At 73.6% G+C, this 57,243-nt stretch carries 46 protein-coding genes and 1 pseudogene (2 of these 47 running past the window's edge); 25 read left to right on the top strand and 22 right to left on the bottom strand.

The window, feature by feature from the left end:
• Positions 1-1,359, top strand: the 3' portion of a protein-coding gene (locus tag J7F03_RS21405) for an MFS transporter (RefSeq protein ID WP_214951913.1). It extends 24 nt beyond the left edge of the window; 1,359 of the gene's 1,383 nt are visible here — the last part of the coding sequence; the start codon falls outside the window, past its left edge; its stop codon occupies positions 1,357-1,359.
• A 158-nt stretch (positions 1,360-1,517) separates the two neighbouring features.
• The gene (locus J7F03_RS21400; RefSeq protein ID WP_214951767.1) at positions 1,518-3,458 is read left to right on the top strand and encodes a GAF domain-containing protein; all 1,941 of its coding nucleotides are present in this window, start codon (positions 1,518-1,520) and stop codon (positions 3,456-3,458) included.
• Positions 3,459-3,534: 76 nt separating this feature from the next.
• Here the strand turns inward: J7F03_RS21400 and J7F03_RS21395 are convergent, their stop codons facing one another.
• Together J7F03_RS21395 and J7F03_RS21390 are read right to left on the bottom strand one after the other, a co-directional pair.
• Positions 3,535-4,245: a response regulator transcription factor gene (locus J7F03_RS21395; protein WP_308379848.1), complete on the bottom strand. Its 711-nt coding sequence runs from the start codon at positions 4,243-4,245 to the stop codon at positions 3,535-3,537.
• A complete protein-coding gene (locus J7F03_RS21390) occupies positions 4,242-5,195 on the bottom strand; it encodes a sensor histidine kinase (RefSeq protein ID WP_214951909.1) in 954 nt (317 codons plus the stop codon). The genes J7F03_RS21395 and J7F03_RS21390 overlap by 4 nt, the downstream gene beginning before the upstream one ends.
• Positions 5,196-5,369: 174 nt before the next feature.
• On the opposite strand from J7F03_RS21390, the gene J7F03_RS21385 reads away from it, so the two are divergent.
• Positions 5,370-6,191, top strand: coding sequence for an ABC transporter ATP-binding protein (locus J7F03_RS21385; RefSeq protein ID WP_214951765.1), 822 nt, complete (start codon positions 5,370-5,372; stop codon positions 6,189-6,191).
• Positions 6,188-8,494 (top strand): FtsX-like permease family protein, encoded by a 2,307-nt coding sequence (locus tag J7F03_RS21380; protein WP_214951763.1) that lies wholly within the window; start codon positions 6,188-6,190, stop codon positions 8,492-8,494. Before J7F03_RS21385 ends, J7F03_RS21380 begins: the two co-directional genes overlap by 4 nt.
• A 77-nt stretch (positions 8,495-8,571) precedes the next feature.
• Here the strand turns inward: J7F03_RS21380 and J7F03_RS21375 are convergent, their stop codons facing one another.
• A complete protein-coding gene (locus tag J7F03_RS21375; protein ID WP_214951908.1) occupies positions 8,572-9,267 on the bottom strand; it encodes an ABC transporter ATP-binding protein in 696 nt (231 codons plus the stop codon).
• Between the two features lie 337 nt (positions 9,268-9,604).
• Between J7F03_RS21375 and J7F03_RS21370 the strand changes: the two genes are divergently transcribed.
• Genes J7F03_RS21370 through J7F03_RS21360 form a run of 3 tightly spaced genes read left to right on the top strand, consistent with a single transcriptional unit; the run spans position 9,605 to position 16,772 of the window.
• Positions 9,605-12,943, top strand: a complete 3,339-nt coding sequence (locus J7F03_RS21370) for an FtsX-like permease family protein (protein WP_214951761.1) — start codon at positions 9,605-9,607, stop codon at positions 12,941-12,943.
• Positions 12,940-15,753, top strand: a complete 2,814-nt coding sequence (locus tag J7F03_RS21365; RefSeq protein ID WP_214951759.1) for a hypothetical protein — start codon at positions 12,940-12,942, stop codon at positions 15,751-15,753. Before J7F03_RS21370 ends, J7F03_RS21365 begins: the two co-directional genes overlap by 4 nt.
• Entirely contained in the window at positions 15,750-16,772 is a 1,023-nt protein-coding gene (locus J7F03_RS21360) for an ABC transporter ATP-binding protein (protein ID WP_374104371.1), read from the top strand. Before J7F03_RS21365 ends, J7F03_RS21360 begins: the two co-directional genes overlap by 4 nt.
• A gap of 34 nt (positions 16,773-16,806) precedes the next feature.
• On the opposite strand, the gene J7F03_RS21355 is transcribed toward J7F03_RS21360, so the two are convergent.
• Positions 16,807-17,307, bottom strand: a complete 501-nt coding sequence (locus J7F03_RS21355; RefSeq protein WP_214951757.1) for a hypothetical protein — start codon at positions 17,305-17,307, stop codon at positions 16,807-16,809.
• 50 nt (positions 17,308-17,357) lie between these two features.
• Here J7F03_RS21355 and J7F03_RS21350 point away from each other — a divergent pair, with 50 nt between their 5' ends.
• A complete protein-coding gene (locus J7F03_RS21350; protein WP_214951755.1) occupies positions 17,358-17,744 on the top strand; it encodes a hypothetical protein in 387 nt (128 codons plus the stop codon).
• Between the two features lie 167 nt (positions 17,745-17,911).
• On the top strand, positions 17,912-19,396 hold the full coding sequence (locus J7F03_RS21345) for a condensation domain-containing protein (RefSeq protein ID WP_214951753.1): 1,485 nt from the start codon (positions 17,912-17,914) through the stop codon (positions 19,394-19,396).
• A 24-nt stretch (positions 19,397-19,420) separates the two neighbouring features.
• Here J7F03_RS21345 and J7F03_RS21340 read toward each other — a convergent pair whose 3' ends face one another.
• Positions 19,421-20,656, bottom strand: a complete 1,236-nt coding sequence (locus J7F03_RS21340) for an RNA polymerase sigma factor (RefSeq protein ID WP_214951904.1) — start codon at positions 20,654-20,656, stop codon at positions 19,421-19,423.
• Positions 20,657-20,723: 67 nt separating this feature from the next.
• Positions 20,724-21,083, bottom strand: coding sequence for a YciI family protein (locus J7F03_RS21335; protein WP_214951751.1), 360 nt, complete (start codon positions 21,081-21,083; stop codon positions 20,724-20,726).
• A gap of 221 nt (positions 21,084-21,304) precedes the next feature.
• On the opposite strand from J7F03_RS21335, the gene J7F03_RS21330 reads away from it, so the two are divergent.
• Positions 21,305-21,679: a hypothetical protein gene (locus J7F03_RS21330; protein WP_214951749.1), complete on the top strand. Its 375-nt coding sequence runs from the start codon at positions 21,305-21,307 to the stop codon at positions 21,677-21,679.
• 64 nt (positions 21,680-21,743) lie between these two features.
• On the opposite strand, the gene J7F03_RS21325 is transcribed toward J7F03_RS21330, so the two are convergent.
• Positions 21,744-22,013 carry a hypothetical protein gene (locus J7F03_RS21325; protein WP_214951747.1) on the bottom strand — a complete coding sequence of 90 codons (270 nt, stop codon included), beginning with the start codon at positions 22,011-22,013 and terminating at the stop codon, positions 21,744-21,746.
• A gap of 152 nt (positions 22,014-22,165) precedes the next feature.
• Here J7F03_RS21325 and J7F03_RS21320 point away from each other — a divergent pair, with 152 nt between their 5' ends.
• The 3 genes from J7F03_RS21320 to J7F03_RS41130 all read left to right on the top strand — a co-directional run bounded on the left by J7F03_RS21320 (position 22,166) and on the right by J7F03_RS41130 (position 24,138).
• Positions 22,166-22,504, top strand: a complete 339-nt coding sequence (locus tag J7F03_RS21320; protein ID WP_214951745.1) for a co-chaperone YbbN — start codon at positions 22,166-22,168, stop codon at positions 22,502-22,504.
• A 144-nt stretch (positions 22,505-22,648) separates the two neighbouring features.
• Positions 22,649-23,839 carry a cytochrome P450 gene (locus tag J7F03_RS21315; protein WP_214951743.1) on the top strand — a complete coding sequence of 397 codons (1,191 nt, stop codon included), beginning with the start codon at positions 22,649-22,651 and terminating at the stop codon, positions 23,837-23,839.
• Positions 23,840-23,931: 92 nt separating this feature from the next.
• Complete coding sequence (locus J7F03_RS41130) at positions 23,932-24,138, top strand: ferredoxin (protein WP_374104376.1); 207 nt, start codon at positions 23,932-23,934, stop codon at positions 24,136-24,138.
• A 120-nt stretch (positions 24,139-24,258) separates the two neighbouring features.
• Here J7F03_RS41130 and J7F03_RS21305 read toward each other — a convergent pair whose 3' ends face one another.
• Entirely contained in the window at positions 24,259-25,281 is a 1,023-nt protein-coding gene (locus tag J7F03_RS21305) for a BtrH N-terminal domain-containing protein (protein ID WP_214951738.1), read from the bottom strand.
• Positions 25,282-25,395: 114 nt separating this feature from the next.
• Here J7F03_RS21305 and J7F03_RS21300 point away from each other — a divergent pair, with 114 nt between their 5' ends.
• Both J7F03_RS21300 and J7F03_RS21295 read left to right on the top strand, forming a co-directional pair.
• On the top strand, positions 25,396-25,749 hold the full coding sequence (locus J7F03_RS21300; RefSeq protein ID WP_214951736.1) for a DUF1304 domain-containing protein: 354 nt from the start codon (positions 25,396-25,398) through the stop codon (positions 25,747-25,749).
• Positions 25,750-25,847: 98 nt separating this feature from the next.
• Complete coding sequence (locus tag J7F03_RS21295) at positions 25,848-26,378, top strand: TetR family transcriptional regulator (RefSeq protein WP_251072260.1); 531 nt, start codon at positions 25,848-25,850, stop codon at positions 26,376-26,378.
• Positions 26,379-26,458: 80 nt separating this feature from the next.
• Here J7F03_RS21295 and J7F03_RS21290 read toward each other — a convergent pair whose 3' ends face one another.
• From J7F03_RS21290 to J7F03_RS21280, 3 genes are all read right to left on the bottom strand, one after another.
• Positions 26,459-26,983 (bottom strand): kinase, encoded by a 525-nt coding sequence (locus J7F03_RS21290; RefSeq protein WP_214951902.1) that lies wholly within the window; start codon positions 26,981-26,983, stop codon positions 26,459-26,461.
• A 95-nt stretch (positions 26,984-27,078) separates the two neighbouring features.
• Positions 27,079-27,282, bottom strand: coding sequence for a cold-shock protein (locus J7F03_RS21285; protein WP_214951732.1), 204 nt, complete (start codon positions 27,280-27,282; stop codon positions 27,079-27,081).
• Between the two features lie 184 nt (positions 27,283-27,466).
• Positions 27,467-27,835: an HGxxPAAW family protein gene (locus J7F03_RS21280; RefSeq protein ID WP_214951730.1), complete on the bottom strand. Its 369-nt coding sequence runs from the start codon at positions 27,833-27,835 to the stop codon at positions 27,467-27,469.
• A gap of 98 nt (positions 27,836-27,933) precedes the next feature.
• Here J7F03_RS21280 and J7F03_RS21275 point away from each other — a divergent pair, with 98 nt between their 5' ends.
• Both J7F03_RS21275 and J7F03_RS21270 read left to right on the top strand, forming a co-directional pair.
• Positions 27,934-28,464 (top strand): MarR family transcriptional regulator, encoded by a 531-nt coding sequence (locus J7F03_RS21275; protein WP_214951728.1) that lies wholly within the window; start codon positions 27,934-27,936, stop codon positions 28,462-28,464.
• A gap of 67 nt (positions 28,465-28,531) precedes the next feature.
• Positions 28,532-30,034: a DEAD/DEAH box helicase gene (locus tag J7F03_RS21270; protein ID WP_214951726.1), complete on the top strand. Its 1,503-nt coding sequence runs from the start codon at positions 28,532-28,534 to the stop codon at positions 30,032-30,034.
• A 120-nt stretch (positions 30,035-30,154) separates the two neighbouring features.
• Here J7F03_RS21270 and J7F03_RS21265 read toward each other — a convergent pair whose 3' ends face one another.
• From J7F03_RS21265 to J7F03_RS21250, 4 genes are all read right to left on the bottom strand, one after another.
• Positions 30,155-30,643, bottom strand: a complete 489-nt coding sequence (locus J7F03_RS21265; protein WP_308379840.1) for a hypothetical protein — start codon at positions 30,641-30,643, stop codon at positions 30,155-30,157.
• Between the two features lie 216 nt (positions 30,644-30,859).
• On the bottom strand, positions 30,860-31,504 hold the full coding sequence (locus J7F03_RS21260; protein WP_214951724.1) for a GNAT family N-acetyltransferase: 645 nt from the start codon (positions 31,502-31,504) through the stop codon (positions 30,860-30,862).
• 254 nt (positions 31,505-31,758) lie between these two features.
• Complete coding sequence (locus J7F03_RS21255; RefSeq protein ID WP_214951722.1) at positions 31,759-32,295, bottom strand: SRPBCC family protein; 537 nt, start codon at positions 32,293-32,295, stop codon at positions 31,759-31,761.
• Between the two features lie 43 nt (positions 32,296-32,338).
• Positions 32,339-33,358 carry an NUDIX domain-containing protein gene (locus tag J7F03_RS21250; RefSeq protein ID WP_251072238.1) on the bottom strand — a complete coding sequence of 340 codons (1,020 nt, stop codon included), beginning with the start codon at positions 33,356-33,358 and terminating at the stop codon, positions 32,339-32,341.
• Positions 33,359-33,716: 358 nt separating this feature from the next.
• On the opposite strand from J7F03_RS21250, the pseudogene J7F03_RS41125 reads away from it, so the two are divergent.
• From J7F03_RS41125 to J7F03_RS21205, 7 genes and pseudogenes are all read left to right on the top strand, one after another.
• A pseudogene (locus J7F03_RS41125) lies at positions 33,717-34,078 on the top strand (VanW family protein); the annotation flags it as partial.
• Positions 34,079-34,870: 792 nt separating this feature from the next.
• Entirely contained in the window at positions 34,871-35,539 is a 669-nt protein-coding gene (locus J7F03_RS21240; RefSeq protein ID WP_214951720.1) for an NAD(P)-dependent oxidoreductase, read from the top strand.
• Positions 35,540-35,632: 93 nt separating this feature from the next.
• Positions 35,633-37,522 (top strand): RNA ligase family protein, encoded by a 1,890-nt coding sequence (locus tag J7F03_RS21235; RefSeq protein WP_214951718.1) that lies wholly within the window; start codon positions 35,633-35,635, stop codon positions 37,520-37,522.
• A complete protein-coding gene (locus tag J7F03_RS41120) occupies positions 37,522-41,298 on the top strand; it encodes a poly(A) polymerase (RefSeq protein ID WP_251072237.1) in 3,777 nt (1,258 codons plus the stop codon). Before J7F03_RS21235 ends, J7F03_RS41120 begins: the two co-directional genes overlap by 1 nt.
• A 1,227-nt stretch (positions 41,299-42,525) precedes the next feature.
• On the top strand, positions 42,526-44,691 hold the full coding sequence (locus J7F03_RS21215; RefSeq protein WP_214951716.1) for a discoidin domain-containing protein: 2,166 nt from the start codon (positions 42,526-42,528) through the stop codon (positions 44,689-44,691).
• Positions 44,692-44,828: 137 nt separating this feature from the next.
• Complete coding sequence (locus tag J7F03_RS21210) at positions 44,829-45,902, top strand: DUF1996 domain-containing protein (protein ID WP_214951714.1); 1,074 nt, start codon at positions 44,829-44,831, stop codon at positions 45,900-45,902.
• An 80-nt stretch (positions 45,903-45,982) separates the two neighbouring features.
• Positions 45,983-47,716, top strand: coding sequence for a discoidin domain-containing protein (locus tag J7F03_RS21205; RefSeq protein WP_214951711.1), 1,734 nt, complete (start codon positions 45,983-45,985; stop codon positions 47,714-47,716).
• Between the two features lie 131 nt (positions 47,717-47,847).
• Here the strand turns inward: J7F03_RS21205 and J7F03_RS21200 are convergent, their stop codons facing one another.
• The 5 genes from J7F03_RS21200 to J7F03_RS21180 all read right to left on the bottom strand — a co-directional run bounded on the left by J7F03_RS21200 (position 47,848) and on the right by J7F03_RS21180 (position 53,653).
• Positions 47,848-48,765, bottom strand: coding sequence for an NADP-dependent oxidoreductase (locus J7F03_RS21200; RefSeq protein ID WP_214951896.1), 918 nt, complete (start codon positions 48,763-48,765; stop codon positions 47,848-47,850).
• Positions 48,766-48,957: 192 nt separating this feature from the next.
• Entirely contained in the window at positions 48,958-50,376 is a 1,419-nt protein-coding gene (locus J7F03_RS21195; RefSeq protein ID WP_214951709.1) for a GH1 family beta-glucosidase, read from the bottom strand.
• Positions 50,373-51,212 carry a carbohydrate ABC transporter permease gene (locus J7F03_RS21190; RefSeq protein WP_374104375.1) on the bottom strand — a complete coding sequence of 280 codons (840 nt, stop codon included), beginning with the start codon at positions 51,210-51,212 and terminating at the stop codon, positions 50,373-50,375. Before J7F03_RS21190 ends, J7F03_RS21195 begins: the two co-directional genes overlap by 4 nt.
• Before the next feature lie 106 nt (positions 51,213-51,318).
• On the bottom strand, positions 51,319-52,323 hold the full coding sequence (locus J7F03_RS21185; RefSeq protein ID WP_214951705.1) for a carbohydrate ABC transporter permease: 1,005 nt from the start codon (positions 52,321-52,323) through the stop codon (positions 51,319-51,321).
• A 10-nt stretch (positions 52,324-52,333) separates the two neighbouring features.
• The gene (locus tag J7F03_RS21180) at positions 52,334-53,653 is read right to left on the bottom strand and encodes an ABC transporter substrate-binding protein (RefSeq protein WP_214951703.1); all 1,320 of its coding nucleotides are present in this window, start codon (positions 53,651-53,653) and stop codon (positions 52,334-52,336) included.
• A 196-nt stretch (positions 53,654-53,849) separates the two neighbouring features.
• On the opposite strand from J7F03_RS21180, the gene J7F03_RS21175 reads away from it, so the two are divergent.
• Positions 53,850-55,166, top strand: a complete 1,317-nt coding sequence (locus J7F03_RS21175) for an ROK family transcriptional regulator (protein ID WP_214951701.1) — start codon at positions 53,850-53,852, stop codon at positions 55,164-55,166.
• A 185-nt stretch (positions 55,167-55,351) separates the two neighbouring features.
• On the opposite strand, the gene J7F03_RS21170 is transcribed toward J7F03_RS21175, so the two are convergent.
• A complete protein-coding gene (locus tag J7F03_RS21170; RefSeq protein ID WP_214951699.1) occupies positions 55,352-56,386 on the bottom strand; it encodes a LacI family DNA-binding transcriptional regulator in 1,035 nt (344 codons plus the stop codon).
• 76 nt (positions 56,387-56,462) lie between these two features.
• Positions 56,463-57,243, bottom strand: the 3' portion of a protein-coding gene (locus J7F03_RS41115; protein ID WP_251072236.1) for a glycoside hydrolase family 3 C-terminal domain-containing protein. The gene runs 2,009 nt beyond the window's last position; only the last 781 of its 2,790 coding nucleotides appear in the window; its start codon lies beyond the right edge, outside the window; the stop codon is at positions 56,463-56,465.

The following is a 57,243-nucleotide window of genomic DNA, read 5'->3' as shown; positions in this document are numbered from 1 at the left end:
AAGGCTTCGTCCGGCATCAGACGCATCGTCGCCGCGAGTCTCATCGGGACCACCATCGAGTGGTACGACTTCTTCCTCTACGGGACCGCCGCGGCCCTGGTCTTCAACAAGCTGTTCTTCCCCACCGCGGATCCGCTCACCGGCACCCTGATCGCCTTCCTCACCTACGCCATCGGGTTCCTCGCCCGGCCGCTCGGCGGGATGGTCTTCGGGCACTTCGGGGACAAGGTCGGACGCAAGAAGCTGCTGGTGCTCAGCCTGCTCATGATGGGCGGGGCCACCTTCGCGATGGGGCTTCTGCCCACCCACGCGAGCATCGGCGTCGGCGCTCCCATCCTGCTGACCTTGCTGCGCCTGGTGCAGGGGTTCGCGCTGGGCGGTGAGTGGGGCGGGGCCGTGCTGATCGTCTCCGAGCACGGCGGGCCCGAGCACCGCGGGTTCTGGGCGTCCTGGCCGCAGTCCGGTGCGCCCGGGGGGAACCTGCTCGCCACCGGCGTGCTCGCACTGCTCGCCGCCGTGCAGTCGGACGCCACGTTCCTCGCCTGGGGCTGGCGCATTCCCTTCCTGCTCTCCGGCCTCCTCGTGGTCGTCGGGCTGTGGATCCGCCTGTCCGTCTCCGAGTCGCCGGTCTTCCTCGCCGCGCAGGCAGAGTCCGCGAACTCCGCCGAGGAGGAGCGGGCCCCCGTCGTCCAGGTGTTCCGCAAGGACTGGCGGCAGGTCCTGACCGCCATCGGCACCCGGTTCGGCGAGAACATCTCGTACTACGTCCTCACCTCCTTCCTCCTCGTCTACGTCACCACCCACCTCGGCCTCCCCAAGACCACCGCGCTCAACGCGCTCCTGATCGGCTCGGCCATCCACTTCGTCACCATCCCCGCCTGGGGCGCGCTGTCGGACCGGATCGGGCGCCGGCCGGTGACGCTGATCGGTTCGGCGGGCATGGCCCTGTGGGCCTTCGGGTTCTTCGCACTGGTGGACTCCAAGTCCTTCGTCGTCATCACGGCGGCCGTCACCGCCGGCCTGCTCCTGCACGGCGCCATGTACGGGCCTCAGGCCGCCTTCATCTCCGAGATGTTCGACACCAAGGTCCGTTACTCGGGGGCCTCGATGGGTTCCCAGCTCGCGTCGATCTTCGCGGGCGCCCTGGCCCCGATCATCGCCGTCGAGCTCCTGAAGGACTACGGCTCCTCGGTGCCGGTCTCCGTCTACCTCTCCGCGGCCGCCGTCGTCACCACCATCACCGTCGCCCTCGCCCGCGAGACCCGGGGCCGGGACCTGTCGGTCCCGAAGTCGGGGGCGGCCCAGGCCGACGGCGGGTACGCGGCCCGGTCCGCGGCCTCGGTCTCCGACCCGGCCTGAGTCCCCTGGCCCGTCCCGTCGAGACCCGTCCCGTCGAGAATCATTCCGTAGAGACCCGCCCCGCCCTCGTTCCGCCCACGGGTCCGCCCGCCGCGTCCGGTGCTCCGGGTACGGCGGGCGGCCCCGCTCGCCACCCCCCGCACCGAAGGGCTGCCAGCATGGCCCACGTGAACGAATCCACCGAGCCCGCTGCCGGGCACCGGGCGGCGGCCGCGCTGCGGCAGCTCCTGGACCTGCTCGCCCAGGGCGCACCCGTCGAGGATTTCGCCCGGCCCGGCACGCTGGCCCGTACCGGCGGGGCCGGGACCGCCGAGCAGGCCCTCGTGGAGGAGGCGACCGGGGTCGCCCTCGGTATCCGCCGCACCCTCGACCAGCACCGGCGGCGCGAGGCGGAGCTCACGGCCCTCTTCGACACGGCCGGCGACCTCGCGGCGCTGCGCGATCTCGACGCGGTGCTACGGGCCATCGTGCGGCGGGCCAGGACCCTGCTCGGTACGGACGTCGCCTATCTCACGCTCAACGACCCCGTCGTGGGCGACACCTTCATGCGGGTCACGGACGGCTCCGTGTCCGCCGCCTTCCAACAGCTGCGCCTGGGCATGGGCGAGGGGCTCGGCGGCCTGGTCGCCCAGACGGCCCGCCCGTACGCCAGCGCCGACTACCGCGCCGACGACCGTTTCCGGCACACCAGCACCATCGACTCCGGGGTGCGCGAGGAGGGGCTGCGGGGCATCCTCGGTGTCCCGCTGCGCGTCGCCTCACGGGTCATCGGGGTGCTCTACGCGGCCGACCGGTCGGTGCGCGACTTCGCCCCCGACGCCGTGGCGCTGCTCTCCTCGCTCGCCGACCACGCCGCCGTCGCCATCGACGGCGCCCGTCTGCTGGAGGAGACCCGTACGGCCCTGGTCGAGCTCAACTCCGCCACCGAGACCGCCCGGGCCCACAGCGAGGCCGTGCGGCTGGCCACCGAGACCCACGACCGGCTGACGGACCTGGTCCTGCGGGGCGGGGACGTCACCGATGTGGCCCGGGAGGTCGCCGCGCTGCTGCGGGGCGGGCTCGTGGTGCACGACGCCGAGGGCACCGAACTGGCCCGGGTCGCCAGCGAACCGATCGGCCCGCCCGTCCAAGGGGTGGCCGCCTCGCGCTCCGGCGGCCGGGCCGTTCCGGTGGACGGGGTGTGGGTCTGCGCGGTCCTGGCCGGCTCCGAACTCCTCGGCAGCATCGCCCTGACCGGGCGGGCCGACCTCTCGGACACCGACCGGCGGCTGTTCGAGCGCACCGGGCTGGTCACCGCGCTCCTGCTGCTGCTGCGGCGGTCGGTGGCCCACGCCGAGGACCGGGTCCGCGGCGAGCTGCTCAGCGACCTGCTGACCCCGGAGAGCCCCGGGCGTACCCGCGATCCCGGCAGCCAGACGATCCGGGCGCGCAAACTCGGCGTCAACCTCGCGCGCCCGCACGCCGTCCTGGTGCTGCGCTGCGACGCGGCCCTGCGGCCCCGGCTGTCGGCGGAGGCCTCCCGCCGGGCCCGTGCGCTGGACGGCCTGGCCGGGCCGCACGAGGGCCACACCGTGCTCCTCGCCCCGGCCGAGCGGCCCGGGGACCTCGCCCGCGCCCTGGCGGCGGAGCTGGGTCAGGCCCTGGGCGCCCCCGTCACGGTGGGCTCCGCCGGCCCGGCAGGCCACCCGGGCGGCCTGCCCGGCGTGTACACCGAGGCCGTGCGCTGCCTGGAGGCCCTGCATGCCCTCGGCCACACCGGCCACGGCGCGGCCCTCCCCGACCTGGGCTTCGTCGGCCTCCTGCTCGGGGACCACGGGGACGTCGGCGGGTACGTCCACCAGGTGCTCGGCCCGGTCATCGACTACGACGCCCAGCGCGGCACCGACCTGGTCCACACGCTCCGCGCCTACTACACGCACGGAGCCAGCCTCTCCAGGGCCAAGGACGCCCTGCACATCCACGTCAACACCGTCGTGCAGCGCCTCGACCGGATCGGCCGGCTCCTGGGCGAGGACTGGAACACCCCCGCCCGGGCCCTGGAACTCCAGCTCGCCCTGCGCCTGCACCTCCTGGCGCAGCCCGGCCCGCCGACGGCTTAGGCCTTCTCTTTCGGATCTGCCGGGCCCGCGGTGCCCGGCACCGCGGGCTCGGCCGCGAAGATCCGAGAGAGACGACCTAAGGCTGCGAGCCGGGGGTGACCAGGCCGGTCTCGTAGGCCAGGACGACCGCCTGCGCGCGGTCGCGCAAGGTCAGTTTGGCGAAGATGCGGGCCACATGGGTCTTCACGGTGGCCTCGCTGAGCGTGAGCTCCCGGGCCAGCTCGGAATTGGAGAGGCCGTGGCCCATGAGGGTGAGCACCTCCCGTTCGCGCGGGGTCAGGGCGTCCAGGTCGGGGTGGGGCGCCGGGGCCGCGCCTTCGCCCCGCGCGGCGGAGGCCGAGGCGCAGCGCTCGACCAGCCGGCGGGTGATCGAGGGGGCGAGCAGGGCGTCTCCGGTGTTGACGAGCCGTACGGCGTTGGCGAGGTACTCCGGGGTGACGTCCTTGAGCAGGAACCCGCTGGCTCCGGCGGCGAGGGCGGCGTAGACGTACTGGTCGAGGTCGAAGGTGGTCAGCATGATCACCCGGCACTCCGGGGCTTCGGCGAGGATCCGCCGGGCGGCCTCCAGCCCGTCCATGCGCGGCATGCGTATGTCGAGCAGGACGACGTCGGGGCGCAGGCGCTTCACCTCCGAGACGGCTTCCACCCCGTCGGCGGCCACCCCCACCACATCGATCCCCCGGGCGGTCAGGATCAGCCGGAATCCGGTACGGACGAGTTCCTGGTCGTCGGCGATGACCACCCGGGGGCCCAGTGCCGGGGCGGTCGGCCCGGCTGCCGTGGTCACGGCCGCTCCAGCGGGAGGCGGGCGCGGACCCGGTAGCCGCCGCCGAGGCGGCGGCGGGCGTCGAAGTCGCCGCCGTACACGGCGACCCGCTCACGCAGACCGACCAGCCCGCGGCCGGCGCCGTCCGCCTTCGCCGCCGGCGCGGCCGGCCCGGCAGGCGTGCCAGTCGCGCCCGCCGTACCCGCCGTGCCAGTTACGCCCGTCGTTTCGGATATGCCAGGCGTATCAGCCGTGGCGGTCGCGGGCGTCCGGTCGCCCGCCGACAGCACGCTCGGCCCGCTGTTGAGCACCTCGACCCGCAGCGCGTGGTCCGCGTATCTCACGGTCACCTCGGCCTTCACCCCGTCCCCGTGTTTGAGTGCGTTGGTCAGCGCCTCCTGGATGATCCGGTAGGCGGTGACGTCGATCCCGGCCGGCAGCGGCCGCGGTTCGCCGGATATCCGGACCTCGACCGGCAGCCCGGCGAAAGCTATGCGGTCGATGAGCGGACTGAGCCGGCTCAGGCTCGGCTGCGGCGAAAGCTCCGCCTCCGGAGCGCCGCCGTAGGGCTCGTCCGTGCCGTCCTGCGCGGGGGCGAGCAGGCCGAGCAGGTGCCGCAGCTCGGTCATCGTCGTGCGCCCGGCCTTCTCGACGGCGCTCATCGCGGCCGCCGCCTCCTGCGGCATGGTCGCCAGCACCTCGCGGGCCGCCCCGGCCTGGACCACCATCAGGCTGACGTTGTGGCTGACTATGTCGTGCAGCTCGGCCGCGATCCGGGCCCGCTCCGCGTCCACGGCGGTGCGGGCCGCGGTCTCCCGCTCCCTCTCCAGCAGCCAGCCGCGCTCCTCGATCGCCGCCCGGTGCGCGCGCTTGGCACGTACGAGTGCGACGGCCAGCCCGCAGGCGACGAGCACCGCCGCACCCGCTACGGCGCCGCACACCGCTCCGAACAGCCAGTCCTCCCCCGCCATCTCCCTCACAGCCCCCCTCGTCCAAGATCACCGACTCCGCAAGCTTCGCAGGCCTCCCGCGTAGTCCGCATCACTCCCCCGGGTCTGCCCGCGTACATCCCCAGGATGACCCGGTCCCTCTTCTACATCCCCGGGGCGACGCACGGTGCCCTGCCCGCCTTTTAAGTTCGTGCCATGACAACTCATCACGGCACCGCAGGTCAGGCTGTTGTCCGCCTGGACCGCGTGCACAAGGAGTACGGCGACGCGAAGGCGCTCGATGGACTCTCCCTGGAGATCCGCAAGGGCGAGGCGGTGGCCGTGATGGGGCCTTCCGGCTGCGGGAAGTCCACGCTCCTCAACATGGTGGCCGGCCTGGACGGGCCGACCGCGGGGACGGTCGAGGTGCACGGCCAGGACCTCGGGAAGCTGAACGAGACCGGTCTGGCGCTGTACCGGCGCCGCGACGTCGGCATGATCTTCCAGTTCTTCAACCTCATCGACGACCTGCCCGCGCTCGACAACGTCGCGCTCGCCGCCCAGCTCACCGGCGCCCCGGCCCGTCAGGCCCGCCGCCGCGCGCTGGAACTCCTCGACGAGCTCGGAGTCGCCGACCGCCGCAACAACTACCCGGCGACCCTCAGCGGCGGCGAGCGCCAGCGCGTCGGCGTGGCCCGCGCCCTGATGAACCGTCCGGCCCTGCTGCTGGCGGACGAACCCACCGGCGCCCTCGACAGCCGCTCGGGCGAGCAGGTCATGGACCTGCTGATCGATCTCAACCAGATAGGCCAGACCCTGCTGATCGTCACCCACGACCCGCACCTCGCGACCCGGTGCGCCGGCCGCCTCGTGGAAATGGCGGACGGCCGCGTCGCCCGCGAACGCGCCCTGGACGACGTTGCCGGCGCTGTCAACGGTGCCGGCGCTGTCGGCACGACCGTCGCCACCGGTGTCGCCGGTGCCGCCGGTGTCACGGGTGTCGCGGGTGTCACCGGCACCCCGGAGCGTTCCGCGTGAGCGCCGTGTGGCGGGCCGCCCGCGCCGCCGTCGGCCGCCGCAAGGTCCAGACGTTCGTCATCGCTCTCGTCGTCCTCTGCTCCACCGCGACCGTCCTGCTCGCGCTCGGCCTGCTCGCCGCCGCCTCGGGCCCCTTCGAAAAGGCGTACGCGGCGCAGCGCGGCGCGCACACCGTGGCCACGTACGACACGGCGAAGGTCTCCGACGCCCAACTCGCCCGGACCGCGCACCGCCCGGGGGTGGCGGCCGCCGCCGGGCCGTTCGGCCAGGCCGTCGTCGACGTCCCCGGGGACTGGCTCTGGATGCCGCCCGGACCCCTCACGGTGGTGGGCCGGGCCGATCCGGCGGGCCCCGTGGACCGCGTCGAAGTGCTGCTGGGCCGCTGGGCCGAGGCGCCCGGTGAGATCGTCGTCAACTGGGGGATCGACGGCACTCCGTACGAGGATCTGCTCGGCACCGGCCTGGAGGTGCCCGGCTACCCGAAGCTGACCGTCGTCGGGTTCGCGACCAGCATGAGCAAGTCGGCCTCCGCCTGGGTGACGCCCGATCAGGTCACCGCGCTGCACCCGGCCTCCGCGCAGATGCTGTACCGCTTCACCGACTCGGCAACGGGCGCGCAGCTGCGCGACTCGCTCGCCACGGCCACGGCCGAGCTGCCCCCGGACTCGAGGGTGGCCGCGCAGAACTACCTCACGCTCAAGAAGGCCTTCTCCTCCCGGGCCGACGCCTATCTGCCCTTCATGTCGATCTTCGGCGTCCTCGGCCTGCTCGTCTCCGCCCTGATCGTCGGGAACGTGGTCAGCGGCGCCGTCGTCTCCGGGGGCCGGCACATCGGCGTGCTCAAGGCCATCGGTTTCACTCCGAACCAGGTCGTCGCCGTCTACCTGACGATGGTCTCCGTCCCCGCCGTGGTGGGCTGCCTGCTCGGCACCCTGCTCGGCAACGCGCTGGCCGGGCCCATCCTGAAGATCGCCTTCTCCGGTGTCGAGACAGGCCTGGCGGGCGTGGGCTCCGTCTCCCCCTGGCTCAGCGTCGCCTGCCTGGCCGGCATGCCCGCGCTCGTCCTGCTGACCGCGCTGGTCCCGGCCCTGCGGGCGCACCGGCTGCCGGCCGCGCAAGCGATCAGCACCGGCGGTGCGCCGCGCACCGGCCGCGGACTGCGCGTCCAGCGCGCGCTGGCCTCCTCCCGCTTGCCGCGCCCGGTCAGCCTGGGTCTCGGCCACCCGTTCGCCCGGCCCGGCCGCGCCCTCATGACCATGGCCGCCATCGTCCTCGGTGTCGCCACGGCGACCCTGGCAACCGGTCTGACCAGCACGATGGTCGCGTACGCGGGAGCCGGACAGGGCGCCGGCGGCCGGGTGGTCAACATTCAGACCGGCACCTCCGGGAACCGTCACCCGCAGCCGCTGCTGAGCGACTCGCAGATCGAGGAGCGGCTGCGGTCCCTGGGGGCACGGGAGGTACGGGCCCGCGGGCTGACGCAGGTCCGGCTGGTCGGGTACACACAGCCCGCCTTCGCCAGCTTCTACCGGGGGAGCCTGTCCCCGGCCGAGGCCCCGTTCGTGGAAGGCCGGCCGCCCCGCGGACCCGGTGAGATCGCGGCCGGTCCCGCCTTCCTCACCGAACGCGGACTCGCGGTGGGCGACGAGGTCACCCTGGAGGTGGGCGGCAGGCGGGCGGCCGCGACCATCGTCGGCGAACTCATCGACAGCGACGCCCGTTCGCTGGAGTCCACTTGGGAGACCCTGGAGCAGCTCGCCCCGGGCACGCGCGCCGTCGACTACTCGGTCCGGGTCGCCCCTGGTACGGACGCCGGCGCCTACGCGGACGCCGTCAACGCGGCCGACCCCGGCCTGCGCGCGGAAGCGGCGGGCTCGGTCAACGCCGCCACCACCACGGTCGTCGGCTTCTCCTCGGTGTTCACCGTACTGCTGACGCTCGTCTCCTCGCTCGGCGTCTTCAACACCGTCCTCCTGAACACCCGCGAGCGCCGCCGCGACCTCGGCATGCTCAAGTCGATCGGTATGACACCGCGCCAGGTGGTGGCCATGACGGTGACCTCGGTGACCGGGCTCGGCCTGGTCGGCGGACTGCTCGGGATCCCCGTCGGGATGCTCGCGCACCGGCTCGTCGTGGACAACGTGGGCATCGTCGCCTTCCCGGAGTCGATGAAGGACGTCTGGCACGCGCCGCAGCTCGCCGCGATGCTGTGCGCCGGTATGGCCATCGCCGTCCTGGGCGCGCTGGTCCCGGCCCGGTCGGCGGCCCGGATGACGATCGCCTCGGCCCTGCACACCGAGTAGCCGCCCGCCCGCCGGGCGGGCACGGCCGGATGGCGCGTACCGGAGGGCGTCCCGGAGGGCGCGTACCGGCTGCCCGCTCAGCCCTGGGTGAGGGCGGCCTCCGCCTCCGCCTCCACGATGCGCCCGTCGCGCAGTTCCACGACCCGGTCCGCGAGCTCCATCAGGGCCGGGTCGTGGGTCGCCACCAGCGCCGTGACCCCTTCGCTGCGCACCACCGCTCGCAGCAGCCGCATGATCTGACGGCCCGTGTCGGAGTCGAGCTGCCCGGTCGGTTCGTCCGCGATGATCAGGTCGGGCTCGTTCGCGAGGGCACGGGCGAGGGCGACCCGCTGCTGCTGCCCACCGGAGAGTTCACCGGGGCGCTGCTCGGTGTGGTCCGAGAGCCCCACGAGAGCGAGCAAGGTACGGGCCCGCTCCTCGCGCTGCTTGGCCGGAATCTTGCGCAGCCGCATCGGGACCCCGACGTTCTCGGCGGCGGTCAGGGCGGGGATCAGGCCGAAGGACTGGAACACGAAGCCGATCCGGTCGCGGCGCAGCGCGAGGCGGCCCTCCTCGTCCAGGCCGGCCAGGTCGGTGCCGTCCAGGGAGACGCTGCCCGCGGTCGGGGCGTCGAGGCCGCCGACGAGGTTCAGCAGGGTGGTCTTGCCGGATCCCGACCGCCCCTTGAGGGCGGTGAGTTCGCCCCGGCGGACCTCGAACGACACCCCGCGCAGCGCGTGGACGGCCTGCGGTCCGGTGCCGAAGCTGCGCCGTACGCCGTCCACGACCACCATCGGCGGCGTCGGCGTGCCGGCGTCCTGCCGCGGGAACGTCTCCGGCGCCTGCGCCTCCCGCGGCTGCGGCTGCGACTCCTGCGACTCCTGCTGCTGCGTCATCCTGCGGTTCCCCCTGGGATTCGTTTCCGCCGCCGGTCCCGCACCGGTCCGGTCTCCGGTTCGGCCGCCGTTCGGCCGCCGGACGTTGTCCGAGATAGCGCCCTTGCGTGCCCGCCCCCGTCGATTTGTTCATCCGATGCACCTTTCACGCAAGTCCCTTCCGCTATCTGTTCGAATCTGGCAACATCGTCCGCTATCCGGGATGACACGTCCGGTGCGGGGGAGGAACAGGCACATGCTCGGCTTCGTCGTGCGCCGACTGCGTGGGCGACTGCCCCTCGCGGCCGCCGTACTGCTCACCGTCCTGATCACCACGACGGTGTTGACCGCGCTCTTCGCGTTCACCCGGGGGGTGGGCGAGGCCGGACTGCGCCAGGCCCTCCAGGGACCCGGCCACGCGCGCAGCACCGTACTCGTCACCGGCGGTCATGCGACGGCCGACCGCGCCAAGGACGACGAGGCGGTACGGGGCTTCGCGCACAAGCTGTTCGGACCGTTCCCGTCCACCACCGAGAGCGTGGCGCGCAGCCGTTCGTACGGGCTGCCCGGACTGCACGCCCGGAGCAAGGACGCCGACCTGACGCTGCTGGCGGCCTTCGCCAAGGAGCGCGTACGGCTTCTCGCGGGTACGTGGCCGCAGCCCGTGACGGGGCCGGTCTCCGGCGAGGGCAGCCGCGTTCCCGTGGCCGTCCCGAAGGCGGCGCTGGTCCGGCTCGGGCTGACCGAGGACGCGCTGCCGGCCGAGGTACGCCTCGACGCCCGGTCCGCCGCCGACTCCCCGCTGACCGTGCTGGTGACCGGCGTCTACGCGGCGAGCGATCCGGACGCCCCGTACTGGAAACTCGACCCGCTCGGCGCCCGCGGCCTCCAGGTCGGCAATTTCACCACGTACGGCCCGCTGCTCGCGGACGACTCCGTGTTCACCGCCGGCGGGCTCGCGCAGGACAGCCGCGCCGTGCTCCTCACCCCCGACTTCGCCACCGCCGACGTCGACGGGACCGAGGCGGTCCGGGCGCGGGCGACCAAGGCGGCCGAAGCGTTCCAGCGCACCTCCGGACTGCACCCGGACACCGAACTCCCGGTACTGCTCGGGGAGTTGGAGTCCGGTCTGACCGTGGCCCGGTCCACCCTGCTGGTCGGCGCCCTGCAGCTCGCCGTCCTGGCCGGAGCCGCGCTGCTGCTCGTATCGCACCTGTTGACGGAACGCCAGGAGGGCGAACGCGTCCTGCTCACGGCCCGCGGCGCCTCCCGTCGTCGGCTCGCCCTCCTCACGGCGGCCCAGTCGCTGCTGCTCGCGCTGCCCGCCGCCGCCCTCGCACCGCTGCTGGCCCTGCCGTTGCTCCGGCTCCTCGGCGGATACGGCTCGCTGGCCCACGTCCCCTTCACCGTCACCCTCAGCCCGTCGCTCTGGCCGGTCGCGGCGGGCTGCGCCCTCGGCTGCGTCCTCCTGACCACCCTGCCCGTCGCCCTGAGCGGCGCCGCGGCGGCTGCCTTGCGGCGGGCCGGCCGCCGCCAGGCGCTCGTCGCCGGCGCCGCCCGCTCCGGGCTGGACCTGGCGCTGGTGGCGCTGGCCGTGCTCGCCTACCAGCAGCTCTCCCGGTACGGCTCCAACGGGTCCGCTCCGGCGTCGAGTTCCGCCGACCCGTCCGCCGACCCGTCCGGGGCGCTGTTCGGTGTGGACCCCGTGCTGGTCGCCGCCCCGACGCTCGCGCTGTGCGCGGGCACCCTGCTGGTCCTGCGGCTGCTGCCGTTCGCGGCGCGCCTCGGCGCGCGGATCGCCTCCCGCGGCCGGGGGCTGGGTCCGGCGCTCGTCGGCTGGCAGCTCGCCCGGCGGCCGCGCCGTGCCACCGGACCGGTGCTGCTGCTCGTCCTCGCCGTCTCCAGCGGGGTCCTCGCCCTCGGCCAGCACACCGCCTGGTCCGGATCCCAGCGCGACCAGGCCGACTTCACCACCGCCGGGGGCCTGCTGATATCCGGCAGCGACCTGCCCCCGATGGGCCGGGGCGGCCGGTACGGTGCTCTGCCCGGCGGTGAGCGGGTGATCCCGGTGCTCCGTGCGAAGCAGGAGCTGCCGGGCGGGCGCATCGGGCAGGTGATGGCGCTGGACGCGGCCGCCCTCGCCGAACGGGTCCCGCTGCGGTCCGACTTGCGGGACGGGCGCTCCCCGCGCGAGCTGTTCGCGCCGCTGGTCTCCGCGTCGGCGCGGGGGGCGTCCGCCGCCTCCGGCATCCCGCTGCCCGACAGCCCGCAGCGCATCGACCTCGCCGTCGCCGTACGGGGTGTCGGCGCGGCCAGCCGCCCGGGGCTGGTACTGATGCTGCGCGACCGGTTCGGCATCACGTACCGGATTGCGCTGTCCCAGCTCCCCGCGGACGGCGAGGCCACCGTGTCGGTGAACCTCGACTCGCTCGTCGGCGCCCCGCTCGGCTCGGCCGCCGCCCCGCTGCGCGTGACCGGGCTCGTGTTCATGTACGACCGGGCGAGCTGGCGCCCCGGCACCGACGACCTGGACACCCCTGATCCGAGCAAGATGTTCGACGAACTGACCATACGGAGCCTCGCGGTCTCGCAGACCCGCGACGGCGCGGCGGTTCCGGTCGTTGTCACCACCTCGGACTGGAAGCTCACGGCGCCGACGCTCAAGAAGGGCGCCCCGGCCGCCGAGTCGCTACCCGCCTCCGACGCGGGCGGCGCCCCGGCGCTGGCCCGGCTGCGCTACCGCGCCGGCCCCTTCGAGGCCGGCGGCGCACAGGTCAGCCTGGCGCCGGCAGCCTCCGCGGAACCCGAGGTCCCCGGGATCGCCACCCGGGCCTACCTGGCCGCGGTCGGCGGGGCCGTGGGTGATCTGGTGCCCGTCAAGCTGGGCGACGCCACCGTGCCGGTCCGCGTCACCGCGGCGGTCGGCTCGCTGCCGGTCGCCGGAGACACCGCGATCACCGTCGACCTGGCCACGGCGAGCCGGGTACTGGCGGCCGGCGCCCGGGAGCTTCCGGCGCCCACGGAGTGGTGGATGCCGGCCGCCTCCGCCGACGACCCGGCGCCGGCCCGCGCCGCCGCCGAGCTGCGCTCCACGGCGGGCGTCCAGCAGGTGCGGCTGCGCGAGGAGGTGGCCCGGACCCTGCTGGACGACCCGCTCAGCGCGGGGCCGCAGGGAGCGCTCGCCGCGCTGGCGGTGGCCTGCGCGGTGCTGGCGGCGATCGGCTTCGCGGCTTCGGCCGCGGCGGCTTCCCGCGAACGGGCCCGGGAGTTCTCGGTGCTGCTGGCCCTGGGGGCACGCCGGCGGGAGCTGGCCCGGACGGCCACGGCCGAGAGCTGCGTACTCGTCGGCCTGGGCACCGTCGTCGGGCTGGGGCTGGGCGCGGTCATCGTTCATCTCGTGGTGCCGCTGATGGTGCTGACGCCCGCCGCCGGGCGGCCGATGCCGGAGGTGCTGGTGGACCTGCCCACGGCGCGGACCCTGCTGCTGGCCGCCGCCATCGCCGCGGTGCCGCTGCTGTCGGCGGTCGTCGGCGGCCTGCGCAACCGGAACACCTTGAAGACAGCCGACCGGCTGCGGCACATGGAGGAGATATGACCGGGCCGGCCGCGACGAACGCCGAGCGGCGCACCCCGGACGGCGCGGAGCCGCCCGGGACCGCCCGGGGCGGAGCCCCCTCACGCGCGGTACCCCCGCCCGCACCCTGGGTGCGGACCCGGCTGCGCGCGACCCCGCTCGCCACCCTGATCGGGGCGGCCCTGGCCTTCGTCGCCGTCCTGCTCTCCGCCGCCCTGCCGCGCGCCGAGGACCGGGGCGCCGACCAGGCTCTGCGGTCCTTCCTGGAGTCGCGCGGTCCGAGCCCGACCAGCCTGTGGGCCACCGCGCCTCCCCACTTCGGGCAGCAGACCCCCAAGGAACTGGACGAGGTGATGGCCACCCTGGTCTCCGGTACCGGTCCACTCTTCCGCGTCGCTCCCAGCGGCCCCGTCCACGGCTCGTCGGCGGACGCCCGGTCACTCGGCAACCCCGGACTGGCCAGCCCCGACGGCATACCTCCCCAGCTCTCCCTCTACCACCTGCGCGAGGCCGCCGGACACGTCCGGCTCGTGGAGGGGCGCTGGCCCGGTGCCCCCGAGCCCGGCGGGCCGATCCCCGTCGTGCTCTCGCAGAGCGCCGCACGGTCCATCGGTGCCCGGGTGGGGATGGTGCTGGAGTCCGCCGCGGGCTGGTCCGAACCGGTCAATGCCGAGGTGGTCGGGCTCTACGCCGCGAACGACGAGGCCGACGTCTACTGGACCGATCTCGCCTGCCTGACCCACGCCTGCCTCTCCCCCACGCCCTCCCACCCGCCGCGCAGCTACTGGCAGACCGGGGGCCTCGTCGGCCCGGAGTCGCTGGACCGGCTCGTCGACTGGGGCCAGGGCAAGGCCCGGGACTTCTGGCGGATCCCGGTCGACACCGGGAACCTGCGCGCCGATCAACTGCCCGACACGGCCGCGGAGATCGCGTCCTACCTGGCCGGCCCGACCGCGTCCCGCCTGCGCGGGGAGACCCACAAGTCCGATCTGGAAGTCGTCTCCGGCCTGCCCGAACTGTTCAAACAGGCCGAGGCCCGACGGCGGGCGGCCGCGCCCCTCGCCGCGATGGGCCCGGCCGGAGTGGCCGGGGTCGCGTTCGTCGTGTTCTGCCTGGCGGCCGCCCTCACCGGCGACCGGCGGGAGTCCGAGCTGCGGCTGCTGCTGGCCCGCGGCGGGTCCCGCGCCGGCATCGTGCGCCGGCTGCTCGCGGAGAGCGCCGTCACGGTCCTGCCGGCCGCCGCCCTCGCGACGGCCCTCGCCGTGGTGCTGCTGCCCACCCCCCGCGTGACGGCCACCGTGCTCGCCGCCTCGGCCGCCACGCTCGTGGCCCTGCTGGCCTTCCCCGTACGGGCCGCCGTGCTGCTGTCGCCGCCGCGCGGGCCCAGTCCCCGGCGGCGCCTGGTCGCCGAGCTGCTCGTGCTCGCCGCCACCGCGGCCGCCGTGTTCGAGGTCCGCTCGCGCGGGATCGCCCCGGCCGGCTCCGGGGTCGACCCGCTGCTGGTCGCCGCCCCGCTGCTGCTCGCGCTCTGCGGCGGCCTGCTGCTGGCCCGGGTCCAGCCCGCCCTGGTCGGGGCACTGGCCCGCGCGGCCGGGCGGGGCCCGGGGCTGATCGGTTTCCTCGGGCTGGCGCGCGCCGCGCGGGGCACCGGGGGTATGTCACGCCCGTCCGTACTCCCGCTGGTGGCCCTGCTGCTGGCCGTCACCACCGGCGGCTTCGGCGCCACCGTGCTGACCGCGGTGCGGGACGTGCGGCTCGAGGTGGTCCGTCAGGCCGTCGGCGGCGACGCGCAGATCACGGCGCCCGGCGGCACGCTCCCCGAGTCCCTGACGAAGGCCGCGGCCGCGCTGCCCGGCGTACGGTCGTCGGTGAACGTGTGGACCGAGGACAACGCCTTCCTGATCGGCACCAAGCCGGGCACCACCCAGGTCACCGTCGTGGTCGCGGACCCGGTGGCGTACGCGGAGCTGTCCCGGGCCGTCGGGCGCGGCCCGTTCGACCCGGCCGTGCTCGCGGGCGGCGCGCCGGGCGCCCCGGCGCCCTCGGGCACCTCCGCCGCCCCCGTACCGGCGCTCGTCAGCGGAGACCTCGCCGCGGAGGACGTCTCCTCGTACCTGCTGCGCATGGAAGCCGGCGACCTCCAAGTGACCGTCGCCGGCGTGATCGACGGCACGCCCGCCCGGCCGGGCGCCAAGTCCACCACGGTGGTGGTACCGGCCGGTCCGGTCACGGCCGCCCTGCCCAAGCTGGGCGCACCCGACCGCTGGTACGCGCTGGGCTCCTTCGACCAGCACCGGCTGGAGGAGCTCGTACGCGCCGCGGATCCGGCGGCGACCGCCGGGCTCTACCGCGTCCGCACCAGCTCCGCCGAAGCCGCCGTACTGGGCTCCGACCCGCTCCAGCGCTCGGCCGAGCGGCTGTTCTGGGCCTCCCTGGCCGGCGCGGCCGGCTTCGCGGTGCTGGCGGTCCTGCTGACCCTGGTCCGGGCGGCCCCCGACCGCGCGGCGCTGCTCGCCCGGCTGCGCACGATGGGCCTGCGCCCCCGGCAGGCGGTGCTGCTGATCCTCACGGAGTCGGTGCCCCTGGCGCTGGCCGCCGCGCTCGGCGGGGCCCTGGCGGCGGCGGGCGCCGTCGCCTTCCTGGGACCCGCCGTGGACCTGTCCACACTGGTCGGCGCCAAGGTGCCGACCGGCATACGGCTCCTCGCGTGGCCCGTACTGGTCCAGGCGCTGGGTTTGACGGTCCTGGTCGCGGGGGCCGTGCTCGCGGAGGCGGCGATCTCCGGCAGGCGACAGATCACTACCGAGTTGAGAGCGGGAGACCAGCGGTGAACCGAGTGGCCAACAGCGACCAGCCCACCTACGAGGAGCTGCGGCAGCAGGCCCTGGCCGCCGCCGAACCCCGCCGTACCGGGGCGGACACGGCCATCTCCTGCGACCGCCTGGTGCGGATCTTCAGCACGGACGGCGTAGAGGTCCAGGCCCTGCAGGGACTGGAACTGTCCGTGGAGCAAGGCGACTTGATGGCCCTGGTCGGTGCGTCCGGCAGCGGGAAGTCCACGCTGCTGAACATCCTGGCGGGCCTGGACGTGCCCACGGCCGGTTCAGCCAGCGTGGGCGGTTACGACCTGCTGGAGATGTCGGCACGGGACCGGCTGCGCTACCGGCGCGAGGCGGTCGGGTTCGTCTGGCAGCAGACGGCCCGCAACCTGCTCCCCTTCCTGACGGCGGCCCAGAACATCGCCCTGCCCATGCAGTTGAAGGGCAGCAGGCGCGCGGCCTCCAAACGCCACGCGGTCCGGACCGGCGAGCTCCTCGAAGCCCTGGAGATCGGCGACCTGGCGGGCCGCCGCCCCGCCGAGCTCTCCGGCGGCCAGCAGCAGCGCGTGGCCATCGCGGTGGCGATGGCGAACGACCCGTCGGTGCTGCTCGCCGACGAGCCGACCGGCGAACTGGACTCCGAGACGGGCGCCGCGATCTTCGAGGCCTTCCGCACCGTCAACCGCGAACTGGGCGCCACCGTGGTCATCGTGACCCACGACCCGCTCGTCGCGGGCGAGGTCCGCCGCACGGTGGCGATGCGCGACGGGCGTACCAGCAGCGAGGTGCTGCGCCGCACGGTCACCGACGAGCACGGCGCCGAGTCGGTGAGCGAGCGCGAGTACGTGATGCTCGACCGCACGGGCCGGGTGCAGCTGCCGCAGAAGTTCCTGGAGGCGCTGGACATGGAGCACCGGGTGGCGGTGGACCTCGCCGCGGACCACATCGAACTGCGCCCCGACGACGCGTCCGCAACGGAGCCGGAGGTCACGACGTCGGAGGGCGGGGCTCCGGAGGCGGCCGCGAGCTGATCGCCTCCCCGGAGTCCCGGCCGGGGGCGACGTTTCAGGAAGTGCGCGGCTCCCGGGCCGGCGCGCCCGCCTCGTCCCGGATGTAGGCGAACACCCGGCCCAGCGACTCTCCGGGGAAGGCCGCGCGGGCGGGGTCGTAGTCCCTCAGCCGGAAGGGCGCGGGGGCGGCCGGGGCGAGGCTGATGAGCAGGGGACTGATCCCGGCCTGCCGGTACGCGGCCAGTTTGTGGTGGCCGTCGAGCAGGTAGGCGGCGATGGAGTCCTCGGTGGGCCGCAGGGCCACCAGCGCGGGCCGGGCTCCGGCCCGGATCCGCCGCAGGTAGCCGCGTACGGCGGCCGTATCGGGCGGGGGCCGGCGGTCGGTGGTGAGCAGGGCGAGTTCCTCGTCGCCGACGCTGCCGAAGCCGTCGTTGCCCTCCAGCAGGACGGGCCGGCCCCCGAGGAGGAGCAGGCTGGCGCCGGCGTCCCCGGTCGCCTCGATGACGCCGAGGCCGTCGGGGACCTCGCAGACGACGGCAACGGGGTTGGTGGGCACCGGGCGAGTCTGCCAGAGTGCGGAGCCGGGAGAAGGAGGGGGTCGCGGCGATGTCCGAGGCATGGGTGACCGGCCTGGTCAAGGGTATTCTGTACAACGCGCTGTACCACAGCGGCGGGTCGGATCTCGACGACGATCTGGCCCGGCGCTACGCGCACGCGATGCGAGTGGAGCCGATCAGCCGGGAGCCGCTGCACCGCCAGGCGGCGGGCCTGCGCGCGGCGGTCGCCTCCGACGAGGTGCTCACGTCGACGTTCGAGCCGTATGCGGGACAGCGCCCGTTCCGTGAAGCCGAGTTCCGCGACTTCCTGACGCGCATCGCGGACGAACTCGACCTGCTCCCCGTCCCCGACGAACCCGCCCTGACCCGCCTCCCGGACGGACCCGACGCGAAACGTCCGAGGGGCCTGCGCGCGTTCCTGCGCCGCGTCCGCTGAACCCGGCCCCGGCCGCGGCCACGGCCCCTGTCCCCCCAGCCGGGCGCGGGGCGCGTGCTCCGGCCCGCGCGGTGCCTCGACCGGTGAACCTCCTGGTGCGCGTCACTTCCGCGGCCCGGGTCTCGTTAGGGCCTCGGGGTTGACTCGGGGGTCGAAGGGATGACGGAATGCGGCAGTTTCCTCTGGAGATGCACCACATGGCACCCGGCCGGGTCGTCGAGTGGCGGTTGCGGTCCACGGCGGCGGAAGCCGGTGCTTCGGGCGGCACCGCTGACAGGAGGGCTTCCTTCAACCAGGACAAGCACTTCACCGTCGCCGAGGAGAGCCGCGCGGCCAACGATCCCACAGCGTCGTGGATCGCGGTCACCTTCGAGGTGGAGGGCGCGCTGGACGAGGACGCCCTGACCGGGTCGCTGCTGGCGTTCGTGAGCCGGCACGAGGTACTGCGCTGCGAGTTCCGGCGGCTGGCGGGCGAGTTGGCGTGCGCGCCGATCTCCGCCGACGAACTGGCCCTGGACACCGTGCAGGTGGCGGCCTTCGAGCGGACCGAGGAGCTGACCTGCTTCCTCGTCGAGCGGTTCAAGCGGAGCATCGACACCCTGTCCTGGCCCCTGTTCACGATGGGCGCGGTGCTCCGCGAGGACTCGGCGACGGTCTATCTCGCCTTCGACCACATCGTGTGCGACGGCATGTCGATGCCGATCGTGGTCCAGGAGGTGCAGAGCGGTTACGAGGCCCTGCGCCGGGGCGAGCGGCCCGACCCGGCGCCCGCGCCGAGCTATCTCGACTTCGCCGAGGAGCAGCGCCGCCGCTACCTGTCCATCGACGACGGCGACGAACGCCTCGGCTATTGGAAGGAGTTCATCGCGCGCGGCGGCGGCGAGTTCTTCCCGCGCTTCCCGCTCGAACTGGGTGTGGAGCCCGGCCGGATGTACTCGATCGTCAACGAGGCCTCTCCGCTGCTGGACGCCGCCGAGGCCGAGATCTTCGAGAAGGCGTGTCTCGCAGTCGACGGCAAGCCGTTCATGGGTGTGCTCGCCGCCGTCGCCGTCTGCCTGCGCGAGGCGGGCGGGCCGGGCGTCTACCGGGGGTTCATGCCGGTGAGCGAGCGCGGCCGCGCCGCTTGGACGAACTCGGTGGGCTGGTTCGTCAACACCATGCCCATCGAGTTCGACGCCTCGCCCGGCCGGGACTTCGAGCAGGTCATGACGTCCGTACGGGCCGGGTTCACCGAGATGATCGGCCATCTCGACGTTCCCTTCGTCCGGGCCTGGGAGCTGCTCGCGCCCCGCGAGTTCGCGGCCCGCTCCTGGCCGTACCCGGTGAACTTCTTCTCGTACATCGACATGCGCAAGTGCCCGGGCTCCGAGCGCCACGAGGAGTGGCGGCCCACCTCGCACGTGTGGTCGGCCCAGGCCAACGGTGCCTGCTCCTGGTTCCAGCGGGACGCGGACGGGCTGCACATGAACTCGATCTACTCGGACACCCCGGCCGCCCGCCGGACGATGGACGGCTTCCTGGAGGCACTGCGCGAGACGGTCCGGGAGATCGCCCGCCACGGCACCTTCCGCCGCCCCATCGCGCTGACCCCGCCGCGCCGGGCCGTGGCGCGGACCCCGCTCGACGTGGCGGCGTTCGCCCGCCGCCCCTGAGCCGGCGGGGACACCGGCCGGGGGTCAGCCGGCCAGGCGGGCGGCGCGCTCGCGCAGCAGGACCTGCTCCCGGGCGTTGCGGGTGAGCGAGGCGGCGCGTTCGAACTCGGTGCGGGCCTCCGCCGGACGGCCGAGGCGTTCCAGCAGGTCGCCCCGTACGCTCGGCAGCAAGTGATAGGCGCGCAGCGCCGGTTCCGCCGCCAGGGCGTCCACCAGGGGGAGCGCCGCCGCCGGGCCCTCGGCCATGGACACGGCAACGGCCCGGTTGAGCTCGATCACCGGTGACGGCACCAGCAGGACCAGGCGTCCGTAGAGAGCGGCGATCGTCGCCCAGTCGGTGTCCTCGTACCGGACCGCGACGGCGTGCGCGCCCGCGATGGCGGCCTGGAGCGAGTAGGGGCCGGAACCCGCGCGGTGCAGGGCCTCGACCCCGCGCCGGATCAGCATGCGGTTCCACTTGGACCGGTTCTGGTCGGCCAGCAGCACCGGCTCGCCGCCCGGTCCGGTGCGGGTGGCGATGCGGGAGGCCTGGAACTCCAGCAGCGCCGCCAGCCCGTGCACCTCGGGTTCCCCCGGCATCAGGGCGGCCAGGACGCGGGCGAGACGCAGGGCGTCCTCGCACAGGGCGGGGCGGACGAGGTCGTCGCCGGCGGTCGCCGAGTAGCCCTCGTTGAAGACGAGGTAGATGATCTCCAGCACGGAGACCAGGCGCTCTTCGCGGTCGGCGCCGTACGGGACTTCGAAGGGCACTCCCGCCTTGGCGAGCGTCCGCTTCGCCCGGACGATCCGCTGGGCGACCGTCGGCTCGGAGGAGAGGAAGGCGCGGGCGATCTCCTGGGTCGTCAGACCGCCCACCAGGCGCAGGGTGAGCGCGATCCGGGCGTCCGTGGCCAGAACCGGGTGGCAGGCGGTGAAGATCAGCCGCAGCAGGTCGTCGTCGATGCCCTCGGGGTCCACCAGCTCCGCCGGCCCGGCGGGCGGCGGCGCGTCCTCCAGGGTGCGGCCGACCTCGGCGAGCTTGCGGGCGTAGGTCTCCTTGCGGCGGACGAGGTCGATGGCGCGGTGTTTGGCGGTGGCCGTCAGCCAGGCGCCCGGCCGATCCGGGACACCGGACTCCGGCCACTGCTCCAGGGCCGCGACCAGCGCGTCCTGGGCGATCTCCTCGGCGATGCCGATGTCGCGCACGATCCGGGCGACGGCCGCGATGATCCGCGCCGACTCGATCCTGAACACCGCTTCGACCGCTCGGGTCGCGTTCACTGCCGTCACGGCCACCCATCAGAGCAGCCGTGACGAGGCAGGGCAAACGGGGTGCCGGAACCGCCGGTCAGTTCTCGGCGATCTGGCGGAGCTCGGCGCCGACCGTCCAGTGCTCGGGGTGGATCTCCAGGAAGCGCTTGGTCCACTCCAGCGCCTCGTCCTTGTCCTTGCACTGCATGAGGGCGTACCCGCCGATGACCTCCTTGGTCTCGGTGAAGGGGCCGTCGGTGTAGCTGAGCTTGCCGCCGGACCAGGTGACCCTGGTCCCCTCGGAGGTGGGGAGCAGACCGGCGGTGTCCAGCATGACCCCGGCCTTGGTGATCTCCTCCATCAGCCCGCCCATGCGCTGCTCGAAGTCGGCGGGGAAGGGGGTGTCGGGGGTGAGGCTCTGCTCGTCGATTCGGATCATCGAAAGGAAGCGCGGCATGGTGACTCCTCGGTCGGGGAGGGCGGTGGGGAGGGCTTTCCCCTTGCCTCTCACCCCTGCGTCGATCGGGAGACGCCCGGATCGACAGCTCCCCGGGAGATTCTTCAAAGAATCTTCCGGGGCCGCCACCGGAACCGCCGAGGGCTTCCCCACCGCGCCCCTACTCGCGAGTAGGATCACCGGGCCCCTACGCCGCCCGCCCCTCCGAGAGGATCTTCCCGATGCCGCGCACCCCTTCCTCGCCCCTGCTGCTCGCCGGTCTGCTGGCCGGTGCGGCGGTGGCGCACGCGGTCGCCCCGAAGCAGTTCGACGCGACCGTGCCGCGCTCGCTGCCCGGCAGCCCGCGCCAGTGGACGTACGCCAGCGGCGTGGCCGAGCTCGCCCTCGCCGCCGGGGTCGCCCACCCGCGCACCCGCCGGGTCGCGGCGCTGGCGACGGCGGCGTTCTTCGTCGGCGTCTTCCCCGCGAACGTCAAGATGGCCTACGACGCCCGCCACCGCTCCCCCGCCATACGGGCCGCGGCGGTCGGCCGGCTGCCGCTCCAGGTCCCGCTGGTGCTCTGGGCGCGCAAGGTCGGCCGGAGCACGCCGAACTGACACCCCGCAGGGGCGTCCGGCGCGTCCCCGCGTCCGGCGCGTCCCCGCGTCCGGGCTTCGGGCGTCAGCGGCTGTCGCCCGTCCAGTCCCAGTGGCCGGGATCGGCCGCCCGGCGGCGGTAGTGCGCCCGGCCGCCCGGCCCGTAGCGCCCTATCTCCGTCGGGAGCCGGGCCTCCTCGGCGAGCTGCGGACCGCTCCAGCCCGTGATGTCGAGCAGAAGCCCGTCGAGGGGGCCGCCGACGAGCTCGCCGTAGGCGTGCCCCGGGAGCGGACCCGGGTCGGGGTCGTCGTGGTCGGCGCCGTAGACCCGGCGCCGGAGCATCCTGTCGTCCATGCCGCCAGCTTCACAGACGGCACTGACAACGCCCTGGCCAGGCGGGCCTCGGGGCGGCTGCCCGGCCCCCGTCGGCGACACCCGTGGCCGGCGAGCGGCGATGATGGGAGCCACCTTCCGGATCACACGGCACACGAAGCGGAGCACCACGCATGGCACGTCGGGTACACCAGCCACTGGAGGACCAGGAGTTCGACTTCATCCTCGGCATGACGGACGGGCCGGTGCTCGCCTACTTCTGCGGGAGCTGGCCGAAGGCCGCCGAGGCCTGCCGCTCGATGGACACGGTCGTCGCCGGGCTGGCGCAGGAGTACGGGGCGCGACTGACGGCGGTGCGCGTGGACATCACCCGCTGCCCCGGGCAGACCAAGCGCTACGAGGTGACGGGCGCACCGACCGCCGTGCTCATCGCCGGCGGCGAGGCGGTGGCGACCCAGGCCGGGCCGATGACGGTCGCGGAGCTCCGGACGTTCCTGGACACCCACCTCTGATCCCCCGGTCCGGGGTCGCCCCGTCGCGGCGTTACGCCGTCCAGGCGAAGGCGAGCGATCTGGCCGAAAGTCACATGGATCGGATAGGTGCCTGAGGCATGTAATGGATCCGGCGAAACGGAACCATCGCGTGCGAGGTGCTGTATGTCCGAGAAGACCGTTGCCTTCCCCCAGGACCGGACCTGTCCTTACCACCCGCCGGCGGCCTACGAGCCCCTGCGGGCGGGCCGGCCGCTCTCCCGCGTCACCCTCTTCGACGGCCGCTCCGTGTGGGTGGTCTCGGGGCACGCCGAGGCGCGCGCCCTGCTCTCCGACGGTCGGCTCTCCGCCGACCGGCAGAACGGCTCCTTCCCCACCCCCACCAGGCGGTTCAAAGGACTCCAGAACCGCCGTACCGCGCTGATCGGCGTCGACGACCCCGTCCACAACGCCCAGCGCCGGATGCTGATCCCGAGCTTCTCGCTGGGCCGGACGGCCGCCCTGCGCCCCCGGATCCAGGAGACCGTGGACCGGCTGATCGGCGCGATGGTCGCGGCGGGCCCGCGCGCGGAACTGGTCGGCGCCTTCGCCCTCCCGGTGCCGTCGATGGTGATCTGCACGCTGCTCGGAGTCCCTTACGAGGACCACGAGTTCTTCGAGAACCAGTCACGGCGGCTGCTGCGCGGGCCGGAGCTCGCCGACGTGGAGGACGCCCGCGAGCAGCTGAACGGCTATCTGCGCGAGCTCATCGGGCACAAGCGCCGGACCCCGGGCGAGGGACTGCTGGACGAGCTGGTCGCCCGGCGCCTGGAGACCGGTGAGACCGATGTCGAGGAGCTGGTCTCACTGGCCGCGATCCTGCTCATCGCGGGGCACGAGACCACGGCCAACATGATCTCGCTCGGCACCTTCACCCTGCTGCGCCACCCCGGGCAGCTGGCCGAGCTGCGCGCCGACCCCTCCCTGCTGTCGTCGGCGGTGGAGGAGCTGATGCGGTTCCTGTCGATCGCGGACGGCATGCTCCGGGTGGCGACCGAGGACATCGAGATCGGCGGGGTGACCGTCCGCGCCGACGACGGGGTGATCTTCTCCACCTCCGTCATCAACCGCGACGAGGCCGTCTTCGAGTCGCCCGACACCCTCGACTGGCACCGGCCCACGCGACACCATCTGGCCTTCGGCTTCGGCATCCACCAGTGCCTGGGCCAGAACCTGGCCCGCGCCGAGATGGAGATCGCGCTCGGCACCCTGTTCGACCGGCTGCCCGGGCTGCGCCTGGCGGCCGAGCCGGACCGGATCCCCTTCAAACCCGGGGACACCATCCAGGGCATGGTCGAACTCCCCGTGGCCTGGTGAGCCGGGTGACCTCACACCACGGATCACCTCACGGATCACCCCACGGGTCACCTCACAGCTCATCCCACAGCTCGCCGCCCGTACGCGTCTCCATCGACAGGGACGTCTGCATCGGGGCCGGCCAGTGCGCCCTGACGGCGCCCGGCGTGTTCACCCAGGACGACGACGGGCTGGGCGCACTGCTGCCGGGCCGCGAGGACGGCGGTGGCAGCCCGCTGCTGCGGGAGGCCGCTCGGGCGTGCCCGGTGGCGGCGGTCACGGTCGACGAAGGACGGGAGGCCGAGGGTCTGCGGAGCTGAAGGTCCGCGGAGCTGAGGGCCCGCGGGCCCTTGGGTGGCACGGTCGATGGCCCGGGAGCCGTGGAGGCCGGTCGAGCGGGCGGCCGGTCCGGGTCCGTCCGCGCTGCCCGCCCGCGCCGCCTACTCGGCGGGCGCGGTCGGCAGCACCCCGACCGCCTCGCGCTCCAGCGCCAGCGCGCCGTCCACCAGCTCCGCGCACGCGTCGAAGAGGTCCCGGCGCCCGGCGGCGCCCGTCTGCGGGTCCGCCGTACGGGCCAGCTCCGCGAGGCGGGACCACTGCCGGCCGGACTCCCGGAAGAGACCGGCCGCTTCCGCGTGCCCGGCGAGGTCGAGGAAGTCCGCGTACAGCGGCCGGGTGGCGCCCGAGGAGGTCCACTCCTCCTCCAGACAGGCGTGCAGCCTGCCCGTTCCCAGCGCGAAGGCCTCGGGGGTGGCGAACCGGCGCTCCCAGCCCGTCTTGGTCGTGGTGTCGCGCAGCTGCGCGGCGAACTTCTCCATGCCGGAGAAGCCGAAGTTGACGTCGAAGTGGTTCCCCAGCACGGGCCCGGTGAGGCGCGAGACGGTGGCGGCGATCGCCGCGTCCAGGTCCGGTTCGCCGGCGGGCTTGCCGGTGGTGACCACCATCTGGTGGCGGCCCTTCTTGTGCCCCGACCAGGCGGCGCCGAACTCCTCGCGGCCGATCGCGTACGGGGCCGAGGCGCCGTTCGCCCCGTCCTCGACGTAATAGGTGTCGCCCTCGTAGCCGACCACGACCACCACGTACGGATCGGCGGCGGCCAGTTCCGCTACCGGGGAGGGCCCGTGCCAGGGCAGCCCGGACCGGTTCACGGTGCAGAACACCGGGGCGCCCGCGTCGAGCGCGGCCTCGACCCGGTTCCAGCGCGGCTTGGAGCTGCGCGTGGCCTCGTACGGGATGCGCAGGCGGCCGAGGGCGACCTGGACCCAGGGGTCGGGGTGGGCCTGGGCGACGATCGTCGGCATCGGGGGCCGGCCGGCGTACTCGAACACGAAGTACATGAAGCCGATGCCGCCCGCCATGCCCGCGACCAGCGCCTCGTCGTGCACGCTGCCGAGCGCGTGCCGGATCAGCGAGGCCTCGCGGTGGCGTCCGGGGGCGAAGTCTTCATATACGAGCGCAGTCATGCGGTCAGCGTAGCCGCGCCGCGGACCGCCGACCGCGACCAGACTTCCTGTACAGTTGTCCAGGAAGTCGGAGGGGCCGGTCTCTTCGCTCGCCCCGCACCCAGGGAGGTGGCCGTGCAGACGGTCGCATCGATCCTCATCGGCCTCGTGGCCGCGCTCCACGCGTACTTCCTGGTCCTGGAGATGTTCCTGTGGCAGCGGCCGCCCGGCCGGGCGCTGTCCGGCTTCGACGCGGACACCGCTCGCCTGACCGCCCCGCTCGCCGCCAACCAGGGCCTCTACAACGGCTTCCTCGCCGCCGGTCTGGTCTGGTCGCTCGTCATCGACTCGCTCGCCACGCAGATCTTCTTCCTCGTCTGTGTGATCGTCGCCGGGGTGTACGGGGCCGCGACCGCCAACCGCCGGATCCTGATCGCCCAGGCCCTGCCCGGCGCCCTCGCCCTGGGCGCGGCGCTGCTCGCCGCGTGACCTCCGGCCGGCCGGACGCGGAGCCGCCCGCCGGCCCCCGCACCGATCCCGGTACGGGCCCCCGCACCGATCCCCGAACCGCCCGCACGAAGGCGCGGCTGCGCGAGAGCCTCCTCGCGGAGTGCGCGGAGCGGCCGCTCGCCGAGGTCGGCGTCTCGGCGGTGGTGCGCCGGGCGGGCGTCGGCCGCGCCACCTTCTACCTGCACTACGAGGACCTCACCGCGCTCGCGGTGGACGCGTGCGCCGATGTCGTGCACGCGGCCGTGGACGCCCTGCACGCCTGGCAGAGCGACCCCTCGGCGCTCCCCCCGGCCCGCCCGCCGGGCGCACTGGCCGCCTTCCTCGCCGGCGCGGCCGAGCGGTCCCCGCTCTACCGCACCCTGCTCCTGCCGGGAGGCGGGGGCCCGCTCGGCGAGCGCCTGTACCGGGAACTGCGCGCCCGCAGCCGGGCCGAACGCGCCGCGGTGGGCGCGCCCCGCCCCGATCTGGTCGCCTCGGCGGTGGCCTCCACCTTCACCGCCGTGCTCGCGGACTGGCTGCACGGCGAACTCCCGGCGGACCTGGCGGACCCTGCCGAGCTGGCGGAGGGGATCTGGCAGCTCCTCATCGCCTTGCACCGGGCCGGTTAAGCCGTCCCTTTCGGATCGTGCCGGTCAGGCAAGATCCGACAGGGACGACCCGGACGGCCCACGCCGCGGCCGGGCCCGGGTCAGGCCCGCTCCGCGCCGAGACCGGTCTCCCCCATGACCCGGGCGACCGTGTCCTCCAGCGAGTCCGCGGCCCCGACGAGGCTTTCCCAGTCCCCGGGCAGCAGGTCGAGCGGCCGGTACCACTCCCGCATCTCCACCTCGCCGTACTCCGCGGCCTGGGGCTTGCCCGCGTGCCGGCGCAGGGTCTCCTCGAAGGGCACGTCGAAGTAGTAGAAATGCGTCCGCCCCCGATGGGCCCGGCGCAGGGCGTCGAGCATGGGGCCGTAGCGGTCCGCGTAGAGGATCCCCTCGACGATCACGTGGAAGCCGTGGTCCAGCGCGTAGCGGGCCACGCTGCCGACGAGCCCGATGTTCGCCGCGCCGGGCGTGTCCCGCTCGCGCAGGACGACCCGCCGCAGATTGTCCTGCCCCACGAGTGCGACGCCCCGGCCGTGGCGGTCGCGGATCGCCTCGGCGACCGAGGACTTGCCCGAGGCGGAGTTGCCGCGCAGCACGATCAGCCGGGTGTCCGGCGTGCCCGTCATCATCCGGCCACGCTACCGGCCGGGCCTGACGTGCGTGAGCCCCGCCGGAGGAACCGGCGGGGCTCACGGTCACGGGCCGGGCTCGTGAAGCGGCGCTAGAGGGCGACCACCCGCTCCGCCTGGGGGCCCTTCGGCCCCTGGGTGACCTCGTACTCGACCTTCGCGCCCTCGGCCAGCTCCTTGAAGCCGGTCGTCTGGATGGCGGAGAAGTGCACGAACACGTCGGGACCGCCGTCGTCCTGCTGGATGAAGCCGAACCCCTTCTCAGAGTTGAACCACTTCACGGTGCCAGTTGCCATCTGTACTGATCCTTCACAACGTTCCACCGGCCGCACACGCGGCCGGACCCGATCCTGCCCATTGATCGGCCCGAGCACACGCCAAGCGCGGCCAACCGGGGTGCTTCCGGCTATTCGAACTTTTCTCCGCCCCGTCCACGGAACGGTGGACCGGGCCTTCAGGCAGCCACTTCGAGGGCTCCGATCACGCGCTGCCGTCCGCGGCGGGCAGCGACGCGGCAGGGTGAGGGCGGGGGGCTGTCGCGAGGGCCCGCCGCGGTCCGCTGACCCGGCAGCCCAGGCAGTCGGCGTGGCCGGTGTGCGCGGCGGTGTCGCGGACCCGCCAGTCCCACTGGTCCGCCGGGCGGGGGCCGCTCGGCTTGCCCCAGCCGGCGAGGTGCAGCAGCCAGGTGGTGAGCCCCGCCGCGGCGACGACCACGAGGCCGATCCAGATGCCGGGGGTCCAGGACGCGCACATGGCCGCGCCCGCGGCCGTACAACCGACCAGGGCGACTGCCGTGCCGGTCCAGCCCGCCACGGTGTGTCCGAGGTCCACGTGGCCGTGAGCGCTCATCGTTCTCCCCTTGGTTCAGTAGTCTCGAAAGGCGGTCTCTTACGGAGAAAGCCATTTATCTCACGAGCTAAGTAACTTAGATACTAAGGAGTACCCGCGTGCAGGGCAAGCCCCGCCCCGCGGCCACGGTCCAGGAAGCGCTGGCGCGCATGGACCGGTACGTCGCCCTCGGCATCATCGGCCAGCAGGAGGTGGCGCAGCTCCTGGGGCTGAACGTCACGGACCTGACCTGTCTGGGCCACATCCTGGGTGCCGGGGACAATCCGCTCGGCGCGGGCGACCTCGCCGAGCTCACGAACCTCACCACCGGGGCCGTGACCGGGGTGCTCAACCGCCTGGAGCGCGCCGGTTACGCGCGCCGCCGCCCCGACCCCGCCGACCGGCGCCGGGTGCGGGTCGTCGCCGACCCGGCGGCCGCCGCCAGGGTCTTCGCCGTCTACGAGCCCTTCTACGCGCGGCTCGGCGCGGTGTTCGCCGAGTACTCCCCGGACGAGGTCGCCGTCATCGCCGACTGGTTCGGGAGGGCGACGGCCGAGGTCACCGCCCATCTGGAACGGGTGCGGGCCTCGGAACTCGGGCCCGTGGCTCCCCAGCGGCTCGGGCCCGTGAACCCGAAGCCCCGATGGTAAAATTTGTGTTTTCGCGATTTTCACGTCGCACTCTCGAACGTCTTGTACGTCTCACGGAAGGTTCTGCATGAAGAACCCGTCGGCTCATGGGCGCTTCGGCATCAAGGCCGGAGCCAAGGCAGGCCCCAAGGGCGGTGCGAAGGGCGGCGGCAAGACCCCCCGCACCCTCGGCCCCCAGGGCGAGTACTCCATGCCCCGGACGACCACGCCGGCGCTGCCGCCGGTGGAGTCCTTCTCGGAGCTCGGCCTGCCCCCTGAGCTGGTGAAGACGATGGCCGACCAGGGGGTGGCGAAGCCCTTCCCCATCCAGGCGGCCACCCTCCCCAACTCCCTCGCCGGGCGCGACATCCTCGGCCGCGGCCGCACCGGCTCGGGCAAGACGCTCGCCTTCGGCCTGGCCATGCTCGCCCGGACGGCGGGCCAGCAGGCGGATCCGAAGCGGCCGCTCGCGCTGGTCCTCGTACCGACGCGCGAGCTGGCGCAGCAGGTGACCGAGGCCCTGGCCCCGTACGCGCAGGCCCTGAAGCTGCGCGTCGCCACGGTCGTCGGAGGCCTGTCGATCGGCAAGCAGACGGGCGCGCTGCGCACCGGCGCCGAGATCGTCGTGGCCACCCCGGGTCGGCTCAGCGACCTGATCGGCCGGCGCGACGTCCACCTCGAGCGCGTGAAGATCGTGGTGCTCGACGAGGCCGACCAGATGTGCGACATGGGCTTCATGCCGCAGGTCACCGAGATCCTCGACCAGGTGCACCACGCCGGCCAGCGGATGCTGTTCTCGGCCACCCTGGACCGCAACGTCGACCAGCTGGTCCAGCGGTACCTGAAGGACCCGGTCGGGCACTCCGTGGACCCGCAGTCGGCCTCGGTGTCCACGATGGACCACCACGTGCTGCACATCCACGCGGCCGACAAGGTCTCGGCCGCGACCGAGATCGCGGCGCGCGAGGGCCGCGTGCTGATGTTCCTGGACACCAAGCACGGCGTCGACCAGTTCGTGAAGCACCTGCGGGCCATGGGCGTACGGGCGGAGGGGCTGCACAGCGGAAAGTCGCAGCCGCAGCGCACCCGGACCCTGGGGCAGTTCAAGGACGGCCTGCTCAACGTCCTGGTCGCGACCAACGTCGCCGCGCGCGGCATCCACATCGAGGACCTCGACCTCGTGGTCAACGTGGACCCGCCGGCCGACAGCAAGGACTACCTGCACCGGGGCGGGCGCACGGCACGGGCCGGCGAGTCCGGCAAGGTCGTCACCCTGGTCACCCCGAACCAGCGGCGCGACATGGTCCGGCTGATGGCCGACGCCAAGATCCGGCCGTCCATCACCCAGGTCCGCTCCGGCGAGGCCGCGCTGAGCCGGATCACCGGGGCGAAGGCCCCGTCCGGGGTCCCGCTGGCCGGCGCCGCCGCGACCGACGCCAAGGGCCGGCCCTCGGGCTCGGAGCTCGGCTTCCGCGGGATCGGGACCCGGCCCGGGAGGCCCGGGAAGGGCAAGGAGTCCCGTAAGACCATCGAGGCGCGGCAGGCCGCCGAGGCCCGCGCGGCGGCGCGAGTGCGGCGGGGCACGAAGTAGAGGTCCGAGGCCGCGGTCGGAGCCATCGGTTCGCGGCCCCGGACACGAACGCGGGGTGCCGGTCCCGCCGTACGGGACCGGCACCCCGCGGTCACGTCGTACGTGGCCCGCGCCCCGGGGTCACGAGGTGACGGCGGACCGCCGCAGCAGCCGCTGGGCCGCCGCGTTGCGAACGCGGCGGGTACGGGCGGCGGCGGCGAGCAGCCGCAGGGCCTCCTCCGCGTGCAGGGACTGGGCGGCCGTGCGCTGACACCAGTCGGAGGCCGCGAGGAGCTCCGCCCCTGACCAGGGCTCGCCCCGCGTGATGGCCTTCAGCAGGATCCACTCCCGCAGCCGGCGGGCCGCGAACGTGCGGCCGCCGAGGGCTCCGCCCACGGCCTGGGCCCAGGCGGGGAAGGACTGGTCGGCCAGCAGCCGCGCCGCCCGCCGGTCCAGGTGCGTGACGACCGCGCTCTCGGCCATCACCGGATCCGGGTCGCGCAGCACGGCGGCCACGGCCTCGGCCTCCGCGGGCTCGCCGGACGCGGCGGCCAGGGATTCCAGGTGCCGGGCGTAGCGCCAGTGCTCGGGCGGCACGCTCGCCGCGGTCGTCCCCTCGGCCTCGTTCACCTGGCTGCCCCGTGCTGACGTATCCGGTACTCGCTTCTCCCCATACGTCCATTCCACACGACACCGGTGGACCGCCGGTGGTCAGGGTGGCACCGGAGCCGCTCCGTCGGGTCTGACCGCGTCCGGTCAGGCCTGGCAGGCCCTCATGCCCGGCACGCTGTCAGGCCGGTCCGGCACGCCGTCAGGCTCTGGACCTCGTCAGGGCCATGGACCTCGTCAGGTCCGTGCCAGCATCAGGGCCTCGGCGCCGACCGGCCGGTACCCGGCGGCCTGGAACGCGCGGATGCTGCGCGTGTTGCCCGCGGCCTGCTGCGACCAGAGCGGCGTCCCGTCCGGGACCAGGTGGCGGGCGGCGCGGGCCAGTTCCCGGCCGAGCCCGCGGTGGCGCGCGTCCTCGGCCACCTCGACGGCCGTCTCCCAGCGGCCCGCCACGCCCCGGCCCAGTACCAGCACTCCCCCGCCGGTGGGCGTCGCCCAGACCCGTACGTCGTCACGGCGCCCCCGGGCCCTGCGGACGCGGGGATGGTCGGGGTCGTCCACCTCCCGGAGCTCCAGGGCGGGTTCGCCGGGCAGCGGGTCGGCGACCGTGAGCAGGTCGGTGGTGTCGTGGGCCCGGCCGGTGCGGTCCAAGAGCGCGGCGAGGAAGCGCGGGTTCATGGAGGCGGCGAGGCCGTCGCAGTCGATGGCGGCGAGGGTGGCCCGTATCCAGTCGGGATCCTCGTCGGTGAAGATCACGGTGTGCGCGGTGAAGGCGAGGACGCCCGCGTCGCGGGGGCTCGGCTGCGGGACGACGGTGGTGGAGCCGTCGGGCGCCGGGAAGCGTCCGGCGGCGGCCTCGTCCAGGATCTCGGCGAGATGCACGGGTCACACCTGCCCGAAGTGGGGGGACTTGACGACGCGGTCGTGCGGGAGGGACATGTCGGCGCTCCTGGTCGAGGGACTCCGGGTCGAGGGACTCCGACCATGATCACAGAGCGCGCGCACCGGCAGCCGCCGGGAGGGAACCAGGGTCGGGTCCGGGGACACACCGGCGCGCTCGACGAGTACACACCCCCGGGTCCGGGCCGCGGCGGCCGCCCGCGGCCCGGCCGGGCTGGGCCGGGCTGGGCCGCGCCTCAGACTTCGGTGCCGTGCGTCTCGTAGCCGCCGGAGCCCCGTTCGTTCGGGTGGCCCTGCTCCGGCAGCGGGGCGCCCGTCTCCAGGAGGGTCTTGAGGCTGGACGCGAGCATCGGCCAAGCCCGGCCGCACATGCCGATGAGGGTGCCGCCCGGTTCGAAGTCCTCGTGGAGGATGGTCAGCCGGGCGAGCGTGTCGCCGACCGGCTCGATCTCGTACGTCACCTTCGTGCGCCGCTCGCGCGCCAGCTCGGCCCGCAGGTCCTCATCGATGCCGACGGAGGCCGCCCACTGCGGGGTGAAGGTGTGCCAGGTGTAGGAGAGCCGCCGGTGCGGTACGCACTCCAGCACCACCTGCTCCGGATCGCTGGTCCGCGCCCCGCGCTCCACCCAGTCCATGGTCGATCCCACCCGCCAGTCGGTCTCGAACCCGAGCCCCCAGTAGCGCCGGGTGAAGGCGGGCTCGGTCAGGGCCTGCCACACCCGGGCCGGGTCGGCCTGGACGTACAGGGTGTAGGTGAACTCTGTCTCGCTCATCCCCCCATGCTGCGGGACCGCGCCCCGTGGACCGGGGATTGAGTCACCAGCGGCAGCCCTCCGGCGGGAGTTCCGTGGGCGGGGTGCGGGGTGGCGCGGGAAGCGAGAGGTGGGTGCGGGCGGCGTGGACGGCGGCGAGTTCCTCGTGGCCGGCAGCGCCCCAGTCGCTGAGCTCGCGGACCTGCTCGGGGGTGGCCAGCAGCCGGGCGTACGCCGGGTCGGTGCCCGGGGGCAGGGACGTGAGCCGGGCCGCGGTGCGCGCATGGGCGCCCTGGTCGGCGTGCCGGTAGCCGAGCGGGAGCGCGCCGGTGGTGGGGCCCGCCGTCGGGGGCGGGAGGTGGGCCGTGCCGGTGGCCCGCTCGATGAGCAGCAGCACGCGCCCGTCGGGGGCGAAGAGCCAGCCCGTGCGGTCCCGTAGGGGCAGGTCGGCGGGGGCGGGGCCGGGGTGCCAGGCGCCGTGCTGCCGGACGCGCGGGCCGCGCAGGGCGCCGAGCCGGTCCAGGGCGGTGGGGGCGGTGGGGCGGCCGTCTTCCAGCAGGGCGGTGCCGCCGCCGTTGATCCGGGCCCGCAGCGCGGAAAGGGCCCGGCGGGCGTCGCCCGCGTCCATCAGGGCGGGCAGCTCGTCCGGCTCGACGAAGTGGATCCCGGTGACCTCCTGCGCGGGGAGGCGGACGGACTCGATGCGCTCCCGGGTCCAGGTGCCGCCGTCGAAGACGTGCAGGATCTCGCCGGGGAACCGCATCTCGGGCGGGATGCCGGGCGTGTCCGCGGGGATCCAGTCGACGGCGAGGCCGTGCGGGTAACGGCCGTCGACGCCGAGCTCCTCGCGCATCTCGCGGGCAGCCGCCGCGGCCGGCGCCTCGCCCGCGTCCACCGCGCCGCCGGGCAGCAGCCGGTCGGGCCGGTAGTCGACGCTCTGGACGAGGACGCGCCCGTCGGTGTCGGTGACCAGGACGACCGCGCCGGTCCAGAGCGCGGCGCGCGAGGCCCCGTACTCCTCCGGGGTCATCCACGTGCCCGGATCCGGTCGCTCGGTCAGGGCCTCGTCGGTCAGCTGCGGCATCGGACTCCATTCACCGTAGGGGCGTCCACCGTGGGTGGACCCGCCGCCTGTGCAACCGCCCGGACGGCTCCCGGGTTACGGAGATCACTCTTGCCGGCTTTGCCGCCCCTATACCTCCTTATTACCTGGTTACACGGATCTTGCTACGTTCCGGGGTGCGGACTGGTGGCATGAAAACCGCCGGTCCGACCACGTCACCGGAGCGAGGAGAGGCCCCGACACGCGCCGCGCACCCCGTACGGGCACCCGGGCGGCCACCGCAAGCGGTGGACCGTGCCGGGCGTCGCGGGTGTGGCCGGCGGCGCGGCGGCCCTCGGCTTCGGTGGGCTGTACGCCGCCGGCCGAGGAGGGCCGCGCCGGCCTCGTCATCGACAACGGCCAGTACGAGAAGGCTTCGGGCGGCGGGGTCTCGGCGGTCGCCACCACCGTCTCCAACGCGATGTTCTTCGCGGGCGTCAAACCGGTCGAGTACGGGGCGCATCCCTTCTCCATCGAGCGCTACCCGGAGGGCCGCGAGGCCACCGTCGCATGGGGCAGCCTGGACCTGCGCTTCGCCAACGACTCGGGCAAGGCCCTCTACATCCGAAGTGCGAGCCGCAGTCCCCGCTGGAGGGCGTCGACGTCGCCGTGGAGCGGGTGTTCGTACAGGGCGGACACGAGGTCAACCGGGAGACGATGAAGACCCGTTACTCGCCGAGGGACAGCGTGACGTGCGCTTGAGCGGGTGATCCCGCCGCCGCTGAGCGCCTGGCACCGTCGTGGGGTGTTCCTCCGACCACCCTTGCGGGTGAGGGCGTGCGGGGGTGCGGGTGTTCGTGGGGCAGGCTGGGTGGATGGAGTTGCGCCGGGGACTGCGGGTGCCCTTGAACGTTGCCGCGATGATCGTTGCCGTGCTGGCCTTGACGGCGGCGACCGGGTGCGTGACCGTACGGCCGGTCGAGCCGGGGCGGGGTGCGGGTTCGGGGTCGGACACGCCGCCGGGAGCCATGGCGACGGATGTGCCGGCAGACGTGCGGGTGGGCGTGCCGCCGGGTGCACGGGCCGGCAGGCCTACGGGCGTACGGGCGGGCGCGCCGGAACCGGTCGCCGAGGCCCGGCCGTTGGGGACGCTGCCGGGAGCCCACTCCTCGACTCCCTTGCCCGAGGCAGGCGTTGGTGCGGCGGCCGCTGAGGCCGCGCCCGCCGTTCGCGAGCGGAGCAGGGCGAAGGCGGTCCCGCCGCGGGTCCGCCCGGAGCGGCCTCGCCGGGCCGGGCCCGGGCGGCCCGCCGCCGGACCCGCGCCCGGCCGGGCACCGGCGCCGGCCGCGAAGGCCCGTAGGTCCCGGCCCGCGCCGAACCGTACGTACGACATGGCACCGCTGTGCGCGGCGGCTCGGGGGACGGTGGACCCGGCCATCGTGGCGCTGTGTCACTGACGGCGTGGCGCTGCGGGGCGCGGGAGGCGGGATTCGCTTGGATGGGCCCGGCGGGCCCCGACCGGGTTCCCCCCAGCCTCCAACTCCAGGAGTCGCCATGGCGAAGATCGCTCTCTTCGGCGCGACGGGCACCATCGGATCCCGGGTGCTGCACGAAGCACTCGGGCGCGGCCACCGGGTCACGGCCGTCCTCCGTGACCCCGCACGCCTCTCGGACGCCGGCGGCGCCGGCACCTCCGCCACGGTCGTCGTACACGGCGACGTCCTCGACCCCGCGTCCGTGAGCCAGACGGCGGCCGGGCACGACGTGGTGGTGAGCGCGTTCGGGCCCGGACCCGGGGATCCCGGCACTCTCGTCGGCGCGGTCAAATCCCTGATCGGCGGCGTCCAGGCACTCGGCGCGGACGGGCCCCGGCCGCGCGTCGTCACCGTCGGCGACGCGGGCTCGCTGCGCACCCCCGGCGGACCGCTGGTCTGGGACCAGGCCGGGATCCCGGAGCCGGTCCTCGCCGTGATGCACGCTCACGGGGACGCCCTCGACTTCCTGCGGACCGTGCCGGTGGAGGAGGTCCGCTGGACCAGCCTCAGCCCGGCCGCGCGCATCGAACCGGGCGCGCGGACGGGGACGTACCGGCTGGGCCTCAACGACCTCGTCGTGGACGACGAAGGCCGCAGCCTGATCTCCACGGAGGATTACGCCGTCGCCCTGGTCGACGAGATCGAGCGTGACGCGCACGCGGGCATGCGGTTCACGATCGGCTACTGACGCGGTCTCCCGCTCCTCGATTATTCGCTGGTCCGACCGGGTCCCGCCTACCTAGAGTGACGGGGCACCACCGTCGTCGAGCAGGAGCGGACCATGCGCACCCACTACCCCCGGACCCCGCATCTGCCGTGGTCCCCGGGCGCGAGCTCCGACGACGTGCGGACCACGCGGCTCGACGGGCTGGCCGGTCGGGAGGTCGTGGTCACCGAGAAGCTCGACGGGGAGAACACCACCCTGTACGCCGACGGCCTCCACGCGCGCTCGCTCGACTCGGGCCACCACCCTTCGCGGGCCTGGGTGAAGGGTCTGCAGAGCCGCATCGGGGCGGGGATCCCGGCCGGTTGGCGGGTCTGCGGGGAGAACGTGTACGCCCGGCATTCCCTCGCCTACGAGCAACTCGACTCGTGGTTCTACGGGTTCTCCGTGTGGGACGGCGACCACTGCCTGGACTGGGACCGGACGGCGCGCTTCCTGCGCGAACTCGGCGTGCCGGGACCACGGGTGCTCTGGCGGGGCGTCTTCGACGAGCGCGCGCTGCGCAGACTGCGGCTCGACACGGCGCGCCAGGAGGGCTACGTCGTGCGCACGGCGGCCGGCTTCGCGCGCGCCGACTTCGGTCGGTGCGTGGCCAAGTGGGTGCGGGGCGGCCATGTCGCGACGGACACGCACTGGATGTACGAGCGGGTGGTGCCGAACGGCCTCGGGCCTTCGGCCGCGCTGTGGGACGTACGGTCGGGCGCGGAACCCGATGCGGCGGGCCTGCTCCACGCATTGGGGTTCGGCGCGGTCGCGGAACCGGGCACGGCGGCCGACGCTGTCACTGAGGCGGTCGCAATCGGGCTCGCGGCGGGCGGAGTCGAGGAGATCGTCGCCGAAGTCACCGGCCGCATCGACGGGTTGGAGGTGCGCCGATCCGGGGAGGTCCGGCTGGCCGGAGTACTCGCGGGCGCGCTCCACGGCGTACCGCGAGCCCGGCTCGCGGCGCGGCTCGCGGCGGGGCCGCTCGGGATGGCGACGGCGCGACGGGTCGCGGACCTGGTCGGGCTGTACCCCGCGCTGCGCAGGCCCTTCCCCTACCCGGACGCGGAGCGGCGGGCCGGGCTGGTCCGGATGGCGGGGGCAGCCGATCTGGGGGTGCTGCACGCGCTGGCGGGGGCGGCTCCGGCCGGTTCCGGGACGGAGGCCGCCGAGGCGCGCGAGTACGTCGAATGGTCCGCGCTGCACGCCGATGAGGCGGGGCTGCTCGGGCCCGCTCCGCTGGAGCCGCTGCGGGCCGGGCTGCGCGAGGCCCTCGCCGGCGCCGGGACAGCCGACGGTGACGCGTCCGACCGCTGCTGGGCACAGGCCCGCGAGGGCTACGGGCAGGGGAAGTTGACGACCCCGGAGGAGGCGGTGGCCGCCACGTGGCGGTGGCGGGACGGCTCGTCCTACCCGCGCCTGGTACAGCTCTGCGGGCCCTCCGGCAGCGGGAAGAGCACGTACGCCCGGGGGCTGCCCGGCGTGGAGGCGTACATCGGTCTGGACGACTTGCGCACGGCGCGCGGTTCGCGTTCGGACCAGCGGGACAACGCGGACGTGCTCCGGGAGGGCCTGGACCGGCTGGACTCGGCGCTGGCCGCCGCCGCACCGCGCGGCGGCACGGTGGTCTGGGACGCCACCTCCCTGACCGGGCAGCAGCGCGGGCTGGCCGGAGCGGTCGCCCGGCGGCGCGACGCGCTGGTCACCCACGCCGTGGTCCTCGTCGGGGAGGCGGAGCTGCTGCGCCGCAATGCCCGGCGCGCGCATCCCGTACCGGCCGGGGTGCTGGACTCGCAGCTGCGCCGCTTCACACCGCCGTATCCCGGGGAGGCGCACCGCACGTGGTACATCGGGGCGGGCGGAACCGTCGAGGACACGGCGGGCACGATCGGTAGGGCGACGACGGCGACGACTGCGACGGCGGCGGCCGCGCCGACGGGGACGACCACGGGCGGGGACTGCTGATGCGCACCAGCGAGGAGCTCTACCACCAGGTCCGCTGGGACCCGCGTTTCGATCCGGCGCGCTTCACCTTCGGGCTGCTGCAGCGCGGGGCCGAGCCGAAGCGGGTCCCGCTGCCGTCGTTCGTGCCCGGGGGCGACATCCCCTGGCACCGGGTGCTGTTCGTGGAGGCGGACGGCGTACTGGTCTGGGACCGGGCCACGGGCGTCGACGTCATCGACAACACCCCGGCCGGGCGGGTCCGCGACCCGAGACTGCTGCGGGCGCCCTTCTTCACCGCGCGGACACCGTACGCGTGGGACGCGGCGGCCGGCGGCGGCGCGTGGCTGCCGGCGCCCGAGGCCGGATCCCCCGGCACGGGTCCGGCGCGGGTGCGGCTGTTGACGTGGAACACGCTGTGGGACCGCTACGACGCCCCGCGCATCGCCACCGCACTGCGCAGGCCGCTGCTGCTGGCCGACCTGGCGGCCGCCGACGCCGATGTGATCGCGCTCCAGGAGGTGGAGCGCGGACTGCTCGGGATGCTGCTCGCCGAGCCGTGGGTGCGGGCCGGGTACACCGTCGCCGCCGATCCCGGTGGGCGGGAGGTGGCCGACAGCGGCCTGCTGGTACTGAGCCGGCTCCCGGTGCGGGAGGCGGGCGTGCACGCGCTGGCCCCGCACAAGGCGGTCGTCGCGGTCACGGTCGACACGGCGGGCGGCCCCCTGGTGGTCGCGGCCACCCACCTGACGAGCGATCACACCGAGCGCGGGGCGGACCGGCGGGATTCCGAACTGGCCCGGATAGCGGAGGGTTTGGCGGGCATCGAGGCGGGCGATGTGGCTCTGGTCGGCGACTTCAACGACGGCCGCTCGGGAGCCGAGGGGCCGGCGGCCGCGCTGGGCCTGCGGGACGCGTGGAACGAGGTGCACGGGCCGGCCGACCAGACGCCGACCTTCGATCCGGTCGTCAATCCGCTCGCCGCGGTGGGGTCGTTGTCGGGACGGGCCGGACGGCTGGACCGGATCCTGCTGCGGTCGGCGGCGGCTCGGGTGACGGCGGCCGGGCTGCGCGGTGACTCTCCTTCCCCGGAAGGTCTGTTCGTGTCCGACCACTACGGGGTCGAGGCCGCGCTGGAGTTCGGGCCGGTGGATGCCGACGGGCGCGCGGCGGCTCTGGACGCACGGTCCACGGCGCGGACGGCGGTGGCGTGGATGCCGCCGTACGACGCGGCGGTGGAGGCGGTGCGCCGGGAGTACGATCCGCAGGCGCAGCGCTGGCCCGCGCACGTGAACCTGCTGTTCGGCTTCGTACCGGAGTCCTCCTTCGAGCAGGCACTGCCGCTGCTGGCCGAAGTGGCCGCGCGGACGGCGCCGTTCACGGCGCGGCTGGAGGGCGTGCACAGCTTCGACTCGGCTCTGTGGCTGGACCCGGCGGCGGCCGGCGATACTCCGTGGCAGGAGCTACGGCGGGCGCTGGCCCTGCGCTTCCCCGGGTGCCGGGGCCGGGCGGAGGACTTCACCCCGCATCTGACCCTGGGCCGCAGCCCGGACCCCCGTCGCGCGGAGCGCGACCTCGCCACCCGACTCGGCGCCGGCCGATCGGCCCGCGTCGGCTCGCTGGCCGTCCTGTCGCGCCGCGGCGACGACCCGATGCGCGTCAGGGCCACGGTGGAACTCGGCACGGGCAAGGTCCACTGGCCCCCGGAGCCGGCGCGGCGGCTTTGGCCCGCTGGTGAGCCCTCGGAGTGCGCGCCCGCCCGGCCGGCCGCCACGACCCGGGCCGGCCAATCCGCCGGCGCGGCCACGGACGGGGCGGAGCCCGCACGGCCCGTTGCCGACGGGGCGGAGCCTGCCCGGCCCGCTGCCGCGACGCGGCCCGAGCGGCCCACCATTGCCACCACGGACAGGGCGGAGCCCGCCCGACCCACCGCCGCGACGCGGCCCGCGCCGGCCACCGGTGCCGCCACGGACCCAGCGGGGTCGGTCGCGGCGCGGATCGCGGCTGCGCTGCCGGAGGGGGTCGTACACGTGGCCGGCTCACGGCGGATGGGCTGCGCCCTGCCTGAGGCGGACCTTGACCTGGTGGCGGCCCTGCCCGGAACCACTGGCATCGCGGAGGTACGGGCGCGGGTGGCCTCCGCCCTCCCGGAGGCGGAACGGCTCCGGGAGGTGACGGGTGCGCGGGTGCCGGGCCTACGGCTGCGTGTGGCCGGGCTGGACGTCGACCTGGTGGTCGTCGCCACCGGGCCGGTCCCGCCCCCGCAGGCAGTGGCCCGGCGCGCGGAGCTCGGCGAGGCGGCGGCGGTGGCACTGAGCGCGGTGAGCGACGCGGACGCGGTACGGGCCTTCGTGTGCCCGGAGCACGCCGCGTTCGCCCGGCTGGCGCGCGAAGCCAAGGCGTGGGCCCGGTCCCGCGGGCTGGACTCGGCCCCCTTCGGCGGTCTGCCGGGCCTGGCCTGGGCGGTCCTTGCGGCCCACACGGTCCGCACCGCCGATGACCTCTCCCCCGGCGCCCTGCTGCGCGAGTTCTTCGCCACCTGGGCCGCCTGGGACTGGCGCACCCCGGTATCCCTGACGCCGTCACCGGCCGCGATCACCACCAGCGCACCGGCCGCACACGCGACGGCCGACCCACAGGGCGCCCCCGGCACGGACGTCACCCCGAGCACAAGCCGGTCGGCCTCGGCCGCCAACGGCGCCCCGGGCACGACGCCGACGCCCGGAGCCACGCCAGCCGCCGCCCCGTCGGGCGCAAGCCAAACGGTCGCCGCGACCACGCACGGCACCCGGGGGACGACGCCGGCAATCGAATCCGCATGTGCCGCCACCGCTTCGTGCGCAAGTCCGGCAGTCGCCTCGGCCGCCCACCGCACGCAAGGCACAGCACCGACGGCCGGGCCGTCCACACAAGCCGCCCTCTCTCCGGGCACGACCCCGGCGGCCGCCTCGGCGAGGCACCGCGCCCCATGCACGACACCGACGGCCGAACCCACACCAGCAGCCGCCCGATCGGCCGCGAACCCCGCAGTGGGCGCCCCCTCGGACGCGGGCACCGGCCCATCCGCGAACCCGGACTCCCGACGGCCCAACTCGGCGGCACCGGCGGCACCGGCGGCACCGGCGGCACCGGCGGCCAGCATCCGCGCCGCCGCGCTGGTGGCACCAGCGGCTCCGGCACCGGGCTCCTCGGGCGCGATCGCCGCGGCTTCAGAGGTCGGCCCCATGTCGACTTCGGCCGCCCGGCATCGCGCCGCTCCCGGAGCGGCCGAGGAGCACGCGGGCGCCTCGGACTCCGGGCCGACCGGCGGTGAGTCGAGTGGCGGCGGGGCCGTCACCGTCCTGACGCCCTCCGCTCCGGTTCGTACCTGCACCGCCCAAGTCGGTGTCGGCCTGCGGGACTTGCTCGGGCGCGAGCTGTACGGCGCGTGGGAAGTGCTGGAGGACGGCGGCGACACACACGCCCTCGCCGGTGCGCCGCCCCTGCACCGCCGACACGCCGCCTGGGCCGTGGTCACGGTGACGGGAGCCCGGCCCACGGACCTCGAAGAGAATCTCGGACGCGCGCGCGGCCGCCTCCGGGCCCTGCTCGGCGCGTTGTCCCAGGCGGGCTTCGAGGACGTGCACGCCTGGCCCCGCCCGTTCGAGCGGACAGCGACCCTGGCCCGCTACGCGATCGGCCTAGGCGCCGCGCCGCCGGACGCGCAGACCCTCACGGCCCTCACCACCCCCTGGTCGGCGACGCTCCCCGGCACAGAGGTGACCTGGGCCGACTGCGGCACCGTCCCCGACCTGCCCTGACACCCAGCACCTCGGGACCCACCGGCCCGGCCCGAGGTCGGGGGCACCGACGGCCCGGGGCCGGGAAGCTCGGGACCGAAACCCCGCCACGGCTGGGATAGCCAGAGCCCAACAGCCGACCGGGCAGAGCTCACGGCCTGAGAGTTCGGGCCCGGGACCCGGGAGCCGGGCTTGGGAGCTCGGGAGCCGGGGGCCGGGAGCTCGGGAGCTCGGGAGCCCAGCGCCGCAGGGAGCTCGGGAGCCCAGCGTCGCCGGGGGCCCAGTGCCCAACGCCCGACCCGGCGGGGTCGACGGCCCGATGGTCCGAGGGCCGGAAGCTCGGGGACGCGCGAGCCTGGGAGCTCGGCGTCCGACGGCCCGGCGTGGCTGGGGTGTCCGGGATCCTGGCGCTACGGAGCCCAAGCTCGGCGGCCTGGGGGCCGGCGGCCCCGCGGCCCGGCAGCCTGACGGACCACGGCCCGAGGCACCGAGCACACCAGCCGGACGAACGCGGCGCGCTCCGAGCCCACGCAGACCAGTACCGCATACGCGCCGCTCACCGCCCTCGGCCAGGGAGACCGAGGCCCGGGAGCCTGACGGCACGGCGGCACTCATCCCGACGGCCAAGGGGCCTTGCGTTGCCGGGGCCAGGAGCCCCGCGGCCCGGCCACCCGCAGCGCGAGAGCTTGGGAACTCGGGACTCAGCGCCCTGGGTCCGTCGCCCCGGACAGCCCGGGGCGCCAAGGGGCCCGACAGCCCGGAAGCTCGACGCAGCGCAGGGCCGGAGCTTGGAAGCCCGGAGCCCGGGGCCCGGGGTGCGGGGCCCGGGGTACGGGGCCCGGGGCCCGGGGTGCGGACGAGGCCCGGGACCCCGAGGCACCCTCCAGCCCCTCGCCCTCACGCACCCTCACCGCATCCCATGCCGACAAGTAACGAACGCACGGCCACACCTGAGCACCCATCATGGCCAACTCTCCGAACACACCGAAGGCTCCCGACCCAAGCCCCGCCCCGCCGTGGCGGGCACGGCGAGACGGAGCGGTCAGACCCTCAGTAGAGTCCTGCGAAGTTTTTTCGTCAACACTTTTCACAAGGATTGAAGAAACCCCAAGTTCACAGGCCTGATGCCTTATTGACACGTCATTGGATCTTCAATTCATGAACGTTCAAACCCTTGACGCCCTCCGCCCCGGGCAGTTCACTCACGCTTCGATCCCCCCGGATCCACAACGTCAGGAGTCCCCCCGCATGCCCCTGCTCTCCGACCACCCGCCACGCCCCTCGCGGCTGACCGTCGCAACCCTCGCGGCCGCACTGGTCGCGGCCCTCCTCGTGCTCCTCCCGAGCACCGCCGCCACCGCGGCGCCCACGCTCCTCTCGCAAGGCAAGTCCGTCACGGTCTCCTCGGTCGAGGGCGCCGGCACCCCCGGCTCCGCCGCCGTGGACGGCAACAACGGCACCCGCTGGTCGAGCCAGTTCGCCGATCCGCAGTGGATACAGGTCGACCTCGGCGCCCCGGCCCAGCTGAGCCAGGTCGTCCTGCGCTGGGAGACCGCCGCCGCGAAGGCGTACCGCGTCGAGCTGTCCACGAACGGCACCAGCTGGTCCACGGCCTATTCGACGGCCAACGGCACCGGCGGCGTCCAGACCCACGACATCACCGGCACCGCCCGCTACGTCCGCGTCTACGGCACCCAGCGCACCACCGGATACGGCTACTCGCTCTGGGAGTTCCAGGTGTACGGGACCGCTGGCACCGGCCCGACCCTCCCCGGCGGCGGCGACCTCGGACCCAATGTGATCGTCTTCGATCCGTCCACGCCGAACATCCAGGCCAAGCTGGACGAGGTCTTCGCCCAGCAGGAGTCGGCCCAATTCGGGTCCGGCCGCTACCAGTTCCTCTTCAAACCGGGTACCTACAACGGCCTCAACGCCCAGATCGGCTTCTACACCTCCATCTCCGGCCTCGGCCTGAACCCCGACGACACCACCATCAACGGCGACGTGACCGTCGACGCGGGCTGGTTCGGCGGCAACGCCACGCAGAACTTCTGGCGTTCGGCGGAGAACCTCGCCCTCAGCCCGGTCAGCGGCACCGACCGCTGGGCCGTCTCGCAGGCGGCTCCCTTCCGCCGGATGCACGTCAAGGGCGGGCTCAACCTCGCCCCCGACGGCTTCGGCTGGGCCTCGGGCGGCTACATCGCCGACTCGAAGATCGACGGCCAGGTCGGCAACTACTCGCAGCAGCAGTGGTACACCCGTGAAAGCTCCATCAGCAGCTGGTCCAACAGTGTCTGGAACCAGGTCTTCTCCGGCACCGTGGGAGCGCCCGCCCAGACCTTCCCGGAGCCGCGCTACACCACCCTCGACACCACCCCGGTCTCCCGGGAGAAGCCCTTCCTGTACCTGGACGGCTCCGAGTACAAGGTCTTCGTCCCGGCCAAACGCGTCAACGCGCGCGGCACTTCGTGGGGCAACGGCACCCCGCAGGGCACCTCGATCCCGCTCAGCCAGTTCTACATCGTCAAGCCGGGCACGAGCGCCGCGACGATGAACCAGGCGCTGGCCCAGGGCCTGCACCTGCTCTTCACCCCGGGCGTCTACCACGTCGACCAGACCGTCCAGGTCAACCGCGCCGACACCGTCGTCCTGGGCCTCGGCCTCGCCACCCTCATCCCCGACAACGGGGTGACGGCGATGAAGGTCGCCGACGTCGACGGCGTGAAGCTCGCCGGGTTCCTGATCGACGCCGGCCAGGTCAACTCCCCCACCCTGCTGGAGGTCGGCCCGGCCGGCACCACCACGGACCACGCGGCGAATCCGACCACCGGCCAGGACGTCTTCATCCGGGTCGGCGGCGCCGGCGCGGGCAAGGCGACGGCCGGCATGGTGGTCAACAACCACGACACGATCGTCGACCACACCTGGATCTGGCGCGCCGACCACGGCGACGGCGTGGGCTGGGAGACCAACCGCTCCGACTACGGGTTCCGCGTCAACGGTGACGACGTACTGGCCACCGGCCTGTTCGTCGAGCACTTCAACAAGTACGACGTGGAGTGGAACGGCGAGCGCGGCCGGACGATCTTCTTCCAGGACGAGAAGGCCTACGACGCCCCCAACCAGGCCGCCATCCAGAACGGTTCGATCAAGGGCTTCGCGGCCTACAAGGTGGCCGACTCGGTCAACACCCACGAGGGCTGGGGCCTGGGCAGCTACTGCTACTACAACGTCGACCCGACGATCCGCCAGGACCACGGCTTCCAGGTCCCGGTGAAGCCCGGCGTGAAGTTCCACGACCTCCTCGTCGTCTCGCTCGGCGGCAACGGCCAGTACGAGCACGTCATCAACAACACGGGCGCCCCGACGTCGGGTACGTCGACCACCCCGTCCACCGTCGTCTCCTTCCCCTGATCTCCCCTGACCCCCGGATCGCGGGGCGGCCGCCGGCTGCCCCGCGTTTTCCGGGACATCCGAGAGAGCGCTCTCCCATCCTCCCGGCCCTCTCGGGCCTCCTCGAGTGCCACCCACACCAAAGGAGCCGCAGCATCATGAAACTCCGACCGCGGGCCCTGTCCGCGCTACTCGTTTCGGCGGCCGTCGCCGTGATCGCGGCCGCCGGTCTCGGCGCCACCGCGCTCACCGCGCAGGCCACCCCCGACTCCGGCGCCGTCCACCTGGGCATGGACCACTCCGCCGTGGCCGCGCTCGCCTCGGGCGACGACCCCGACGGTGACGGCTACATCCCGGCGGTACCGCAGGTCACCGGCGTGACCCCGTCCTGGAACAACCCGCCGGACCGCTACTTCCACGAGTTCCAGGCCAACTGCGCGGTCAGCAGGACCGCCCCCGACGACCCGATCGTGTACGCGGGCCGGCCGGGTGCCTCGCACGACCACACCTTCATGGGCAACACCACCACGAACGCCTTCAGCACCACCGCCTCGCTGAGCGGCGGTGGTACCGCCTGCAACGCGGTCGGCGACCTGTCCGGCTACTGGATGCCGACGCTCTACAACGGCAGCCAGAAGGTCCTGCCCACCGGGCCGCAGGTCATTTACTACAAGACGGGCGTCACCGACTACACGAGCGTGCGCCCCTTCCCCAAGGGGCTGCGCTTCGTCGTCGGCAGCCCGACCCAGACCGCGGCCGAGTTCCGCGGCCACCGGGGCTGGGTCGAGGGCTGGGAGTGCGGTGACAGCTTCAAGAACACGGAGTTCCCGACCGACTGCCCGGCGGGCACCCAGCTCAACATCCGTATGCAGTCGCCCAGTTGCTGGGACGGAAAGAGCCTGGACACCCCGGACCACAAGGCGCACATGGCCTATCCGGTGGTGAAGCCCGGCAACAACGACAACGTCTGTCCCGCCGGCCACCCGGTCGCGGTGCCGATGGTCGAGTTCAAGATGGCCTTCCCGGTCAGCGGCGACATGTCGCAGGTCAGGCTGTCGAGCGGGTCCGGCCACTCCTTCCACTACGACTTCTTCAACGCGTGGGACGACCGGACCCTGAACGCCATGGTCGAGCACTGCATCAAGGGCGGGCTCCAGTGCAACGCCCGCGGCTACGACGAGTCCCACCCCGGCGCGGGCGCCGTTCTCGGCCCCGACTACCGCCTCCCGTAGCGGATCCCCACACCGCATCCCCACACCCGCGTACGGACACCCGCGTACGCACCCCCACACCCTCCCAAGGAGGTTCCTGCATGCTCTCCCGCATGCGCAGCACCCTCACCGCGGCCGCCCTGCTCGCGGGCGTCGTCACCATCGTCCCCGCGGGCCCGGCGCAAGCCGCCGGCAGCGTGGTCAAGGTGACCGGTGTCCAGGGCAACTGGCAGCTGACCGTGGACGGTTCCCCGTACCTCGTCAAGGGCGTCACCTGGGGACCCTCCCCCGCCGACGCCGCGCGCCTGCTCCCCGACGTGAAGTCGCTGGGCGCCAACACCATCCGCACGTGGGGCACCGACGGGAGCAGCCGCCGGCTGTTCGACGCCGCCTCCGCGAACGGCATCAAGGTGGTCGCCGGATTCTGGCTGCAGCCCGGCGGCGGTCCGGGCAGCGGCGGCTGCACGAACTACGTCACGGACACGACGTACAAGAACAACGTGCTGACCGAGTTCACCACATGGGTGGAGGCCTACCGCGACCACCCGGCGGTGCTGATGTGGAACGTCGGCAACGAGTCGGTGCTCGGCCTGCAGAACTGCTACAGCGGAACGGAGTTGGAGAACCAGCGCAACGCGTACACGACTTTCGTGAACGACGTGGCGAAGGCCGTGCACCGCATCGACGCCAACCACCCGGTCACGTCCACCGACGCGTGGGTGGGTGCCTGGACGTACTACAAGCGCAACTCCCCCGATCTGGACCTCTACGCGGTCAACTCCTACAAGGAGGTGTGCGGGGTCAAGCAGGCATGGGAGCAAGGTGGTTACACCAAGCCCTACATCATCACGGAGACCGGTCCGGCGGGCGAGTGGGAGGTCCCGAACGACGCGAACGGGGTTCCGCTGGAGCCCGGCGACCAGGCGAAGGCGGATGGTTACACCAACGCGTGGAACTGCGTCACCGGCCACCGCGGGGTGGCGCTGGGCGCGACGGTCTTCCACTACGGCACCGAGTACGACTTCGGCGGGCACTGGTTCAACCTGACCCCGGCCGGAGAGCGCCGCAAGATGTACTACGCGGTCAAGCGCGCCTACGGCGGCAACACGGCCGGCGACAACCTCCCGCCGACCGTCGCCGTGCCCTCCGTCCCCGACCCGGGCGCCGTCCCGGCCGGCAAGGAGATCACCATCCAAGCTCCGGCTACCGACCCCGAGGGCGACCAGCTCTCGTACGAGGTGCTCTGGGGCAGCAAGTACGTGGACGGTGGCGGAGGGCTGGTCTCCGTACCCTCCACGCACCTGGGCAACGGCACGCTCAAGGCCACTGCTCCGGCCAAGACCGGGGCGTGGAAGCTCTACGTCAAGGTGAAGGACGGCCGGGGCAACGTGGGCGTCGAGCAGCGCTCGGTGAAGGTGGTCCCGCCGCCCGTCTCGGGTACGAACGTGGCGCTGAACCGGCCGACCACCGCCTCGACGTTCCAGAACGACGGCTGGGGCGGCTGCCCGTGCACCCCGCAGCTGGCCACGGACGGCAGCAACAGCACGCGCTGGGCGAGCACATGGGCCGATCCGCAGTGGCTCCAGGTGGATCTGGGGTCGGTGAGGCAGCTGAAGCACGCGCAGCTGGTGTGGGAGAGCGCGTACGGGAAGGCCTACACGATCCAGGTGTCGGACGACGGCCGGAACTGGCGGACGGCGTACGACACTTCGTCCGGTGACGGCGGCATCGACGACTTCGACGTCTCCGCGTCGGGCCGGTACGTACGCCTCGACATGACCCAGCGGGGCACCGGTTACGGCTACTCCCTGTTCCACTTCGGCGTCTACGCCTGATCCCCGGTCCCGACGTCCCCGCACACCCCGCGCGCCGCCCGAACCTGACCCGGGCGGCGCGCGGTTTCGCATGCCCTGGCGCGCAGCATGCCCTGGCGCGCGCTCTCTCGGGCCAGGGCAGCCCGGCGCGCTCAGACCTCCAGGACGATCTTCCCGGCGGTGTGTCCGGCGCGGCTGAGCTCGAAGGCGGCCGCCAGTTCGGCGAGCGGGAAGGTCTCGGCGACGGTGACGGTGAGCGCCCCGGCGTCGGCGAGCCGGCCCAGCTCGGCCAGGTCAGCGCCGATGGGCCGCACCCACATCCACTGGCCGCCGGCGCCGAGGACGGTGTGGTCGGCGATGGAGGCGTGCCGGCCGCCTTCGGCCAGTACCGCGAGGGTGGTGTCGAGGACGTCGCCGACGAAGTCGGCGACGACGGTGACCCCGTCGGGCGCCAGCTCCCGGACCCTGCCGGCGAGCCCGTCCCCGTACTCGACGGGTTCGCAGCCGAGCTCGCGCAGCCGGTCGTGGTTGCGCGCGGAGGCGGTTCCGATGACCCGGGCGCCGAGCGCGCGGGCGATCTGTACGCCCAGGGTGCCGACGCCGCCCGCGGCGCCGTGTACGAGGACGGTGTCGTCCTTGCCGGTGGCCAGGCGGGTGAGCACCTGGTACGCGGTCAGGCCGGCCAGCGGCAGTCCCGCGGCCTGCTGCCAGCTCAGGGAGGCGGGCTTGGCCGCGAGGGCCCGTACGGGCACGGTCACGAACTCGGCGAAGGTGCCGCCGTGCACGTAGTCCTTGCGGGCGTAGGCGACGACGTCGTCTCCCGCCGTGAACTCGGGGGCGTCGATGCCGGCGTACTCCACGGTCCCAGCCACGTCCCAGCCGGGCACGACGGGGTACACGACGTGCATGAGCGCGTCGAGTCCGCCCGCCATGATCTTCCAGTCGACGGGGTTGACGGAGGCGCACCGCACCCGCACGAGGACCTCGCCGGGTCCGACCTTGGGGACGGGGAGCCGGGTCTCGGAGAGCACCTCCACTCCGCCGTAGGTCTCGTAGATCATCGCCCGCATGGTGCCCTCTTGGTCCTCGGACATACGCCTCGCCTCTCCGTGAGCCGGTCAGATGTCCCCTTGCCCATCCCACCACGAAGAGCCGCGCCCGCCCGGGGAGGAAGGGCGGGCGCGGCGCGGCGGAACGGTTCGGGTGGGAAAGGGGACCGGTGGAACCGGCTCCAGGAAGCGGGTGGCGGCCTCCCTGCCCCGTTACAGGGCCCGGTGGGCGGCGATCACGTCCGCGTAGTGCCGGCCGCTGGTCTTGACCGTGCGGCGCTGCGTGTCGTAGTCCACGTGGACCAGGCCGAAGCGCTTGTCGTAGCCGTAGGCCCATTCGAAGTTGTCCAGCAGGGACCAGGCGTAGTAGCCGGCCAGCGGGGCGCCGCGGCGGGCCGCGCGGGCGCAGGCGGCCAGGTGGGCCGTGAGGTACGCGGTGCGCTCGGGGTCGTGGACGCTGCCGTCGGGGGCCACGGTGTCGGGGTACGAGGAGCCGTTCTCGGTGATGAGGATGCGCCGGGCCCCGTACTCCTCGGTGAGGCGCATGATCAGGGTTTCCAGGCCGTCGGCGTCGACCTCCCAGTCCATTCCGGTGCGCGGGACTCCGGGCAGGTCGATCATCCGGGCGTAGGGGGCGGGACCGTGCGGGTCGGCGGTGACGATCTGCGGGAAGTAGTAGTTGAGGCCGATCCAGTCGAGCGGGGCGGCGATGGTGTCGAGGTCGCCGGGGCGTTCGGGCAGGTCCACGCCGTAGACCTCGCGCATGTCGGCGGGGAAGCCGCGGCCGTGGACGGGGTCGAGCCACCAGCGGTTGACGTGGCCGTCCATCCGCCGGGCGGCGGCGTGGTCGGCGTCGCCGTCACCGGCGGGCGCGACGGTGGAGAGGTTGTTGACGATGCCGATCTGCGCGCCGGGTGCTGCGGCGCGGATGGCCTGGGTCGCGAGTCCGTGCCCCAGCAGCAGGTGGTAGGAGGCGCGGACGGCGGCCGTGAGATCGCTGACACCGGGGGCCATCTTGCCTTCGAGGTGGCCGATCCAGGCGGAGCACAGCGGTTCGTTGAGCGTGGCCCACTGGGTGACGCGGTCGCCGAGGCGCCCGGCGACGAGGCCGGCGTACGAGGCGAAGTGCTCGGCGGTGGCCCGCTCGGGCCACCCGCCCCGGTCCTGGAGCGCCTGGGGCAGGTCCCAGTGGTAGAGGGTGACGGAGGGCTCGATGCCGGCGGCGAGGAGTCCGTCGATCAGCCGGTCGTAGAAGTCGAGGCCCTTGTCGTTGGCGGGGCCGTCGCCGCCGGGCAGCACGCGCGGCCAGGCCACGGAGAGCCGGTAGGCGTTGGTGCCGAGCCGGCGCATCAGGTCGATGTCGCCCTGCCACCGGTGGTAGTGGTCGCAGGCGGTGTCGCCGTTGTGGCCGCCGGCGATGGCGCCGGGGGTACGGGTGAAGGTGTCCCAGATGGAGGGGGCACGGCCGTCCTCGGCGACCGCGCCCTCGATCTGGTAGGCGGAGGTGGCGGTGCCCCAGACGAAGTCGCGCGGGAGGGCGGCGAGATCGATGGCGGCGGGGTCGAAGGCGGCGTGGGTGGTGCGGGCGGTGTCGAGGCGGCCCGCGTCGAAACGGGTTTCCGAAAGGGTCATTTGACGGCTCCTGCCGTGAGTCCGGCCACCAAGTACCGCTGGAGCAGCAGGAATCCGGCGACGACGGGGATGCTGACGACGAGCGAGGCGGCCATGATCTGGTTCCAGTAGACGTCGTTCTGCGTGGAGTAGCCCTGCAGTCCGATGGCCAGGGTGCGGGTGGCGTCGTTCGTCATGACGGAGGCGAAGAGGACCTCGCCCCAGGCGGTCATGAAGGCGTAGACGGCGACGGCGACGATGCCCGGCACGGCGGCCGGGATCACGACGCGGAAGAGCGCGCCGAGCGGGCCGCAGCCGTCCACGGTGGCGGCCTCGTCGAGGTCGCGGGGTACCGAGTCGAAGTACCCGATGAGCATCCAGATGGAGAAGGGGAGGGAGAAGGTGAGATAGGTGAGGATCAGTCCGCCCCGGGATCCGTACAGGGCGATCCCGGTGGTGTTCCCGATGTTCACGAAGATCAGGAACAGCGGGAGGAGGAAGAGGATCCCGGGGAACATCTGTGTGGAGAGCACCGTGACGGTGAACAGGCGCTTGCCGCGGAAGCGGTAGCGGCTGACCGCGTACGCCGCGAAGACGGCGATCACGACCGAGCAGGCGGTGGCCGCGCCCGCCACGATGAGCGAGTTCACGAAGTACTTGGCGAGCGGGATGGTGTGCCAGATGTCGATGTAGGGGCGGATGGTGAGCCCGCTGGGGATCCAGCGGAACTGGCCGGCCACGTCCTTGAGGGGTTTGAGCGAGCTGGTGACCATCACGTAGACGGGCACGAGGACGAAGACGGCGAGGACGATGAGGAAGAGCGCCCGGATCACCTTGAAGGACACCGGCGGATCCAGGGGCGATCTCGTACGGGCCCCCGTACGGGTCCGCGTACGGGACTGCGTACGGGACTGCGTACGCGTACGGGTCTGCGTACCACCGGTCTGCGCGCGGCGGCCGTGGTCAGGCATCGGATTCCCTCCGTCCCCGCGTCGTGAGGAACAGGTAGACGGCGGTGACCAGCAGCAGGAACAGCAGCAGGAGGACGGACATGGCCGAGCCGGTGCCGAAGTTCCATGTCACGAAACTGGATTGGTAGATGTGGATGGAGACGAGGTCGGCCGCCTCGGGTGCGGCCTTGCCGAACAGCACGAAGGGCGTGCCGAAGTCGTTGAATGTCCACAGGAACAGCACCAGGACCAGCACTTGGTTGACGGCGCCGACCGAGGGCAGGGTGATCCGGCGGATCTGCTGCCAGACCCCGGCCCCGTCCAGCGCGGCCGCCTCGTAGAGGTCCTTCGGGATGTTCTGGAGGGCGGCCATCACGATGAGGAACGCGAACGGCCAGCCCTTCCATACGGAGATGACGAGCAGCGCCCAGAAACTGTTGTCGCCCAGGAGCCAGAAGGTGTGCTCGGCGCCGCCGATGCCCAACTGTTCGTGGATGACGTGGTTCACCAGGCCGTTGTCCCGCTGGAACATGAACGCCCAGGTGATGACGGCCGCGTAGACCGGGAGCGCGTAGGGGATCAGGAACAGCGCCCGCAGGATGCCGCGGCCCCGGAAGGTCTCCTGCATGAAGACGGCGGCGGCGGTGCCGAGGAACCAGCACAATCCGACCGAGAGGAGGGTGAACAGGACCGTCGTGAAGAAGGAGTTGAGGAGAGCCTCGCCGACGGGCTTGTCGATGTCGACGGCGAGTTCGTAGTTGTCGAAGCCCGACCAGGGGGCGCTGGACCAGTTCCGGATGAAGAACTGGGTCAGCTGCCGGAAGCTCATCGTGATGCCCATGACCATCGGGATCAGGTGGATGAGCAGTTCGAGGAGCAGGGCGGGCAGGAGCAGGAGGTACGGAAGGGCGGTGCGGCGCGCGCGGCCGGGGCGGCGCACGCGTGCGGGCGTGCGCCGGACCTTCCCCGCCGTGGCGGCCGGTCGTTCCGCTACGGGTGCTACGGGTGCTACGGGCATGAACCGGTGCTCACTTCTGCATCTGCTGCTGGGCCTTGGTGAGCCGCGCCTTGACCGACTCGGCGGTCACCGGGCGGCCGGCCGCGGCTTCGGCGAAGAGCTCCTTGACGGCGGTGCCGACGGCTGTCTCGAACTGCGACTCCTCGGGGACCTGCGGGAGCGGGGCGGCGCTGGTCGAGAGGGTGTTGCGCAGCACGGTGAGGTCGGCGTCGGCGAAGGCGGGGTCGCCCTGGGCGGCCTTGACCGGCGGGATGGACCCGTAGGTCTTGTTGAGCAGCTTCTGCTCGTCGTCGCTGGTCATGAACTTCACGAACTTCAGGGCGCCGTCGATGTTGTCGGTGTTCTCGAAGACGGCCAGGTTGATGCCGGCGACCATGGAGTTGACGTTCTTGCCGGTGCCGGGGGTGCCTCCGGCCGGCACCGGGACGGGGGCGACGCCCCAGTCGCCCTCCTTCATCCCCTGGGTCTTGAAGCTGCTGGCCGCGCTCTGCCAAAGGACCATGGCGGTCTTGCCGTTGGCGAAGTCCTGGAGGGACTGGTTCTTGTCGTACTCCGCGTTGCCCGGCGCGATGATCTTGTCCTTGGCCATCAGGTCGACGTACTGCTTGACGGCCTCGACGTTGGCGGGGGTGTCGAAAGTGGGCTTGCCGGAGGCGTCGAAGAAGCTCGCGCCGTGCTGCTGGGAGAAGACGAAGGCCTGGTGGATGTTGTTGGAAAGGTTCGAACCCTCGGCGCCGAGCGCCCACTTGCCGTCCTTGGACAGCTTCTGGCCGATGGTGACCATCTCGTCCCAGGTGGCCGGGGGCTTCTCGATGCCCGCCTCCTGGAACATCTTCTTGTTGTAGTAGAGCGCGTACGACATCGAGTACAGCGGGACCGCCGCCGGGTCCTTGCCGACGGCGCCCGCCGAGCCGATGGCCGAGTCGACGAAGCGGTCCCTGCCGCCGATGGCTTCGAAGTTCTTGGCGTCCCAGGGCAGCAGGGCCCCGGTGGCCTGGAGGGAGGAGGACCAGGTGTTGCCGATGTTGAGGACGTCCGGCCCCTGCCCGGACGCGGTGGCGGCGAGGATGCGGTTGAGCAGGTCCGACCACGGGACCACTTCGAGCTTGACCTTGATGCCGGTCCGCTCCTCGAACTTCTTCAGCTCCGGGCCGAGGGTCGCCTGGTCCGCCGCGATGTCGGGGCCCTGGTTGGACGCCCAGTAGGTGAGCTCCTTGGGGGCGGTGTTCGATCCGCCCTCGCTGTCCGCGGATCCGCCCCCGCAGGCGGTCGCGGCTGCGAGCATGGACACGGTGACGGCGGTGACGGCGGCGGCTCGGGTTCTGCGCATGGCGGCTCGGTCCCTTTCGGCAAGGTGGGGAAGAAAGACCTGCGAGATGGCGCGAATAACCGGCCCCAACCGGGTACTTGGCCGCTCCGTTTGATCCAGGCCTTAATTTAGGACGTGAGTTAAGCCTCGCGAAAGGGTCGCGTCAAGGGGTCGCGCAAGGGTATGTTGCGATCGATGTCAGGGCGGAAGGAGCCACATGACCACGGGGCGCAGTGGACGTACGGTGCGGGACCTGCGAAGGGGCAACCGCAGCGCAGTACTGCAGCGGTTGTACTTCGGCGGGCCGATGAGCCGGCAGGAGCTCGGCCCCGCCACCGGCCTGAGCTCCGGATCCGTCAGCAACGTGGTCGGCGAACTCGTCGCGGACGGGCTCCTGGAGGAGGCCGGCATCGTCGATTCCGACGGCGGCCGCCCCCGTACGCTGCTGCGGATCGCTCCGGGCAGCGCGCACATGATCGGCATCGACGTCGGCGAAACCCGTGTCAGGGTGGAGCTGTTCGACCTCACCCTCACCGAACTGGCGCGCACCGAACTGCCGTTGCAGCCGCGCGGCTGCTACGACGTCGGCCCGATCGTCGACCACGTACGGACCGGGATCGCCACCGTGCTCGCCGAGGCGGGGGTCGGCACGGACCGGCTCCTCGGGGTCGGGATCGGCGTACCCGGCATCGTGGACCGCGACGCGCCGGGCGGAACAGTGGTCCACGGGCAGACCATCGGCTGGGACGCCGTCCCGCTGGAGGCGCTGCTGCGCGAGACGGGAGCCGTGCCGCACGAGGTCCCGTACATCATCGACAACGGGGCGCGCACGCTCGGCCAGGCGGAGATGTGGTTCGGCGCCGGGCGCGGCGCGCGGGACGCGGTGGTCGTGCTCTTCGGCTCCGGTGTCGGCGCGAGCCTGATCACCGACGGCTCCCCGGACGGCGGTGCCACCGAGGGCGCCCCGCTGGAGTGGGGCCACCTGACGGTCCAGGTCCGGGGCCGGCGCTGCCGGTGCGGGGCGCTGGGCTGCCTGGAGGCCTACACCGGGGCCGAGTCGCTGCTGGCGCGCTGGGCGGAGCTCGGTGGCGGCGGGGAGGCGGTCGCGGGGGACGAGGAGGACGCCCTGGCAGCGCTGCTGGCGGCGGCGGGCGGCGGCGACAAGGTCGCCCTCGACGTCCTCGACGAGACGGCCGAGTACCTGGGCGCGGGCCTGTCGGACGTCATCAACCTGTTCCACCCGGAGCGGATCCTCATCGGCGGCTGGGCGGGCCTGATGCTGGGCCCGCACATCCTTCCGGCGGTACGGGAGCACGCCACGCGCTACTCGCTGCGCCACCCGGCCGCCCGGGTCACCATCGACATGGGCTCGCTGGGCCCGGACGCGGTCACGGTCGGCGCGGCCACCCTCCCCCTGGCGGCCTTCTTCGCCAGGGGCGGCCGCCGCACCCCGCCGGAACCCCCGACGGAAGCCCCGGGCTGGCAGACGGCCCTGGAGGTCCGAGGCGAGTCGGCGGCTGCCCGGCGGGGGTAGCCGCCGGGCGGGGCGGCCGGACGGGGCAGGGGTCGCTGGGCAGGGCCGGGCGGTGGGACGAGGGCGGGGCCGCCGGCCGGCGTCGAGCGGCCCCGCCTCCTCGAGGCCGCCGGCCGGCGTCGAGCGGCCCCGCCTCCTCGAGGCGGCCGGGCGGGGTCGAGCAGGCGGACCGGGGTCGGCGTGGCTCAGGCCGAGTCGCGGACCACGAGTTCCGGATCGAAGAGCACCGCGGCCGGGGCCGCGGCCGACGTGCCCGCCACGCGGTCCAGGAGGAGGCGGACCATTTCCGCCGCCATGTCCTCCACCGGCTGGCGGACCGTCGTCAGCCGGGGGCGGGCCGCCCCCGCCGCGCCGGAGTCGTCGAAGCCGACCACCGCGACGTCGTCCGGAACGCGCAGCCCGTGCTCGCGCAGCACCAGGCAGGCCCCCTGCGCCATCAGGTCGTTCGCCGCGAACACCCCGTCCAAGTCCGACTGTTCGGCCAGCAGCACGCGCATCGCGTGCTCGCCGCCGTCCAGCGTGAAGTCCGCCTCGGCCACCCGCACCGCGGCGCCCGCCAGCGCCTCCCGGAAGCCCGCCACCCGCTCCCGGCTCGCCGGCACGTCCGCCGGTCCGCCGATCGCCGCCAGCCGCACGCAGCCACGGGCCAGCAGGTGCCGCGCCGCCAGCGCCCCGCCCTCGCGGTGGCGCAGATCGACCCAGTCCAGCCCGACCGGGGGCGTCGGCCGCGCGAAGAGCACCGCGGGCAGGGCGGCGGCCGCGAGCATCCCGGGCAACGGGTCGCGGCCGTCGGTGGTGACGAGCAGCGCGCCGTCCGCACCGCCCTGGGAGAGGTAAGCGAGCACCTGCGCGCGGTCCTCCTGCCCGTCGGCGAACATCAGCACCGGGTGCACCCCGCGCGGGCGCAGCGCCCGTACGACCCCGCTCACCACCCGCCCGAAGAAGGGGTCCTGGAACACCCGGTCGCTGTCGGCGCCCGCGCCCGAGACCACCAGCGCCACCGCCCCCGACCGGCGGGTCACCAGGGAGCGGGCGGCCCGGTTCGGCACGTACCCGGTCGCGGCGACGGCCTGCTGGACCGCCTGTTGGATGACCGGGTCCACATTGCGGACTCCGTTGACCACGCGCGACACCGTGGCCCGGGACACCCCGGCGGCGCGCGCCACGTCCTCCAGGGTCGGGGCGGTCCCGGTGCCGGCGCCCGTGCTCGATCCGTCCATGGCGGCACTGTAGCCGCCCGCGCCCGGGCCATCTCTTTCGGATCCTGCCGGGCCGACAAGGTCCGCAAGAGCCGCCCTAGACATCGATCGCCGCCCGGAGCGGCAGGTCGCCCGCACTGCGGCCGGCCAGGACCTCGAAGCGGCCCGGCTCCGTGATCCAGCCCGCGGCCTCCGGGGACCAGGACTGCAGGGCGCGCGCGGGAACCCGTACGTACGCCGTCACCCGCTCCCCCGGCTCCGCCTCCGCGGCCGCCCATCCGGCAAGCCAGCGGACCGGCCGCTCGACGGCCGAGTCGGGCCGGGACAGGTGGAGTTGGACGACCTCGCGGCCGTGCCGGGTGCCGGTGTTGTGCAGGGTGACGGGGACCTCGAAGCCCCCACCGGGTGCCGGCTCGGGCACACCGATCTCCTCGAACTCCCAGGTGGTGTAGCCGAGTCCGTGGCCGAACCAGTACGCGGGCCGTACCGCACCCGGGCGTCGCAGCCAGGCGCGGTGGCCGATGTGCAGGCCCTCCTCGTAGGGAAGCCGGCCGTCGGTGGGGTGCGTGGTGCGCACGGGGGCATCGGCGAGTGTGGCGGGCCAGGTGGTGGGAAGGCGTCCGCCGGGCTCGGCGCGGCCGAGCAGCACGTCGGCGAGGGCGTGCCCGGCCTCCTGGCCGGGGAACCAGGTGAGGAGGACGGCGTCGGCAGCGTCGCGCCAGGGCAGTTCGACGGGGCCGCCGGAGTTGACGACGACGATCGTAGGGGGGTTCGCGCGGGCGACCGCCGCCACCAACTCATCCTGTGGCGCGGGCAGTCGGAGCGACTCCCGGTCGAAGCCCTCGGACTCGCCGCCTTCCGTGGTGCCGACGACCACG

This window comes from Streptomyces sp. ISL-43 (assembly GCF_018614195.1).
Classification (GTDB): domain Bacteria; phylum Actinomycetota; class Actinomycetes; order Streptomycetales; family Streptomycetaceae; genus Streptomyces.
Note: the sequence above shows the minus strand (reverse complement) of the source record. Positions and strands in the feature narration are given on the sequence as shown.

What these genes read in the sequence shown, in the direction of transcription:
- J7F03_RS21400 (WP_214951767.1), top strand. Translation starts at nt 1,518, where the DNA reads ATGGCCCACGTGAACGAATCCACCGAGCCCGCTGCCGGGCACCGGGCG.
- J7F03_RS21390 (WP_214951909.1), bottom strand. Translation starts at nt 5,195, where the DNA reads ATGGCGGGGGAGGACTGGCTGTTCGGAGCGGTGTGCGGCGCCGTAGCG.
- J7F03_RS21385 (WP_214951765.1), top strand. Translation starts at nt 5,370, where the DNA reads ATGACAACTCATCACGGCACCGCAGGTCAGGCTGTTGTCCGCCTGGAC.
- J7F03_RS21375 (WP_214951908.1), bottom strand. Translation starts at nt 9,267, where the DNA reads ATGGTGGTCGTGGACGGCGTACGGCGCAGCTTCGGCACCGGACCGCAG.
- J7F03_RS21370 (WP_214951761.1), top strand. Translation starts at nt 9,605, where the DNA reads ATGCTCGGCTTCGTCGTGCGCCGACTGCGTGGGCGACTGCCCCTCGCG.
- J7F03_RS21365 (WP_214951759.1), top strand. Translation starts at nt 12,940, where the DNA reads ATGACCGGGCCGGCCGCGACGAACGCCGAGCGGCGCACCCCGGACGGC.
- J7F03_RS21350 (WP_214951755.1), top strand. Translation starts at nt 17,358, where the DNA reads ATGTCCGAGGCATGGGTGACCGGCCTGGTCAAGGGTATTCTGTACAAC.
- J7F03_RS21345 (WP_214951753.1), top strand. Translation starts at nt 17,912, where the DNA reads ATGCGGCAGTTTCCTCTGGAGATGCACCACATGGCACCCGGCCGGGTC.
- J7F03_RS21335 (WP_214951751.1), bottom strand. Translation starts at nt 21,083, where the DNA reads ATGCCGCGCTTCCTTTCGATGATCCGAATCGACGAGCAGAGCCTCACC.
- J7F03_RS21330 (WP_214951749.1), top strand. Translation starts at nt 21,305, where the DNA reads ATGCCGCGCACCCCTTCCTCGCCCCTGCTGCTCGCCGGTCTGCTGGCC.
- J7F03_RS21325 (WP_214951747.1), bottom strand. Translation starts at nt 22,013, where the DNA reads ATGGACGACAGGATGCTCCGGCGCCGGGTCTACGGCGCCGACCACGAC.
- J7F03_RS21320 (WP_214951745.1), top strand. Translation starts at nt 22,166, where the DNA reads ATGGCACGTCGGGTACACCAGCCACTGGAGGACCAGGAGTTCGACTTC.
- J7F03_RS21315 (WP_214951743.1), top strand. Translation starts at nt 22,649, where the DNA reads ATGTCCGAGAAGACCGTTGCCTTCCCCCAGGACCGGACCTGTCCTTAC.
- J7F03_RS21305 (WP_214951738.1), bottom strand. Translation starts at nt 25,281, where the DNA reads ATGACTGCGCTCGTATATGAAGACTTCGCCCCCGGACGCCACCGCGAG.
- J7F03_RS21290 (WP_214951902.1), bottom strand. Translation starts at nt 26,983, where the DNA reads ATGACGGGCACGCCGGACACCCGGCTGATCGTGCTGCGCGGCAACTCC.
- J7F03_RS21285 (WP_214951732.1), bottom strand. Translation starts at nt 27,282, where the DNA reads ATGGCAACTGGCACCGTGAAGTGGTTCAACTCTGAGAAGGGGTTCGGC.
- J7F03_RS21280 (WP_214951730.1), bottom strand. Translation starts at nt 27,835, where the DNA reads ATGAGCGCTCACGGCCACGTGGACCTCGGACACACCGTGGCGGGCTGG.
- J7F03_RS21270 (WP_214951726.1), top strand. Translation starts at nt 28,532, where the DNA reads ATGAAGAACCCGTCGGCTCATGGGCGCTTCGGCATCAAGGCCGGAGCC.
- J7F03_RS21255 (WP_214951722.1), bottom strand. Translation starts at nt 32,295, where the DNA reads ATGAGCGAGACAGAGTTCACCTACACCCTGTACGTCCAGGCCGACCCG.
- J7F03_RS21250 (WP_251072238.1), bottom strand. Translation starts at nt 33,358, where the DNA reads ATGCCGCAGCTGACCGACGAGGCCCTGACCGAGCGACCGGATCCGGGC.
- J7F03_RS21240 (WP_214951720.1), top strand. Translation starts at nt 34,871, where the DNA reads ATGGCGAAGATCGCTCTCTTCGGCGCGACGGGCACCATCGGATCCCGG.
- J7F03_RS21235 (WP_214951718.1), top strand. Translation starts at nt 35,633, where the DNA reads ATGCGCACCCACTACCCCCGGACCCCGCATCTGCCGTGGTCCCCGGGC.
- J7F03_RS41120 (WP_251072237.1), top strand. Translation starts at nt 37,522, where the DNA reads ATGCGCACCAGCGAGGAGCTCTACCACCAGGTCCGCTGGGACCCGCGT.
- J7F03_RS21215 (WP_214951716.1), top strand. Translation starts at nt 42,526, where the DNA reads ATGCCCCTGCTCTCCGACCACCCGCCACGCCCCTCGCGGCTGACCGTC.
- J7F03_RS21210 (WP_214951714.1), top strand. Translation starts at nt 44,829, where the DNA reads ATGAAACTCCGACCGCGGGCCCTGTCCGCGCTACTCGTTTCGGCGGCC.
- J7F03_RS21205 (WP_214951711.1), top strand. Translation starts at nt 45,983, where the DNA reads ATGCTCTCCCGCATGCGCAGCACCCTCACCGCGGCCGCCCTGCTCGCG.
- J7F03_RS21200 (WP_214951896.1), bottom strand. Translation starts at nt 48,765, where the DNA reads ATGCGGGCGATGATCTACGAGACCTACGGCGGAGTGGAGGTGCTCTCC.
- J7F03_RS21195 (WP_214951709.1), bottom strand. Translation starts at nt 50,376, where the DNA reads ATGACCCTTTCGGAAACCCGTTTCGACGCGGGCCGCCTCGACACCGCC.
- J7F03_RS21185 (WP_214951705.1), bottom strand. Translation starts at nt 52,323, where the DNA reads ATGCCCGTAGCACCCGTAGCACCCGTAGCGGAACGACCGGCCGCCACG.
- J7F03_RS21180 (WP_214951703.1), bottom strand. Translation starts at nt 53,653, where the DNA reads ATGCGCAGAACCCGAGCCGCCGCCGTCACCGCCGTCACCGTGTCCATG.
- J7F03_RS21175 (WP_214951701.1), top strand. Translation starts at nt 53,850, where the DNA reads ATGACCACGGGGCGCAGTGGACGTACGGTGCGGGACCTGCGAAGGGGC.
- J7F03_RS21170 (WP_214951699.1), bottom strand. Translation starts at nt 56,386, where the DNA reads ATGGACGGATCGAGCACGGGCGCCGGCACCGGGACCGCCCCGACCCTG.